Annotated in this window: 55 protein-coding genes and 2 riboswitches; of the genes, 42 read left to right on the top strand and 13 right to left on the bottom strand. The window is 45.8% G+C overall.

Annotation, left to right across the window (positions count from 1 at the left end):
• Positions 1-20 precede the first annotated feature (20 nt).
• Complete coding sequence (locus CA598_RS19100; RefSeq protein WP_094873954.1) at positions 21-794, bottom strand: tryptophan-rich sensory protein; 774 nt, start codon at positions 792-794, stop codon at positions 21-23.
• A gap of 503 nt (positions 795-1,297) precedes the next feature.
• On the opposite strand from CA598_RS19100, the gene CA598_RS19095 reads away from it, so the two are divergent.
• Both CA598_RS19095 and CA598_RS19090 read left to right on the top strand, forming a co-directional pair.
• A complete protein-coding gene (locus CA598_RS19095) occupies positions 1,298-4,384 on the top strand; it encodes a DEAD/DEAH box helicase (protein ID WP_094877495.1) in 3,087 nt (1,028 codons plus the stop codon).
• Between the two features lie 32 nt (positions 4,385-4,416).
• On the top strand, positions 4,417-5,220 hold the full coding sequence (locus tag CA598_RS19090; protein WP_094877494.1) for a hypothetical protein: 804 nt from the start codon (positions 4,417-4,419) through the stop codon (positions 5,218-5,220).
• Between the two features lie 100 nt (positions 5,221-5,320).
• Here the strand turns inward: CA598_RS19090 and CA598_RS19085 are convergent, their stop codons facing one another.
• Complete coding sequence (locus tag CA598_RS19085) at positions 5,321-5,995, bottom strand: GTP pyrophosphokinase (RefSeq protein ID WP_256990013.1); 675 nt, start codon at positions 5,993-5,995, stop codon at positions 5,321-5,323.
• A 305-nt stretch (positions 5,996-6,300) separates the two neighbouring features.
• Between CA598_RS19085 and CA598_RS19080 the strand changes: the two genes are divergently transcribed.
• From CA598_RS19080 to CA598_RS19065, 4 genes are read left to right on the top strand one after another with little or no spacing between them, the layout of a single operon-like run.
• Positions 6,301-7,083 carry a zinc ribbon domain-containing protein gene (locus CA598_RS19080; RefSeq protein WP_094877493.1) on the top strand — a complete coding sequence of 261 codons (783 nt, stop codon included), beginning with the start codon at positions 6,301-6,303 and terminating at the stop codon, positions 7,081-7,083.
• A 33-nt stretch (positions 7,084-7,116) separates the two neighbouring features.
• Positions 7,117-7,935 carry a TrmB family transcriptional regulator gene (locus tag CA598_RS19075; RefSeq protein WP_094873964.1) on the top strand — a complete coding sequence of 273 codons (819 nt, stop codon included), beginning with the start codon at positions 7,117-7,119 and terminating at the stop codon, positions 7,933-7,935.
• A gap of 22 nt (positions 7,936-7,957) precedes the next feature.
• On the top strand, positions 7,958-8,260 hold the full coding sequence (locus CA598_RS19070) for a hypothetical protein (RefSeq protein ID WP_094877492.1): 303 nt from the start codon (positions 7,958-7,960) through the stop codon (positions 8,258-8,260).
• A gap of 42 nt (positions 8,261-8,302) precedes the next feature.
• On the top strand, positions 8,303-8,896 hold the full coding sequence (locus tag CA598_RS19065; protein ID WP_094873968.1) for a xanthine phosphoribosyltransferase: 594 nt from the start codon (positions 8,303-8,305) through the stop codon (positions 8,894-8,896).
• 100 nt (positions 8,897-8,996) lie between these two features.
• Here CA598_RS19065 and CA598_RS19060 read toward each other — a convergent pair whose 3' ends face one another.
• From CA598_RS19060 to CA598_RS19050, 3 genes are all read right to left on the bottom strand, one after another.
• On the bottom strand, positions 8,997-9,953 hold the full coding sequence (locus tag CA598_RS19060; protein WP_094877491.1) for a diacylglycerol/lipid kinase family protein: 957 nt from the start codon (positions 9,951-9,953) through the stop codon (positions 8,997-8,999).
• A 110-nt stretch (positions 9,954-10,063) separates the two neighbouring features.
• A complete protein-coding gene (locus tag CA598_RS19055; protein WP_094873972.1) occupies positions 10,064-10,402 on the bottom strand; it encodes a DUF4870 domain-containing protein in 339 nt (112 codons plus the stop codon).
• Positions 10,403-10,494: 92 nt separating this feature from the next.
• Complete coding sequence (locus tag CA598_RS19050; protein ID WP_094877490.1) at positions 10,495-11,511, bottom strand: serine hydrolase domain-containing protein; 1,017 nt, start codon at positions 11,509-11,511, stop codon at positions 10,495-10,497.
• 469 nt (positions 11,512-11,980) lie between these two features.
• Here CA598_RS19050 and CA598_RS19045 point away from each other — a divergent pair, with 469 nt between their 5' ends.
• The 7 genes from CA598_RS19045 to CA598_RS19015 all read left to right on the top strand — a co-directional run bounded on the left by CA598_RS19045 (position 11,981) and on the right by CA598_RS19015 (position 18,038).
• On the top strand, positions 11,981-12,169 hold the full coding sequence (locus tag CA598_RS19045; RefSeq protein ID WP_042123803.1) for a hypothetical protein: 189 nt from the start codon (positions 11,981-11,983) through the stop codon (positions 12,167-12,169).
• 398 nt (positions 12,170-12,567) lie between these two features.
• Positions 12,568-13,614, top strand: coding sequence for a cytochrome c oxidase subunit II (coxB, locus tag CA598_RS19040; protein WP_042123804.1), 1,047 nt, complete (start codon positions 12,568-12,570; stop codon positions 13,612-13,614).
• Positions 13,615-13,741: 127 nt separating this feature from the next.
• Entirely contained in the window at positions 13,742-15,589 is a 1,848-nt protein-coding gene (gene ctaD, locus CA598_RS19035; protein WP_094874004.1) for a cytochrome c oxidase subunit I, read from the top strand.
• Positions 15,586-16,212, top strand: a complete 627-nt coding sequence (locus CA598_RS19030; RefSeq protein ID WP_094877489.1) for a cytochrome (ubi)quinol oxidase subunit III — start codon at positions 15,586-15,588, stop codon at positions 16,210-16,212. The genes ctaD and CA598_RS19030 overlap by 4 nt, the downstream gene beginning before the upstream one ends.
• A gap of 5 nt (positions 16,213-16,217) precedes the next feature.
• Positions 16,218-16,544 carry a cytochrome C oxidase subunit IV family protein gene (locus CA598_RS19025; RefSeq protein ID WP_042184535.1) on the top strand — a complete coding sequence of 109 codons (327 nt, stop codon included), beginning with the start codon at positions 16,218-16,220 and terminating at the stop codon, positions 16,542-16,544.
• Between the two features lie 82 nt (positions 16,545-16,626).
• Positions 16,627-17,547, top strand: coding sequence for a cytochrome c oxidase assembly factor CtaG (gene ctaG / locus CA598_RS19020; RefSeq protein ID WP_094877488.1), 921 nt, complete (start codon positions 16,627-16,629; stop codon positions 17,545-17,547).
• Positions 17,548-17,573: 26 nt separating this feature from the next.
• Positions 17,574-18,038, top strand: coding sequence for a DUF420 domain-containing protein (locus CA598_RS19015; protein ID WP_042123812.1), 465 nt, complete (start codon positions 17,574-17,576; stop codon positions 18,036-18,038).
• 390 nt (positions 18,039-18,428) lie between these two features.
• Here the strand turns inward: CA598_RS19015 and CA598_RS32350 are convergent, their stop codons facing one another.
• Complete coding sequence (locus CA598_RS32350; protein ID WP_179283708.1) at positions 18,429-18,578, bottom strand: hypothetical protein; 150 nt, start codon at positions 18,576-18,578, stop codon at positions 18,429-18,431.
• A 363-nt stretch (positions 18,579-18,941) separates the two neighbouring features.
• On the opposite strand from CA598_RS32350, the gene CA598_RS19010 reads away from it, so the two are divergent.
• From CA598_RS19010 to CA598_RS18985, 6 genes are read left to right on the top strand one after another with little or no spacing between them, the layout of a single operon-like run.
• The gene (locus CA598_RS19010; protein WP_094873978.1) at positions 18,942-19,670 is read left to right on the top strand and encodes a hypothetical protein; all 729 of its coding nucleotides are present in this window, start codon (positions 18,942-18,944) and stop codon (positions 19,668-19,670) included.
• 60 nt (positions 19,671-19,730) lie between these two features.
• Positions 19,731-20,126 carry a GntR family transcriptional regulator gene (locus tag CA598_RS19005; RefSeq protein ID WP_094873980.1) on the top strand — a complete coding sequence of 132 codons (396 nt, stop codon included), beginning with the start codon at positions 19,731-19,733 and terminating at the stop codon, positions 20,124-20,126.
• A gap of 19 nt (positions 20,127-20,145) precedes the next feature.
• Positions 20,146-21,075 (top strand): ATP-binding cassette domain-containing protein, encoded by a 930-nt coding sequence (locus CA598_RS19000; protein ID WP_094873982.1) that lies wholly within the window; start codon positions 20,146-20,148, stop codon positions 21,073-21,075.
• Between the two features lie 4 nt (positions 21,076-21,079).
• Positions 21,080-21,982 (top strand): ABC transporter ATP-binding protein, encoded by a 903-nt coding sequence (locus CA598_RS18995; RefSeq protein ID WP_094877487.1) that lies wholly within the window; start codon positions 21,080-21,082, stop codon positions 21,980-21,982.
• Entirely contained in the window at positions 21,975-23,264 is a 1,290-nt protein-coding gene (locus CA598_RS18990) for an ABC transporter permease (RefSeq protein WP_094877486.1), read from the top strand. The genes CA598_RS18995 and CA598_RS18990 overlap by 8 nt, the downstream gene beginning before the upstream one ends.
• Before the next feature lie 32 nt (positions 23,265-23,296).
• Complete coding sequence (locus tag CA598_RS18985) at positions 23,297-23,491, top strand: hypothetical protein (RefSeq protein WP_094877485.1); 195 nt, start codon at positions 23,297-23,299, stop codon at positions 23,489-23,491.
• 283 nt (positions 23,492-23,774) lie between these two features.
• Here CA598_RS18985 and CA598_RS18980 read toward each other — a convergent pair whose 3' ends face one another.
• Genes CA598_RS18980 through CA598_RS18970 form a run of 3 tightly spaced genes read right to left on the bottom strand, consistent with a single transcriptional unit; the run spans position 23,775 to position 25,284 of the window.
• The gene (locus tag CA598_RS18980) at positions 23,775-24,227 is read right to left on the bottom strand and encodes a hypothetical protein (RefSeq protein ID WP_094877484.1); all 453 of its coding nucleotides are present in this window, start codon (positions 24,225-24,227) and stop codon (positions 23,775-23,777) included.
• A 39-nt stretch (positions 24,228-24,266) separates the two neighbouring features.
• Positions 24,267-24,776: a hypothetical protein gene (locus tag CA598_RS18975; protein WP_094877483.1), complete on the bottom strand. Its 510-nt coding sequence runs from the start codon at positions 24,774-24,776 to the stop codon at positions 24,267-24,269.
• A 16-nt stretch (positions 24,777-24,792) separates the two neighbouring features.
• Positions 24,793-25,284 carry a hypothetical protein gene (locus CA598_RS18970; RefSeq protein ID WP_143812423.1) on the bottom strand — a complete coding sequence of 164 codons (492 nt, stop codon included), beginning with the start codon at positions 25,282-25,284 and terminating at the stop codon, positions 24,793-24,795.
• A 133-nt stretch (positions 25,285-25,417) separates the two neighbouring features.
• A riboswitch (cyclic di-AMP (ydaO/yuaA leader) is annotated at positions 25,418-25,583 on the bottom strand.
• Positions 25,584-26,005: 422 nt separating this feature from the next.
• Positions 26,006-26,196: riboswitch (cyclic di-AMP (ydaO/yuaA leader) on the top strand.
• Positions 26,197-26,386: 190 nt separating this feature from the next.
• Here CA598_RS18970 and CA598_RS18965 point away from each other — a divergent pair.
• From CA598_RS18965 to CA598_RS18940, 6 genes are all read left to right on the top strand, one after another.
• Positions 26,387-26,797, top strand: coding sequence for a hypothetical protein (locus CA598_RS18965; protein ID WP_094877481.1), 411 nt, complete (start codon positions 26,387-26,389; stop codon positions 26,795-26,797).
• Positions 26,798-26,929: 132 nt separating this feature from the next.
• Positions 26,930-27,007: a K(+)-transporting ATPase subunit F gene (kdpF, locus tag CA598_RS33500; RefSeq protein WP_094877498.1), complete on the top strand. Its 78-nt coding sequence runs from the start codon at positions 26,930-26,932 to the stop codon at positions 27,005-27,007.
• 12 nt (positions 27,008-27,019) lie between these two features.
• Positions 27,020-28,696 (top strand): potassium-transporting ATPase subunit KdpA, encoded by a 1,677-nt coding sequence (gene kdpA / locus CA598_RS18955; RefSeq protein ID WP_094877480.1) that lies wholly within the window; start codon positions 27,020-27,022, stop codon positions 28,694-28,696.
• Positions 28,697-28,712: 16 nt separating this feature from the next.
• On the top strand, positions 28,713-30,746 hold the full coding sequence (gene kdpB, locus CA598_RS18950) for a potassium-transporting ATPase subunit KdpB (RefSeq protein WP_094877479.1): 2,034 nt from the start codon (positions 28,713-28,715) through the stop codon (positions 30,744-30,746).
• A gap of 55 nt (positions 30,747-30,801) precedes the next feature.
• Positions 30,802-31,410 (top strand): potassium-transporting ATPase subunit KdpC, encoded by a 609-nt coding sequence (gene kdpC / locus CA598_RS18945; RefSeq protein WP_094877497.1) that lies wholly within the window; start codon positions 30,802-30,804, stop codon positions 31,408-31,410.
• A gap of 201 nt (positions 31,411-31,611) precedes the next feature.
• Positions 31,612-33,936 carry a histidine kinase gene (locus tag CA598_RS18940; RefSeq protein ID WP_094877478.1) on the top strand — a complete coding sequence of 775 codons (2,325 nt, stop codon included), beginning with the start codon at positions 31,612-31,614 and terminating at the stop codon, positions 33,934-33,936.
• 202 nt (positions 33,937-34,138) lie between these two features.
• Here the strand turns inward: CA598_RS18940 and CA598_RS18935 are convergent, their stop codons facing one another.
• Both CA598_RS18935 and ytxJ read right to left on the bottom strand, forming a co-directional pair.
• Positions 34,139-34,378, bottom strand: coding sequence for a glutaredoxin family protein (locus CA598_RS18935; RefSeq protein ID WP_094877477.1), 240 nt, complete (start codon positions 34,376-34,378; stop codon positions 34,139-34,141).
• Complete coding sequence (gene ytxJ, locus CA598_RS18930; RefSeq protein ID WP_042123836.1) at positions 34,375-34,701, bottom strand: bacillithiol system redox-active protein YtxJ; 327 nt, start codon at positions 34,699-34,701, stop codon at positions 34,375-34,377. The genes CA598_RS18935 and ytxJ overlap by 4 nt, the downstream gene beginning before the upstream one ends.
• A gap of 324 nt (positions 34,702-35,025) precedes the next feature.
• Between ytxJ and CA598_RS18925 the strand changes: the two genes are divergently transcribed.
• The 9 genes from CA598_RS18925 (at position 35,026) to CA598_RS18885 (ending at position 43,197) form a co-directional block, all read left to right on the top strand.
• Positions 35,026-35,748 carry an SDR family NAD(P)-dependent oxidoreductase gene (locus tag CA598_RS18925; RefSeq protein ID WP_094877476.1) on the top strand — a complete coding sequence of 241 codons (723 nt, stop codon included), beginning with the start codon at positions 35,026-35,028 and terminating at the stop codon, positions 35,746-35,748.
• Between the two features lie 41 nt (positions 35,749-35,789).
• Complete coding sequence (locus CA598_RS18920; RefSeq protein ID WP_094877475.1) at positions 35,790-36,425, top strand: ThuA domain-containing protein; 636 nt, start codon at positions 35,790-35,792, stop codon at positions 36,423-36,425.
• Positions 36,426-36,553: 128 nt separating this feature from the next.
• Positions 36,554-36,946 (top strand): MerR family transcriptional regulator, encoded by a 393-nt coding sequence (locus CA598_RS18915; RefSeq protein ID WP_094877474.1) that lies wholly within the window; start codon positions 36,554-36,556, stop codon positions 36,944-36,946.
• Positions 36,947-36,984: 38 nt separating this feature from the next.
• Positions 36,985-37,311: a thioredoxin family protein gene (locus CA598_RS18910; protein WP_094877473.1), complete on the top strand. Its 327-nt coding sequence runs from the start codon at positions 36,985-36,987 to the stop codon at positions 37,309-37,311.
• A gap of 213 nt (positions 37,312-37,524) precedes the next feature.
• Complete coding sequence (locus tag CA598_RS18905) at positions 37,525-38,400, top strand: RNA polymerase sigma-70 factor (protein WP_094877472.1); 876 nt, start codon at positions 37,525-37,527, stop codon at positions 38,398-38,400.
• An 85-nt stretch (positions 38,401-38,485) separates the two neighbouring features.
• Entirely contained in the window at positions 38,486-38,923 is a 438-nt protein-coding gene (locus CA598_RS18900) for a carboxymuconolactone decarboxylase family protein (RefSeq protein ID WP_094873548.1), read from the top strand.
• 210 nt (positions 38,924-39,133) lie between these two features.
• A complete protein-coding gene (locus CA598_RS18895; RefSeq protein ID WP_256990550.1) occupies positions 39,134-40,876 on the top strand; it encodes a spore germination protein in 1,743 nt (580 codons plus the stop codon).
• A 27-nt stretch (positions 40,877-40,903) separates the two neighbouring features.
• Positions 40,904-41,995 carry a GerAB/ArcD/ProY family transporter gene (locus tag CA598_RS18890; RefSeq protein WP_094873550.1) on the top strand — a complete coding sequence of 364 codons (1,092 nt, stop codon included), beginning with the start codon at positions 40,904-40,906 and terminating at the stop codon, positions 41,993-41,995.
• Positions 41,992-43,197 carry a Ger(x)C family spore germination protein gene (locus CA598_RS18885; protein WP_094873552.1) on the top strand — a complete coding sequence of 402 codons (1,206 nt, stop codon included), beginning with the start codon at positions 41,992-41,994 and terminating at the stop codon, positions 43,195-43,197. The genes CA598_RS18890 and CA598_RS18885 overlap by 4 nt, the downstream gene beginning before the upstream one ends.
• 22 nt (positions 43,198-43,219) lie before the next feature.
• Here the strand turns inward: CA598_RS18885 and CA598_RS18880 are convergent, their stop codons facing one another.
• On the bottom strand, positions 43,220-44,104 hold the full coding sequence (locus tag CA598_RS18880) for a CHAD domain-containing protein (RefSeq protein WP_094873554.1): 885 nt from the start codon (positions 44,102-44,104) through the stop codon (positions 43,220-43,222).
• Positions 44,105-44,282: 178 nt separating this feature from the next.
• Between CA598_RS18880 and CA598_RS18875 the strand changes: the two genes are divergently transcribed.
• Entirely contained in the window at positions 44,283-45,212 is a 930-nt protein-coding gene (locus CA598_RS18875; protein ID WP_094877471.1) for a lipoate--protein ligase family protein, read from the top strand.
• Between the two features lie 71 nt (positions 45,213-45,283).
• Here CA598_RS18875 and CA598_RS18870 read toward each other — a convergent pair whose 3' ends face one another.
• Positions 45,284-46,063, bottom strand: a complete 780-nt coding sequence (locus CA598_RS18870; protein WP_094877470.1) for a carbon-nitrogen family hydrolase — start codon at positions 46,061-46,063, stop codon at positions 45,284-45,286.
• 163 nt (positions 46,064-46,226) lie between these two features.
• On the opposite strand from CA598_RS18870, the gene CA598_RS18865 reads away from it, so the two are divergent.
• The 7 genes from CA598_RS18865 to CA598_RS18835 all read left to right on the top strand — a co-directional run bounded on the left by CA598_RS18865 (position 46,227) and on the right by CA598_RS18835 (position 52,118).
• Positions 46,227-46,655 (top strand): MarR family winged helix-turn-helix transcriptional regulator, encoded by a 429-nt coding sequence (locus CA598_RS18865; protein WP_094873560.1) that lies wholly within the window; start codon positions 46,227-46,229, stop codon positions 46,653-46,655.
• A gap of 42 nt (positions 46,656-46,697) precedes the next feature.
• Positions 46,698-47,339, top strand: coding sequence for a nitroreductase family protein (locus tag CA598_RS18860; protein ID WP_094877469.1), 642 nt, complete (start codon positions 46,698-46,700; stop codon positions 47,337-47,339).
• A 27-nt stretch (positions 47,340-47,366) separates the two neighbouring features.
• Positions 47,367-47,660, top strand: coding sequence for a putative quinol monooxygenase (locus CA598_RS18855; RefSeq protein ID WP_094873564.1), 294 nt, complete (start codon positions 47,367-47,369; stop codon positions 47,658-47,660).
• A 172-nt stretch (positions 47,661-47,832) separates the two neighbouring features.
• Positions 47,833-49,401, top strand: a complete 1,569-nt coding sequence (locus tag CA598_RS18850) for a phospholipase D-like domain-containing protein (RefSeq protein ID WP_094877468.1) — start codon at positions 47,833-47,835, stop codon at positions 49,399-49,401.
• Between the two features lie 61 nt (positions 49,402-49,462).
• On the top strand, positions 49,463-49,840 hold the full coding sequence (locus CA598_RS18845; RefSeq protein ID WP_094877467.1) for a hypothetical protein: 378 nt from the start codon (positions 49,463-49,465) through the stop codon (positions 49,838-49,840).
• A gap of 73 nt (positions 49,841-49,913) precedes the next feature.
• Positions 49,914-50,240 carry an ArsR/SmtB family transcription factor gene (locus tag CA598_RS18840; protein ID WP_094877466.1) on the top strand — a complete coding sequence of 109 codons (327 nt, stop codon included), beginning with the start codon at positions 49,914-49,916 and terminating at the stop codon, positions 50,238-50,240.
• Positions 50,241-50,339: 99 nt separating this feature from the next.
• Positions 50,340-52,118 carry a SulP family inorganic anion transporter gene (locus tag CA598_RS18835; protein WP_094877465.1) on the top strand — a complete coding sequence of 593 codons (1,779 nt, stop codon included), beginning with the start codon at positions 50,340-50,342 and terminating at the stop codon, positions 52,116-52,118.
• Positions 52,119-52,201 lie beyond the last annotated feature (83 nt).

The following is a 52,201-nucleotide window of genomic DNA, read 5'->3' as shown; positions in this document are numbered from 1 at the left end:
TTCCCCCGCCATTTTATATATTAGAATCTAGGACTACTGTACCTGCTGCGGCGAGGTGTAAGCACTAGCCAGATGCTGTAGAGCAGCAGGATGCCTGCTGTAATTAGGCCAGTTAAATAGACATTGCTGGCCTCTTTTTGTTCCAAGGCAATCGCGATGAAAGCCCATACGAATACGAGTGGATAGATGCTATCTCGGTAAGGATAGCTGACCACAACCGCAAGCAGAGTCCCCACGCAGAGCAGGATAACGGCCCAAGTGCTACCGCTAAGGCCCCAACCTTCCCAATGATTCTTCTCCAGAACAACGCTGACGTTCACGATAGTGGCCACAGAGATCCAGCCAAGGTATATACTGAAGGGCAACTTTACAAGCCAATTCTCGCCTGGAGTAGGATTTGCAATCAGGCGTGTTTTTCGATAAATGACAATTAGTGTGATTAACATCAGCACCATAGCAACCAGAGAAAGCTCGATGTATAAATACTGCCAGAGGAAGAGCCAGCTCATATTAAAAATACAGCTCAGAACAAACCAGAACTGAATCGCCCTCACAGAATCTCTAGAGGCTGTATAGGAGCGGAATTGATAAATAACGAAGCCGGCTAGCAGTAGATAAATCAGTGACCAGATGGAGAAAGCGTAACCAGCAGGGGTCATGTAGGTATGATATTTGTCGGAAATTTCACCGGTACTGTTTCCACCTAATGGCAAGGTCACTGAGAGTACATTGACAATGATCACACCTAGAAAGAACAGAAGATTCCACCACTTATAAGGATTATAACGTCTCAAAGAATTCACTCCCTAGCTTTTTTAATAGGGTAATACCTAATTAAAATATACCCGCTTTCAGCACAATTAAGACTATAAACAAGAAAAGAAGTGACTAGTCAGTCATAATATTCATGGATAGCATGGTAGTGGTGAAGGGTATTTTACGATAGTGGCTAGAACAATTTATTAAAAATATGCTGAAATGAATCAAATTTCATAGGTGTTTCTATGTACTTCAACTTTATTTGCATAAAAATCTACAGAAAATATGCAGAAACGTTTTTAAATCAGCGCTTTTTCGTATAAGATGAAGAGATGAAGATTCAAGAGCAGATAAGTTTTATCCTAGTTCTTTATCCTTATATTTCTTACAGGAGTGTATCTCATCTCTAAAAGGATGGAGAAACTACTTCTACTTGTATAGCTTCAAAATTTTATTTCTCGTGAAAAAGGTTGCAGTTACCACCTGATGGTGGCGGACTGGTTCTTTTTTTGCTTGCTTAAAAGACAGGAGATCACCGATGACTAAGCATCTTTATGCAATATGGTTGGGGGATGTGTTATTTTGCTTCTCTGGCGAAACTTCGGAGCCGAAGGTTGACGCTTGGACCCGAGTGGTGAAGCGGCTGGAGCTGCAGGGAGGAGTTCGCCCTTTTGCGAGTGCTGCTCTGCGGCTCGCAGAAGTGAAATATCCGGCTCCTCCTGTAGAGGGGAAGCCGGCACGCCGTGGATTGCCCGGAAGAACATTTGAAGGGCTCGCCTTAGTCCCTAGCGATGCATTTGAACTGCTTCTGGCATGGGATGAGTCGTTATGCCGGGATCAGGGAGTAGAGCCTGGCGGCGAATTGCGCTATTGGGCGGCAGCAGCTCGTTTTGCGCTGGAATTGATGGGTACAGGAGGCGTTACGCCTGGAGCCTTGCCCCCACGTCCGGTAGGTTCACGCCGGCGTGGTGGTGAACAGGCAGCAACGGTCTGCTGGTCACCAGCTTTTCGAAAACAGGAGGATCAGGAGATCTTTCTGCAACTAGCGGCTTCCATGCCAGTATTGGCACTCGGGACACATATCGCTGAGGCAGGTGACTTATCCTCGCGGGAAGAGGCTGGCGCCTATGTGCTTTACTCCTTTATGCAGGCGGTAATGACTGCAGAGATAAAGAAAGTGATTGCGGGTATTGAAAGTGAACTTACCCCTTACAAAGCTAATTATCGCCGGGGTTACTCCCCTTTAACTGAGCTGTGGTGGAATAGTCTTCTTACAGGCAGCCGGGATATACCCGTGCAGGGAACTCAAGCAGAAGTGGCAGATCTTCTGGCTACCGTGAATGAGACAGCTGGTAGCGATGTGCCGCAATCAGAACCTGTAGAAGCACGGAGTGGACAGCTGGGTCTTGGGCTACGACTTGAGCCACCTGGAGATCAAGATGAAATTTGGCGTTTAACCTTCTGGGCGGAGAACAAGGAAGAAGGGGAATTCTGGATTCCGGCAAAATCGATTTGGAGCAGTAAGGAAAGAGAGTTTATGTTATGGGGGAAACGCTATCGCAATATACAGCAGCAGCTTCTTATAGCGCTGGGCCGAGCGGCAAGAATCTCTCCAGATATAGAGCGCGCTCTTTCTAAACCTGCACCTACGGGAGCGGAATTGGAACCAGAGCGACTTTATTTCTTTTTGAAGGAGACGGTGCAGCAGCTGCGTGAGCGTGGAATAACCGTGCAGATGCCATCGCGCTGGAGCCGTGAGGGACGCCGCCGGATTGGCATGAAGATGAAAATGCAGCCGGTAGTGAGCGGGATTGATAGTCCTGCTCCAGTGGCTCTTGGGATGGAAGAGCTGATTTCATTTCGCATTGAAGCCTCACTTGGGGAGAGTACAATCAGTGAAGAAGAACTAAACGCACTGGTGGAGGCTGGCGTACCTTTTGTACGTTTCCGCGGAGAATGGATTGAGATAGATCCTAAAGAAATTCGCCAGGTTCTTAGATATATGAAACGCCATGAAAATGGGGAAATGACCGCAGCCGATTGGATGCGTCTAGAAGCTGAGGATGGTGAAGAGCGGCTCTGGAAAGGGATGTCGGTCACGGGTATGGAAACATCCGGACTATTGTCATCGCTGATGCGGGGTGACATATTGCGTAATCTTCCAGTGCGTCCCGTACCTGAAGGTCTGCACGGCACCCTGAGACCTTATCAGGAGCGTGGCTATCAATGGCTCTCCGTTCTCAGTGGTCTGGGATTTGGGGTATGCCTGGCCGATGACATGGGTCTCGGTAAGACGGTGCAGGTCATTACCTGCCTGCTGGACCGCGCTTTAAGTGCCCCACCTGAAGAAAAGCAGGAGCCTGTGCTGATTCTATGTCCAACCTCACTTTTGGGGAACTGGCAGCGGGAATTGCAGCGCTTTGCGCCTTCGCTTAAAGTTCACATTCATCATGGTGGACGCCGCGTGCGGGGGGATAGCTTTTTAGAACTGGCTGCCAGTCATGATATTGTATTGACGACCTATCATTTAGCGGGTCGTGACAGCGAGGATTTAGCGAATGTTCAGTGGTCCACCGTGGTGCTGGATGAAGCTCAGTATATTAAGAATCATCGGACGAAACAGGCGCAAAGTGTGATGAAGCTATCAGCGCCGCATCGCATAGCTATGACGGGGACACCAGTAGAGAATAGATTAGGCGAGTTATGGTCTATTTTTCACTTTTTAAACCCGGGCTATTTAGGGACCTACCATTCCTTCCGGCAGCGTTATGTATCAGGAGAGGGTGGAGAGCGACTAAGGGAATTGCATCGCTTGGTATCACCATTCTTGTTGCGCCGCTTGAAAAGCGATCCGGATATTTCTAAAGATTTACCGGAGAAGCTGGAGCTGAAGTCTTATTGCCCGCTGACGGAAACACAGGCAGTCCTATATCAGGGTGTCGTGGATGAAATGCTTGGCGTGATCGGAGAGAGTAGCGGGATGGCTCGCAGAGGACTCGTGCTGTCTTCTCTAACGAAATTGAAGCAGATTTGTAATCATCCTCAGCTATTCCGCAAAGAAGAAGGCAGGGGTCCGCGAAGTGAGCATTCCGGTAAAATGGAGGTCATGTTCGAGATTCTGGATAGCATTGCGGAGGTCGGAGAATCTGCGCTGATCTTTACTCAATATGTAGCGATGGGTGAGCTCTTGGTTAGCAAGCTGACTAAGCGTTATGGAACAGCACCGCTGTTCTTGCACGGCGGAATTCCAAAACGGGAGCGCGACGAGATGGTTCATGATTTTCAAGAGGGAAAAGGGCCATCCTTCTTCGTACTTTCTTTAAAAGCGGGTGGCGTAGGGCTGAACCTTACAAGAGCTAATCATGTCATCCATTACGACCGTTGGTGGAATCCGGCCGTTGAGAATCAGGCGACAGACCGGGCATTCCGAATTGGTCAGGATAAGAATGTTCAAGTGCATAAGTTGATTTGCCAAGGAACGTTGGAAGAGCGTATTGATGAATTGATTGAGCGTAAAAAAAATCTTTCCGAGCAGGTTGTTGGCTCTGGCGAAACATGGTTGACTGAAATGTCCAATCATGAGCTGAAGGAACTTATTGAACTGCAGGATCAGGACTGGATGTAAGACAGATATGAGTGTTACGGAGGGATCGAACAATGAGTGAACGGTTAGAGATGCGGCTGGAAGTTGTGCCTGGATTAGTAAAGGCAGCATGGACGATGCTACCTGGGAAAGTGACAGGAGGGTCTCGGTCGAAGGGTGAATTGAACGCCAGCGCGCCTGCTCAGGAACAACAAGCGGATCGACCTCTCTCTCTGAAGGTTCCGGTATGGCATGCTTCCCGAAGAAAAGAAATTTTACGAAGTCTCGCACTAAGTCCTGGGGAAGTATTTGCCTTGCTGCAAGGGCGTTTGACGGGTGAGCTGGCAGAGCTTGAGCTTTTACCTACGGATAGTGAGCTGGAGCAAGCCCTTTTTGAGGGTGAAGGTGTGGAGTATAAGGCGGAGACTTTGAAGCTTATTAAAGAACGTCTTGCTGAAGAGCCACTGCTGGCACTTTCGCTCAGAGGGTTTACTAAGGGAGAGCTCTTGGACGGAATTTTTGCCCTTTGGGCTGAAGGGGATATTTCTAGCGGCGAAGCTGAAACAGAGGAAGAAGAAGCCTCGGTTAGTGATCTTTCTACTGAATTGGCTCGGCTTGAACGCAAGGGTCCGGCCATTTCCTCTGGAGAATGGCTGGCAGAAGCGGCTGCTGAAGGTTCGCTACATCAGCCTGGGCCACAGTTCCATGAGATTGCGGCTAGACCTTTTCCTTCGCCGGTAGTAGTAGCTGAAGTTACAGAAGACTGGGGAGCGTTGCTACCGCAGACACCTAAAGCCATTGAGGGATTAACTTTGATTATGCAGCGGGTTGCAGAAGCGTCTGCGCGTCGGGCGAATAAGAGTCTGATTAAGCGGTAAGTGAAAATACGAAAGAGGCTGTCTCAAAAGTAGTGAATGCTACTCTTGAAACAGCCTCTTGTTTTGCCTAATTATCTAACAGAGTTTCTGGTTAGTTATTCTAATGCTGACCAGCAGGAGGCGATTCTCCTTCTGAAAGCTCTAGAATCTCGCGGCGAAGACGAAGCATTTTTTGATCTAGTTCATCAGCGGCACGCGCGGCTTCTTTTAGTTCATCAGCGACATGGGAAGGCAACTGCTTATCGAATTTATAATACAGAATATGTTCCATGCTTGCCCAAAAGTCCATAGCAAGGGTACGCAGCTGAATCTCAGCCTTGACCCAGCGTGTTCCTTCCAACAGGACGAGGGGGATACCGACTATAAGATGAAGACTTTGATATCCGTTTGGTTTAGGATGAGCTATATAATCTTTAATCTCAAGCACGCGGATGTCTTCGCGTGTACTAAGATGATCTACTAAACGGTATATATCTTTAACGAAGGCACATACAATCCGCATTCCGGCAATATCGTGAATGTATTGCTCCATATTTTCCAAGCTGAAACCGTAGCCTTTACGCTCCATCTTTTGAAGAATGCTCTTTGGTTCTTTAATCCGGCATTTGACATGTTCGATAGGACTAAAGCCGTCGCGGGATTGCCATTCCGTCTTGATCACATCAATTTTATTCTGAAGATCATTTAACGCGTGGCGATAGAGTGCTGGTAAGGCTTCGAACTCGTTAACCAGTTTGGCGAAATCCTCGTTGCTGTTACCTTGCCACTGTTGCAGATCCTTTACGTGTACCTGTAGCTGACTAAGCGTAAGCTGTGTGCTCTCATGTTCTTCCACTGAAACTCTCCCGATTTCGTTATTTGTGATAATTCTATTTTAACCGATGTAGAACCCCTGACGCAAAATTACATTCAAAATCAGGAAAAATAATCCATAAGTGTAAGGGATGAGTGGCTTAAATCAATTAGTATGGATTTTATAGGAACATTCTCCTCTAAATCGCGTATTAAAGCACATTAATGAATCTACTCGATACATTTGGTATGATAGAAACACGTATCGCTGGAGAGGGAGGAACTGTAATGAGTTTTATCAAAAAAATTAAAGATAGCGCGAGCCGGGTTACCGAAAAAGCCCAAAACTCAGTAGAGATCGGCAAGCTGAACGGACTTATTTCCGATGTTGAACAAGAGATGGAAGTTGAATTTACGAAAATGGGCAGACTTTTTTATGAAGGATATCGTTCAAAGGATATGTCGGTTGCTGAAGGTAAAATGGTGGAGCTGTCCCGTAATTGTTCCAAACTTCAGGAAAAAATCGAAGTCCTGCGGACACGAATTGCTGAGCTGAAAAATGAGCGGTTATGTCCATGTGGTCATATTGTGGCGCTTGATGCAAACTTTTGTCCGAAATGCGGAAGTAAGCTGGAGCCATTGTCCGCTTCGAGAAAGGTGCCTTCTACACCGGTATTTGTTCAATCTGTGAATGAAGATGATGAAGATCAATATTATGGCGCAGATGAGCTTACGGATGAAGAGAAGGAAATTGCAATGAAGCTGCACCCGCAGAGTGTCGTATATGCTGAAGTTCAGCATCTGGATGATGAGCTGCCATTTGAAGAATATAAGGCGAGCGAACAAGATATTGAGCGGGAACGTAAACAAGCCGAGCAGCTGGAACGGGAAAGAAAAAGACAACTTGAACTAGACCGTCGCTTCGGTGAATGGCACAAGAATGAGCATCAGGAGGAATCTGCGGTCACTGAGGACAATGGTGTACGAGATATGATCCAGTGCCAAATCTGTCGGAACGAATTACCTAAGGGCTCCTTATGGTGTCCGCGATGTGGGTCAGAGCAAATATAGAACGGATTTCAGTCAGCTTAGGGGGACAACAAGATGGAACAGCTGCTGCTGCATCTGCGCAATCTGGGCTTCACGGAGATGGAGTCCAAAATTATGGTAGAGCTTGCGACAAAAGGTCAGGCTTCTGGCTATGAGGTTGCCAAACAGCTCGGAGTTTCAAGATCGAATGTGTATGCGGCGTTACAACGCCTTACACAGCAGGGATATGTACGATGTGGCGAAGGAGAACCTGCGCGGTACAGTGTTCTCAATCCAGAAGAGCTCGCGACCATGATCTCGGGACGGGTCCAAGCTTCACTGGCTTATATGGAAAGTGAGATGCCTCGCGGTGGACCTGTTAGCCCATCGTTTTATAATGTGGAAGGTGACCGCAATGTATTGGGCGCTCTTATTCGCCAACTTAATATGGCTGAGCAAGAGATCGTAGTGGATATGTGGCGTGAGGAAGCGTCACTTCTGCGGAGTGAACTTGAACAGGCGGAGTTGCGAGGCGTTAGACTCTTATGGGCGTTTGACGGTGGCAATGCTGCTCCTGCCGCCTATCCGGTATGGCCGCCTCTCGGAAGAGATTCTCAGCGAACAGATGGACGGAAATTTTCATTCGTGATTGATCGGAGCTGGTGTATGCTCGGGATGCGCTATGAAGATGGATCGGCGCAAGCGGTTGTAACCGAGCACCCGGTCTTAGTAGATCTGCTATTAAATCATTTTGCACAGGAAATGGTGTTGTTCGAGCTGGAGCAGGATATGGGCGCAGAATTAGAAGAGCGCTACGGCGAACGTTACAGCAAAATTCATGGCAAATATGTGATGCATGATCAAAGTGATGATGGGGAAAAACAGGCGCAGTAGCTATTATAGGGAGGTGAAAAGCATGGAATGTATCGTACATTTTGAAGTGGTGCATGAGGATGGTCCTAAGAAATTGCGTGGACTTCTGTTTCTGGATAAGGGAGCAAGTCCCGGAGAAGCAGAGCTAGTTGAAATGTTCAAGGACATGAAATTTAACGTGAGACTTACAGACCGCGAGAAATTGATTTTTAAGCCGGTAAATCCGGGCGATTTCGTGGAGATTCGAATTACGGGTTATGATAACGGGCAAGAAAAGACCAAAGATGATCATAATTTAAAATCTATCGTTGGAAATTTATTACCACAGAAACCGACAGGTCTTTAAAGTGGGAAGAAAGGTTTCATTGATGGGAGAAGGAGGAGCACTATGGAGCTGTTGAGACAAAAAGTGTTGAAAGAAGGAATTGTACTCGGGCAAGGCGTGCTCAAGGTAGATTCTTTTCTGAATCATCAGATGGACCCCTTCCTAATGCGTGAAGTTGGCCGTGAGTTTATCCGCCGTTTTTCCGGCGAAGAAATTACGAAGGTACTGACGATTGAATCTTCGGGAATTGCTCCGGGGATTATGACGGCATTAGAGCTGGAGGTTCCGCTGATTTTTGCCCGTAAGCAGAAATCGTTGACGCTGACAGAGGATATTTATGTAGAGAAGGTATACTCCTTCACGAAGAAAGAAACGAATGAGATTACCGTTTCGAAGAAATTCATTGCTCCGGGTGAGCGGGTTCTGATTGTCGATGATTTTTTGGCGAATGGCGAAGCCGCCTTCGGACTTGCTCGTATTGTTGAGCAGGCAGGAGGAAGTGTGGTTGGGATTGGTATCGTGATCGAAAAAGCGTTCCAGCCAGGGAATCGGCTTCTGCAGGAAGCTGGCTACCGGGTAGAATCACTCGTGCGGATCGCTTCCCTGGAGGACGGAAGAATTTCTTTCGTCGAAGAAGAGGAAGGGCTACTCAGCTAAGATTCTTTAGTGTAGATTCGATGAAGTTAACAAAAAAACAGCAAGAGACAAGGTTGATAAGCCTGTCTCTTGCTGTTTTTTTGTGATGCACCGGTATGGCTTACCCGTTGCCACCGCATGCCGCTGCAGGATCGGCGTGGTGCTGCGCGCTAACCGCCGCAAGCGGCGAGAGCACCCGCAGCGCTCCTGGCTCGCAGCGTACGGCAAGCGGCCCTTTGCCGAAGCTCTCGCCATCGCCGATCGCCGGCCGGGCCTCTGCGAAGTTGACGGCTACGCTACGTCCACGCAGCATGGACACGAAGGGCAACGCTACATGCTTGCCCTTCAGTACCGTGGGGAACAGCCGCAGCAGTTGCCCGCGGCTGCACCCATGCACGACGCAGACGTCGAGCTGGCCGTCATCGGCCTTCGCCTGCGGGCAGATCAACAGCCCGCCGCCGTAGCTGGGCAGGTTGCAGACCGAGACCAGCCATGCCTTCTCAAAGACGTGCTCCGTCCCGTCGCACGCAACACTCACCCGGCATGGCTTAAACGTCATCAGCGTATGCAATATGCCGATGATATAAGCCAGTTGGCCTGCGCCAATGGCATTGCACAGCCGTTTGTAACGGCTGGCATTCACATTCTCGGCCACCTGAGCATCAAAGCCGTTGGCAACGGCTGTTAAAGTCAGTCCGTTTGCGCCTGAGATCAGATCGGCTTCGATATACCGTTCGCTAAGTGCAGCTTCCAGTGCGGCTTCAGTCGAAAGCGGAATGCCGAAGCCGCGTGCGGAGTCGTTACCGGAGCCGGCAGGGATGATTGCCATGGGAATGTCCTTGCCACGAAGGGCACCCAAAATGCTGTGCAGCGTGCCATCGCCGCCGATTACAATCGCGGCTTTCCAGTCCTCACGGTGTTTAATTGTATTTAGAACAAGGGCTTCTGCACCCTCTTCGCTATGCGTAAACAAGGTCATATATGGCAGCATCCGCTCTTTTATGAGCGTCTCTACAGTATGCCAGGTCCGTCCGCCTGCGCCCCCGCCGGAGCGTGGGTTTATGATGATTAGATACATTTAAATTCCTCCAGCCTGTAGAATTCCTTGATGCCCGTCTTTCCATTGTAAGGAGTGGATGGGCAAAAGGGAATACTTTTCAGCGATTAGAGGTGTTCCTTCAGTGGTGTTTATAGATGTCGAATCTGACTTTCCGCTACATCCCCAACCCAAGGAAGCTTATACCATCTGCTACTTAAAGCTTGATAGATCATAAGTAGCCATATAGCAAAACTGCAAAGAGAAAGGATTGCACTCATTAGGGCGCCAAGGAAAGGGATAAATCCGGTTAGAACATGGAGAATCATCAGCACGCCGAACGTAAGCAGTGATTGCAACGCGTGGAACAGCACGAAGCGGTTGCGTTTCTCCAGAGCGAGAAAGACCACGCCGCCGATAAAAGGGAAAAAATAGCACAGCGCGCCCGCAATATTATCGGGCAATCCGGTGGATGATTTGAAAGGGGACAAAGGGCTCACTCTCCTTCTACTTGGAGAAGAAGGGGGTTAGTTCACTACTCCTTCTTCCTTAAAAGCCTATGACTTGTCAGGAAAAAGTATGTTTAGCTCATTGTGGGTATAATATACTTTTCGAGCAGCTTGCGGGGGCTCTTCCAATTGTTTGTCTTACTCTCTGCTGTAAAGACCACAACCGCATCTAACTTAGGTAGGAGAAGGATTTGCTGTCCACCATGACCGTGGGCAAGCTTGTAGGGTTGGCCGCTCATCGTACCCACCCAGAACTGATATCCGTAATCTCCAAAAGCCGGGTATCCGGTAGTCTGTGCGGTTAGTGCCTCTTGGAGCCAATGCTTCGGAATGATCTGCTGCTTCGCAAATACGCCGTTATTAAGCAGACAGATTCCAAATTTAGCCATATCTCTTGAGTTCAAGTACAGACCAATATGTCCCATACTATGACCTTCGGGACTCGGTAACCAAGCCGTGTGAGTCATTCGGAGAGGGCTAAATAAATGCTCAGCAGCATAAGTAAACGCATCTTGACCTGTAGATTCACTTAAAATCATCGAAATCAAATGGGAGTCGATACTACGGTATTGAAATTGACCGATATGTTCCGGAATTATGTTCATACTAAGAGCAAAGGAACCCCAGCGGCGACTACGATGGAGATTCCGGACGAAGGGCTCCCCAAGTTTCTTGCCCGTGATCCAGCTAAATCCTGAAGTCATGGTAAGCAGATGACGGAGAGTGATTTTTGATAAATGAGGGGAGTGTAGGTATGGAACATGTTTACGAAGTACCTTGGAAACCGAGACATCGATATCAGGGATATCTCCCCGATCGATAGCGATTCCGGTAATTGTGCTGATAAAGCTTTTAGTCGCAGATCGAAGATCATTTAATGCCCCGGCATGATGGTTTCCGTAATAACGTTCAAAGATAAGCTTGCCATGGCGAGCAATAAGCATACTATGCATCTTTGGATATTCTTTCTGAATAGCATAATCAGCTTGTTCAAGGCCTTCACGGCGCGTTGCAGTTTCCTCAGGTAGCGCGATAGTCATCGCGGGAACTACGTTATAGGATGAAGTCAGTAATGGTGTGGGTTGGCCCATAGGATCTCTCCTTTTCTTGCTGTGGTATGTGTTAGGTGTGGCCTGCTATAGAGCATAATGTATTTTAACCCGACACGAGCAATATGACTTACGAAGAACATTATAAAAAATAAAAATTTTCCAATTAGCACATTTTACAAGGAAAGGTGGAAGTTGGACCGGAATATGATACAATATAACGATAAGGCCCGAAAGGGGTGATTCAGTAAGTGGCTCTTCGGGTAATAAAAGTGTCAAGGAGCTTTCGTTCAACAGGCGTCCTTACTCTCAGCCCAAATCACGACGAACCTGCTTCACCGGCGAACCAGTATCTCAAGGCTTTGAAGCTTTGAATTTTACGTTTTGGCGGATAATGCAAGCCACGTATGTGTAATGGTTACTTCACTTGCATTCGAGGTTACGGCGTACTTTTCATCATGCATTCTCTACAACGGAGCATTCATTTTCAATGTTTTGGGAGGGAACGATCATGGCAAGTAAAGGTCATAACGAAGTCAAGGAAAGTTTACGGGAAATGACACGTATTTTCCGGCCCAAAGATCCCAAGAAATTCGTAAAGGAGTACGTCCGAAAATATCGGATTACCGGAGGCTATGAAGAAGAACTGACCATGGTCGTGGAGCATGAGCTGGTAAAGATGAATTCATCCGTCTCCTAGCTAACAGATACGAGTGTCACTTACTTTTGACATCATTTTGAGTAATAACATCCACGAGGATTCTTATAAACCGTGCCCGAGCAGCGTTTGTTGCAGGAATCGGTTTTTTTTGTATGTACATTTATGAATAAGAAATATCGTCTCTCATAAAATAGTCAAATGAATTAATAGACACATTTCGTAATGAATGCGCTTTAATGATCATTTTTTATTTGATTGCGTTTTCAAAAAATGCGCATAAATGCAGGTAGGACAAGGAATTATTATGTCGAAAATTACAATGTGAACTAGTTGTGAACGATTGACAAAACTTTCCCTTAAACTTATATTAATAGTGATTGTTATAATTGACAGAAAAAAACAGGAACCTACGAAATCGGGAAAAGCGGGGTAGATCAATGATGAAAACGTGGCAGGCTGTAAAGCGACTCCTTCCCATGACCGCTATGTTTGGTCTCTTTCTTGCCGGGTGCGGCCGTGAGGACTTGTCAGTACTCAGACCACAGGGTCCTCAGGCGGAAATGTCTTATGGATTAATGGAGCTGTCGATCAGTATTATGATCGTCGTGTTGCTGATTGTCTTTACGATTGCAGCTTATGTACTGATCCGTTTCCGTCGAAAGCCGGGTCAGAATGAAATCCCTGAGCAGGTTGAGGGTAGCATCAAGCTTGAGATTCTCTGGACGGTCATTCCGCTTATCCTCGTAGTGGTACTGGCAGTTCCAACGGTGAAAGCAGTGTTCGCCGCAGGAGATGATCATGCCAATGACAAGGATGCGATTAAGGTTAAAGTAACCGGCCATCAATATTGGTGGGAGTTTGAGTATACCGATTACAAGGTGACTACAGCGCAGGATCTGATTATTCCAGTAGGCAAAGATATTGCTTTTGAGCTGGAGACTAAAGACGTGCTGCACTCCTTCTGGGTCCCTTCTCTTTCCGGTAAAATCGACACCAACCCAGCCGGGACGATTAACCGCTTCAGCTTCAGTGCACCTAATGAAGGCGTTTACCGTGGCAAATGTGCGGAACTATGCGGGCCGTCTCATGGATTCATGGAGTTTAAGGTAAAATCGGTTAGTGAACAAGATTTTCAGAAGTGGATAGATTCGATGAAAGCACCCGTAGCTGTGCTGCCAGAGGATCCTGCTTTAGCTGAGAAGTTCAAAGCGGCGTGTCTGACTTGCCACGCTGTAGGTGATCAAGGGATTAATAATGCGCCGAACTTGACCGGAATTGGTTCTCGGGAGTCGATTGCAGGAATCCTGCTCAACGACGACACGAGGGAGGATGGTGCACCAATTGAGGAGAATCTCAAAACATGGCTGCATGATCCACAATCCGTAAAACCGGGCAATCTGATGCCTAACCCCAAAGATCTAGGCCTAAGTGATGCGGAGATTGATGGCATTGCTGAGTATCTGGCCAACTATAAGCTGGACTAATGCCTTAGCCTAAAGGCGGGCGGAACTTTCGAAAAAGGGGGTACGAACTTTGGCTCAAGCAGCGCATACCTTGAATTCATCCAAGCCTCTGGGGCATGGCCACAGTGTGAAGCGCCATACAGGACTTATGGATTGGCTAACAACCGTCGATCATAAAAAAATCGCAATTTTGTACCTATGGGCCGGAGGATTATTTTTTGGTATCGGTGGAATTGAAGCACTTCTGATTCGCTGGCAACTCATCAAACCAATGAATAATTTTTTGGATGCCCAAACGTTTAATGAACTTATTACCATGCATGGTACGACGATGATATTCCTCGGCGTCATGCCAATCATCTTCGCCTTAATGAATGCTGTCATACCGCTACAGATCGGTGCACGTGATGTAGCCTTTCCTTTTCTAAATGCACTTGGCTTCTGGACCTTCCTGTTCGGCGGAATTCTACTGAATCTCAGCTGGATAATGGGTGGCGCTCCTGATGCCGGATGGACCTCCTACACCCCACTATCTACGAGTACATACAGCACTACACACGGTGTAGACTTTTATACGATTGGTCTTCAAATTGCCGGATTAGGTACCCTCATCGGGGGGATTAACTTTCTAGCCACGATCATTACGATGCGCGCGCCGGGAATGACCTACATGCGGATGCCGATGTTTGCTTGGACTACATTTATTACTTCCGCAATTATTTTGTTTGCATTTCCGGCAGTTACAGTAGGATTAGTACTGCTGACATTCGACCGGATACTTGGAGCCAATTTCTTCGAGGTTGGGGCTGGCGGTAATCCGGTGCTCTGGCAACATATCTTCTGGATATTTGGGCATCCAGAAGTATATATTCTCATTCTGCCTGCCTTCGGAATTATATCGGAGGTTATCCCGACTTTTTCGCGGAAGCGACTGTTCGGGTATAGCTCAATGGTGTTCGCTACCATCCTGATTGCCTTCCTGGGCTTCATGGTTTGGGCTCACCATATGTTCACTACCGGACTTGGACCAGTAGCTAATGCGTTGTTCTCTGTATCGACGATGTTGATTGCGGTTCCGACCGGAATCAAGATTTTTAACTGGTTGTTCACGATGTGGGGCGGGCAAGTGCGTTTCACGACACCAAACCTGTTCGCGGCAGGATTCATTCCTACCTTTACGATGGGTGGCGTCACTGGCGTCATGCTGGCTTCTGCGCCTGCTGACTTTCAGTTCCATGATACGTATTTTGTTGTAGCGCATTTCCACTACGTTATTGTGGGCGGATTGGTGCTTGGCCTGTTTGCAGGTCTGCATTACTGGTGGCCGAAGATGTTTGGTCGGATGCTAAGTGAAAAGCTGGGCAAATGGACCTTCTGGACATTTATTATCGGATTCCATCTGACATTCTTTGTACAGCATTTCCTTGGACTTATGGGGATGCAGCGCCGGGTATTCACGTATTTGCCGAATCAGCAATTCGATTTGCTGAATTTAGTCAGTACAATCGGTGCTGGATTGATGAGTGTTGGCATGATTATCTTCTTGGTCAACATCTTCCTGACTTCAAGAAAGCCGGCGGATGCAGCAAATGATCCGTGGGAGGATGGACGTACACTAGAATGGACGATTCCTTCGCCGCCACCGGAATATAACTTCAAGCAAACCCCGCTTATCCGTGGGATTGATGCATTCTGGAAAGAAAAAATGGCAGGAAATAAAGGCATGACTCCGGCAGAACCGGTCGGCTCGATCCATATGCCGTCTGCAACTATATTGCCGTTTACTATGTCTGTTGGGATTTTCATCGCTGGACTTGGCTTCATGTTCAGTCGGGACGACTTCGGCAACGCCTTTATGAGCTTTATGTTTAATAATTATATCGTTACAGCCATCGGTCTTATCATTACGTTTGGATCCATGCTGTTGCGTTCGCTGTATGATGATCATGGATGGCATATTGAACCTGAAGAGCTGGAAGGAAGTGAGCGGACATGACAACGGCACATGCAGAAGCTTCTAAGGAAGAATTTCCTCACGAGCCGGAAAAAGCTACGCTCGAAGGACGAAACAAGGTTCTTGCCTTTTGGTTGTTTCTAGGTGGGGAAGCGGTATTGTTCGGTACGTTGTTCGCTACGTTCCTCGCATTGCGTAATCAGACGAATGAGGGGCCATCGGCGAATGAACTGTTTCACTTGCCGCTTGTAGCTGCTGCGACATTCATTCTTTTGGTAAGCAGTTTGACGAGTGTGTTCGCTATTCAAGCGATGCATAGAAACCGTCCGGCTGTGCTTCGCAACTGGCTTTTGGTCACTGTAGCCTTAGGGCTTGGTTTCCTGATTCTGGAGATCTATGAGTTTACTCAATATGTGAGACACGAAGACTTCGGAATGACTACAAGTGCATTCAGTTCGGCATTCTATACATTAGTAGGATTCCACGGTGCGCACGTAGCTTTCGGGATTGCATGGATCTCCATCCTGATCGGGCAACTCATGCGTAAAGGATTAACCGTAGTTACTGCACCAAAAGTGTATGTGTCAGCCATGTACTGGCATTTTATTGATGTGGTATGGGTCTTCATCTTTACGGTTGTATACCTACTTGGAAAGGTGGGCTAGACACTATGACGACAGATCAGCATGTGCCGGAGAACGACGGGTATAAGCATCGCCATCGGCATGAAGGGCCACAGAGGCATATTGTTGTCTTTATACTGTCCATTGTCTTGACCTTAATTGCTTTCGCCGCTGTTGCGGCTGGAGGCGTGAATGCCACCTTTGCGGTTATTCTACTACTGGTGATGGCAGTCATTCAGGTTATTGTGCAGATGGGCTTCTGGATGCACCTGAAAGATAAAGGACATCTAATCCCGATTATTTTCATGCTGGGTGGTTTTTTTACCGCCGGTACCTGTATTATTATGTCGCTGTATTGGGTTTGGTGGAATTAACGGACTATAAAGAAAGAGGCGGGCTGCGATGCCCCCTCTTTTTGGTGTTTAACTAGATCCTGCGCTAGGAGGGGTTAGGGTTATGCTCGGATTACAATATTTTAGCTTTGCAGAACTATGGAGCCCGCTTTTTCTGGCGGTTATGCTGCTGCTGACGGCGGGTTATTTCGTTTGGATTGGTCCGATTGTTGGACGTTATGCGGATTCAGTTCCGGTTCCGTTCTGGCGAAGAGCACTATTTGTGTGCGGAATGCTTGCGCTTTATCTGGCACAAGGCGGTCCTGTTAGCTTATTAGGACATATGATGTTTTCATTCCACATGGTTAGTATGGCCTTATCATACCTAGTGGCAGTGCCGCTAATTATGCTGGGGATTCCAGATTTTATGTGGCGCAGCCTATTGAAAGTAAATCCCTTTCGTCGGCTGTCTTTCTTAGCTCGACCGGTGGTAGCTGCTCTTATGTTTAATGGACTATTTTCCTTGTACCATATTCCTGTTATCCATGATTATGTGATGCTGCATTTTACCGTTCACCGAATCTACTATATTGTTTTATTCCTAACCGCTGCCTTAATGTGGTGGACATTGATCAATCCGCTACCGGAGCGCCGAATGGCGAGTGGACTGGGCAAGATTGGGTTTATTTTTCTAAATATGGTATTGCTGACACCAGCATGCGGACTGATTATTTTTGCAGATCAACCGCTCTATGCTACTTATAGTGATCCGGAGACTTGGGCACTTGCCATGGGCTATTGTATATCGGGTGATCCTTCTGCCTTACTTCAGAATTTTGGGGGTCCTGCGTTCTTTGAATTGTTGTCACCAAAGGTGGATCAGCAGGTGGGAGGGATCGCGATGAAGTTCATTCAGGAATTTATTTTTGCCTCTATGCTTGCTTATGTGTTCTATCATTGGTATAAAAAAGAGAACGGACAAGAGGGCGATGAATTATCGACGCCTTCCTCAGCACTCGAGGAGAGCACCTTGACCCGTGCATAACTGGTAGACTGCCAAGGAGGAGAATCATGGATATTTTTACGGTGTTTCCAACTATTAGCACATCGTTCATCGTGCTTAGTGCGGTGCTCGTAGCTATTGGCTGGTGGCTCATCATTAAGGGCAAACGCGAGGCGCACAAGAAGACGATGATTGCTGCTGCAATCGCTGCGCTCCTGTTTTTTATTGTTTATGTCTCTAGAACGTTGTTCGTGGGGAACACCTCATGGGGCGGACCGGATGAACTACAGACGATTTATCAAGTGTTTCTGATCTTCCATATCGTGCTGGCAACGGTAGCTGCGGTATTCGGACTTACTACATTAACTCTTGGATTTAAAGCGAAGTACTCCAAGCACCGTAAGTGGGGCAGAGTGACATCTATAATCTGGTTCATTACTGCGATTACTGGCGTTATGGTGTATGTGCTGCTTTATGTTCTGTATCCAGGTGGACACACCAAGCCGGTGTGGGAAGTTATTTTGGGCGCGTAGGTTAGCTGTGTGAATAGAGCTTGTGGATTGGCGTGTGAAAAGAGCATGTGAATATGCGTGCGAATCGTACGTGAATTTGTGTGAATAGTAATGAAGTAAGCCTGTGTATCTGCTTGTTCCTAAATAGGGATAGTGGATGCCAGGCTTATTTTTAGGGAAAACCTCCCTGAAAAGAGATAAGTTTTGATCTCGAAAACGATAATTAGGGAATTTCTCCCTGTATTTTAACCGTTTTAGCTCTAAAACGTAGAATTGGGTGAATTATTAGGGAGAAATTCCCTAAAAACGTTGATTTCAGGCAAAATCCAAGTAATTTGAGGGAGATTTTCCCTAATTGTTGATCTACTTCACATGATGTCATACCTCAGATTGATCTGACCCAGCTCGCCTTCACCCCTCGCAGTTGCATATGGCAGTTACACCCACCGAGCGATCCCATCCACCCAGTAGTAGCATCCGCCAAGCAGTCGCATCTGTCGAATGGTCAGATTCACCCAGTTGCGCACCCACCGAGTCTTCGTATCTAACCACAAATCGCATCTACTCAACACCCCTCCACGAAGGAGCAACAGCCCCCGCATCCTGCAACCTACAACTTATAGGCGAAGCAACAATGAGGTAATCTCACTCCGCATTCTTCGCATACATTAAACCTTTCTACATGCAATGCTTAACCCTCTGATTAGTTAATCCCAATAATGATCAGCCCTCATGCGTGTATGGTCTTCTCCAAAGGAAGGGGAGCGAATACCTCCTAATCTCTTTGAATATTTACCATTTACAGGATTGACAATGGTAAATTAGGGACATATACTGTGTATATAGATATATACAGTAAGCACAGGGATATGAACAACTGCTTCCCGAAGACGCTGAAGACATTGTAAAGCGAGGTTAGCATTTATGAGAACAATAAGGGATTCGTGGTTTATCGTCTGCTCTGATTTTAGAGGAGACAAATTAAAAGTATTTGGAACACTCATAACCACAATTATTTTTATGGGTTATCTGGCTGGAATGATGAGTTTGGTAACAAATGACGTGCTAGCTAATCAAGATCGGACAATGTTAGCAGATTTTTTACTTCTCTCATTAATGCCGTTAATCGGAGTCTCATTCTCCCGTCGTTCTATGAAATATTGGAGTGAAGACTCCTACACAAGAATGTTGGCTTACTTACGAGCTTTACCGATTCCTGTGACAGTGGTATTAACTCGGAGAAAGTTTCAGGCGATAGGGTCCTTTACTGTGAATGGTGTATTGTTCTTCGGAATTGTCTATATGCTCGGTGAGAACTACCGCAAGGGGATGACATTACCGGCGTTTATTGCTTTTGCTATAACTTGGATCGGTGTAGGACTCATTGTTTCAGGCTTATATATTTTTATCGAATATCTATTTAGCGGAAAAGTTTATCTAGGGCTAACCGTGCTAATCGTAGTGGCATCTTGGGCAATATCGTTCCTGGTTATGCTAGGGGGAGGCAACCTATTCTTGTATAGCATCTCGCTTTCTAAGGAATGGGGGCTGCTATCCCCGATCATGTGGGGCACACTTCTGCTAGGGACAATATCCGTGCAATTATTCTCTAAATGGACTATCCATCGACTCAAGAGTCGCGATCTCGTATGAACAATCTGAAATGGCAAGGACGGCGCTCTAGCAAGCTAGAGTGGAAGGCGAGGTGTAAACATGTGGATACCCGTACAAATCAACGAAAATAGTGCTGAACCCCTCTACCATCAGATAGAGACTCAGCTTAGATCATTAATCATAAGTGGAGTTATTACAGAAGGTACGCTGCTCCCCTCGATTCGTGAGTTTGCTGGAGACCTGAAATGTAGTGTGATTACGGTGCGACGCGTGTATCAGGATCTAGAGAACGAAGGGTTGCTACGAACAAGACAAGGAACAGGTACCTTTGTATCCCATGTAGGTGCCTCTGCGATGGAGGAATATAAGCGAGAGACGATCAGCAAAGCGCTTGAGAGTGCAGTAGACATCGGTCGATCGGTACATTGCAGCAAGGAAGAGCTTGAACAGATTTTTCTGGAAATTGTAGAACGTAAATATAGAGAACAGGAATGAAAGGTGGGCGCTTACTCAGATGGTACAGATGGCGATAGAATTGCGGAATGTACGTAAACAGCGGCGTAGCAAGACAATTGGACCGCTAAACCTGAATCTGCCTCAAGGATATATCACAGCTTTGGTAGGTCAGAATGGATCTGGTAAAAGCACGTTACTGAATCTACTTCTACAGCTGTCGAACCCAGAGGAAGGTGATATTTATTGGTTTGAGAACAAGTATGATAACGAGCTGCCTATAGAGCTGCGACAATCTATTGCTTACGTCCCTGAGAATCCGATTTCAGAAGAGAATCACTGGAATGCGGAACAAGCGTCCCGATTTCGAAAGCATTGGTTTCCAAACTGGGATGAGTCGTATTTTCAGGATCTGATGGATCGCTTTGAAGTTCCGTATCATATGAGGCTCTCGAAGATGTCTAAAGGTGAGCGTCGGAAATTTGAAATTGCCGCAGCTCTTGCGTCACGCCCACGTCTGTTATTACTGGATGAGCCCTCTTCTGGCCTTGATCCTTTTGCCTGGAAGATTATGATGGAGACGCTTCACAAGTATATGGAAGAGACGGATGCAACGATGATTATCTCTACACACATTGTGGAAGAGGTACGGCGGCTGGCAGATTATATCGTGCTTATGCATAGGGGTGAACTGCTGGGTATGGCCGAAAAAGACAGTCTATTCGGTGCTTGGACTGAAGTGTGGGTGAATATTGCAGATGAAGAGGAGCTTGCTGAGTTATCAGCGGAATTACCGGGAGGCATAAACTTTGCCATGGATACACCGGGTGTAGCTTCGTTTATCATAGAACAATTTTCTAAGAACGAGAAACGCATTCATGACTTGGGCGTAAAAGTTATCAAGAGTCGCATTTTGGAATTAGATGAAATATTGGGTTTATGGACACAGGGATACCGTCCTATCCTGATTGATCACAAGAGAGGGGACTAGAGAAATGGAAGCCTTAAAGCTGGAAAGTGTAATGAAGCAATATGGAGAAAAAACCGCTGTAAACGGAATTAATTTATCGGTAGGCAAGGGGGAAATTTACGGATTACTGGGGGCAAATGGTGCTGGAAAAACAACCACAATGCGTATGGTGCTTGGCCTAATTTACCCTGATGGCGGGAATATTTTATATAATGGAAAGCCTTATAACAGCGAACTCCAGCAAATCATGGGCTATCTGCCCGAAGAAAGAGGATTATATCCAAAGGTAAAGGTAAGCGATCAAATCGTCTACTTGGCACGTCTGCGCGGGATGTCGGCTAGTGATGCAGATAAGAGTCTTCGCTACTGGCTCGATCGGTTTGAGGTTCCGGATTATTACAATAAGAAGATTGAAGAGCTCTCCAAAGGGAATCAGCAGAAAATGGGCTTTATCGCCGCAGTTGTTCATAAGCCGCAAATTCTCATCCTTGATGAAGCCTTCAGTGGTTTGGACCCTGTTAACGTGGAACTACTGAAAGATACGGTAAAAGAATTGCGTGATCAAGGAACAAGTATCTTATTCTCTACTCACCGGATGGAGCATGTTGAAGAGCTTTGCCGTAATATTACGATTTTGGATCGTTCCAATACTGTCGTGCAGGGCGATATTCGTACGATTAAGAGTGGGTATCCTCGTGAACAAGTATTGTTGCGTACGGATAACGAAGTGACTGGTCTAGAATCAATTGCAGGTGTAACAGCAGTACAGCGACAGGAGAGAGGTTATCTGCTGTCAATCAGTGAGATCGGCGCAGCACAAAGTATCCTACAGCAGGCGATGGCGCAGGGTGAAGTGGAGCATTTTGAAATTAAGGAACCAACGTTAAATCAAATCTTTATCAGAGCGGTGGGTGAATCTCATGAATAAGATGGGGACAATTATTGGCTTTACCTTTAAAAATAAAGTAAGAACGAAATCATTCATGATTACTACGTTAATTCTAGTGTTGCTGCTCAGCATCGGGATGAATCTTCCGTATATCATCGATCAGTTTAAGGGTGATTCTAAAACAAACGCAGAGACTCAAATTGCTGTGATCGCGGAAGATGGAAATCAGGCTGCAGAGTTGTTGAAGGCATATACTTCACCTGAAGGAATGCCGCAGGCGAAAGTTGTGCAATATACTTCTGCCGATGATGCGGAGCTAAAGAAAGCTTTAGATGAAGGGACTGTAGAGGGGTATGTTACTTTTGCAGAATCGACTGGTGAAGGACTTCCACCCGTTACTTATTATAGTGAAAGTGGTGAATTGAAGGGCGATGTACAAATCTATCTCCAAAATGCCCTTCAGCAGGCCAACACCCAGTTCGTTGTTGGCGACAAGCTGACACAGGAGCAGATTGCTGCTATGTCAACACCGGTACAGATAGCTACTCAGCAGCTCAACCCTGATGGGACTGCGGGAGATAAAGATGCGTCGCAGGAATCCGCTCCAGCTATTAATTACGTTATTGTATACGCCATGCTTATGCTGTTCTTCATGTCTATCATGATGACTGGTAATATGATCGCAGCTGAGATTACTTCGGAGAAGAGCTCACGGATCATGGAGATTCTGATTACTAGTGCCTCACCGTTAGCGCAAATGTTCGGTAAAGTTATCGGAGTGTTCTTAGTAGGATTATTACAAATTGGCGTCATTATCGCAGCGGTAGTCGTCAATCTTAAGCTTCCGCATAATGCAACGATTTTGAAAGATTTAGACCTGGATTTAGGCCAGCTTAATATTAACTTGTTGCTTTATGGGATTGTTCTTTATGTACTGGGTTATTTCCTCTATGCCTTGATGTATGCAGCTGTAGGTTCAATTGTCAGCCGTACAGAGGATCTTGGCCAAGCGGTTATGCCGATTATGATGTTAGGCTTCGTAGCATTCTATGTTCCACTATTCAGTATCTCCAATGCGGATACTCTGCTGGTTAAGGTTGCGAGTTATGTGCCGTTCACCTCTCCATTGACCATGCTGCTCAGAATTGGTGTCGGTGAAGTAGCGATTTGGCAAGTTATTGTGTCATTAGCCATCCTGCTTGTTACCACGTTCATCTTTGGATGGTTGGCTGCCAAGATTTATCGCACGGGCGTATTGATGTACGGTAAACGTCCAAGTATTAAAGAGATCAGAAAAGCGATGAAGGCTTACAAGATCTAAGTGGCTTAAATAACTTTTAAGGAGTGGTAATCATGACTAAAAGTGAACAAAATAATATGATGCTTTTAATGAGTTCGGTATCTCTAGCTATGGTTAGTAGAATGCTCCCGACAGATGGATCCATTTTAATGGATTTCACTCAAGGTGTATTAACTGGTATCGCCATGGTAGGGATGGTTGCAGGATTGTGGATGTACGGTAAGGCGCGTAAGAGCAAAGCGTTATAGTAGGAAATAAGGAAGCCGCGGCAGATGCCGTGGCTTTTTTGTATACATATCGTAAAAGTTATGTAGCCGCGGCTTGTCCTTTGTTGATATTCATTATGAAGGAGTAGATCTAATCTTAGCTTCATCCGGACTCAGCAGGCGTTATTTGCGAGTAAACCGCCTTTGGAAGATAGTTGCGGACTCCAGTGCAGCTGTTCGATATGGATGGGGGGTTAGTTGGTGTTTTTGATCCAATAAGGTCCATGAAGTTCGCAAACTTACCAAATGTCTTTTCCCATTAGGGCTACACAACGGATAGATTACCACTAGGCAGTAAATCCTCTTGAGCAGTCAGTTGCTCCCGCACACGCCTAAGCTGCGCTTTTAGTACAGGAACACTCTTTTGCAGGATGATGCTTATTTGAGGTAAAGATAGCTTTAGGCCATACCACATCGTTTTTATAAGCTGTTCCTCCCAAGGCAATGCCTTGGCAGACAGGAGAGACCGGCGTGCGTAATAATCGGCGCATTGTCGGATACAAGAGCGGTAAGCTTCGATAGAGAATAGCTGGCTGTCGAAGCTTTTTTGACGGAATATTTTATGAAGCTCTTTAAAAGTACGGATAGTAACCTTCTCGGCTTCTGCTGATTGTTGTAACAACATGGAACTGAGCATATAGATATCATTCGTACACTTTTGAACACACGCTGCAAATGTAGTTCTACGGGGGGATTCGGCAGGTAAGGGGTCAGGCATGATAAACACGATCCTTTCAGAATTGTTTATAGGATGAACCTATAATATAGAAAAGTAAGAAATGGATTTGTTGATAAGCTCGGCGGTATCAGGTTCTGGATAACTATGTTTTTGAAGCGCAACACTGGATGGTTTGTAATATAGCCGCCCTCCTTTGGAATCTCTCCCACCAGCGACAGCTCTGTACAGACGACCTTGCTCAATGTGCCCTGCCAAGGATTTACCCTGCAGCTTGGCTTTTAAATCCTGTAAAGCACCTTGCACTAGCTCAAACTGAGTCTGATCCCACTCTGAACCATGTGTACGTACTTTATCTATCGCTTCCTCTAGCCGGCAATGGTATATCATTCTGAGAAAAGAACTCCATTTAATAAGATCGAAAGTTTTGGTATTGGCAGAGATAAGACATGCCCCCCAGCTGCTACCTCCTTTACAGGTAAGTTTCAGGATGCCGTAACGGCTGCCTTGATCAGCCTCCATTCCATAATGAATAGGCTCAGGTGAATCAAAGACGAATACTTCTATGCGAGATAGTCTTCGCTGGTCCATGACAGTTTTCTCCTCCTTAGGTTTCCAAAAGCTTAAGATCTACATGGTGAATGTCATTAGCCTTCTCTATACAGGCGAGCATTTCAGCTTCATTCTCACAGACTGCGGCATGCTCTAGCCATAGTCTGAATTTCTGTTTGCGTATAACGGATAAATGTAAGGGAAAGGTGTTGCGGGATCTCATTACGTACCAACCGACTGCAACATCTTTCCACGGTTCCTTAAAAGCGGTGAGCCACGGAAAACGTTGGTGTGCTGACCAATCCTGCAGCTGTTGCTTTTCTCGGATATTTTTATATATTTCGTATATAATTGTTCGGTCCATACAGTATTCACAGGTAGATGGGCTGCTGAAATGGCGAAGTGATTCAATCTGCTTCTGACCAAAAGCATAGCCGACAATAGTTCTGTGATGATCCTCTTCGAACCACAACGCTCCAAAGCAAACATAATTTAGACTTATCGGCTCCAGTAGCCCTTGCTGAGTTCCCCAATAATAGTGTTTCATTCCTTTCACCCCGTCCAGCATGCTATCACCCTATAGATTCAGGTAACGCAAAAACCGCAGCAAGAGGAGGACCTCTGCTGCGGTTTTGGAATACAGGTATACACACACCTGTGCCAAAGCGTGGCGGATCAAGGGTCTCTCTCTTTACGCTTACGAGGTTAGCTGTCGGATTCGGACGGTGAGAGTCGCCCTACCTATGTGAGACTTGAACAGTCTCCTTCGGATTCACCCCAAGTAGGCCATGTGGCCTGATGGTTCCCCCGTTCCCTGCAAAGGCAGGAACTCAGCGTTGAATGTATTTTGTGAAATAGATTCAACCCGAATCATACTCTTTTCAAGGTGTTTCTGTAAAAACAGAAAGTGTTCTTTTGAGCGCGATTTTATCCATATCCTGCCGACTGCGACGAAAAAGGGAACCAAATAGGTATTTATTGCGAGTTATCGAGCCTCTTGCTCGCTTAATCTCGCTTTCTTATTTCCTTACCTATAAAGGCGATTTTTGGGGATTCGTCCAATCGTAGTGAATAAAATCACGTGGTACGCCCGTATTTCGCTAATCGATTCAAATTCGAGTAAACAAGAGATATAGAGAGATTGGATATCAAGTAAGCGCTCTCCAATGCGAAAATAGTTTTTAATTTGCATTATTTTGGCATCAATCAGGTTTTACAATACTTCCTGCATAAGGGTATGATTACTCCTGTTTCAATACAACAATCGAATATTTGATCCGCTTAATTTCCGATAAGGAAAGCGGGGGAACCAACAATCGGCAGACGATGTGAGAGTCGGAAGCCGGTTATGGGGTGAATCCTGTAGAGGATGCGAGTGTGCTCGCATCCTCTACAGGTAGGGCGACTCTCACCGCCCGAATCCGACAGCTAACCTCGTAAGCGTATGGAGAGAGGATGAGTGCAATGTGACCGCTAGGGAGCCACAGAGGAGAATCCTTTGTGGCTTTTTGCTGTGCTTTTTTAAGCAAAGCATTTATGGAAAACCTCACAAAGAGGTCGTTATATTCATCATTAGCGGTAGCTTTTCTTTCAAGACCAGGGTGATCAAGCTCTGATCTTACAAGCGAAGCATTTGAGGAGAATAAGAGATGACAGATCAGAATGAATATGTACTGGTATGTGCGCCAACGAAGGCAGGAGAACATTTTATTAAGCTTCTAAAATTCAGAGGCATTAAGATGGCCGGCTTGACTAACAACTTGCCTGAGAAGTCCTTACTTGAAGAGATAGGGATTGAGCAAGTCATTCTAGTAGATACCCGCCATCAGAATACTTGGTTTCGCCCGCCGTTCCCGGTAGGCCGGGTATATCTGTTCGAGAGCAGCTTTACGTTATGCTGCCGGTATATTCAGATGTGCCGCACCTGGACGACACAGCCGATTTTTGTAATCACAAGCTCAATAAATCCTAGATTGGTCTATAAAAGACTTGGCGCAAGTTATGTAATCTATTCCCACAGTGGTGATGCTGATTTTCTGATCGATAAATCACCTCATTAAGGATAAAAGAAGGAGTGCGGGAGATATGATGGATCTGTATATGGTGGCTTCATTAGCTGTAATTTACGGGTTATTTTATGGATTTATGCGCTGGTGCGCTAGTGTAGTTGACGATACAGGGAGGGATAAGCTGTGATTATAGTCATCACTGTTACCCTACTGCTATTTGTATACCTGGTTTACGCATTGATTCATCCGGAGAAATTTTAAGGAGGGGCATTCATGGGCATTTTACAAATTGTTGTTGTAATTGTGATTCTCATCTTGCTGGTTAAGCCGATGGGCACATATTTATATCATGTATTTTCTAATGAACCGAACCGTACGGATCGATGGTTTGGAGGTATGGAAAAAGGAATTTATAAGCTGATCGGCCTGAAACAACGGGACGGTATGACCTGGAAGAAGTATGCGCTCAGCTTTGTTTTAACGAATATCGTACTCGTTACTTTCAGTTATATTGTTCTTAGATTACAGCGAGGATTACCGCTAAATCCGAATGGAATTACAGATATGGAACAGACGCTTTCATTCAATACGGTGATCAGCTTTATGACCAATACGAACCTGCAGCATTATAGCGGGGAGACGGGTCTTTCGTATTTTTCACAAATGGCTGTCATCACGATGATGATGTTTACGTCTGCAGCGAGCGGATTTTCTGTTGCGGTTGCTTTTGTCAGAGGGATCACAGGCCAGAAATCAGTCGGGAACTTCTTCGAGGATTTCGTCAAAGCACATATTCGTGTGTTCATTCCACTAGCTTTGTTAGTTTCATTGGTGCTGGTAGGCTTGCATGTGCCGCAAACGCTAAAGCCTTCGCTTGAGGTCACTACTCTGGAAGGGCAAACCCAACAAATTGCTATCGGGCCAGTCGCTTCTTTGGAATCGATCAAACATTTGGGCACGAATGGGGGCGGCTTCTTCGGGGCTAATTCCTCACATCCTTTTGAGAACCCTAATCCACTTACGAATGTTCTGGAGATTCTCTCCATGTGGATGCTGCCGGCTTCGCTACCTTATATGTACGGATTGTTTGCGAAGAACAAACGTCAGGGCTGGGTGATTTTTACTGCGATGATGACCTTGTTCGTACTGCTATTAAGCCTGAACTTTTATGCAGAATCAAAGGGCAACCCTGCGATCAATGCACTAGGAATTGAATCTTCACAAGGTAGTATGGAAGGGAAAGAGGTACGCTTTGGCATACCGCAGTCTTCCTTGTTTACTTCAGTAACAACCGCAGCTACAACAGGTAGTGTTAACAATATGCATGATACGCTGACGCCACTGGGAGGCATTACGCCTCTTGCACTGATGATGCTCAACAATGTTTTCGGTGGGAAAGGTGTCGGACTAATTAATATGCTGATGTATGCCATCATGGGAGTCTTCCTATGTGGATTGATGGTTGGTAGAACACCGGAGTTTCTCGGACGGAAGATAGAGGCCAAGGAGATGAAGCTGATTGCCATTGCGATCCTTGTTCATCCATTCATTATCCTTGTGCCAACCGCAGGTGCATTCCTGACCGATTTGGGGCAAGGAGCGATTACGAACACTGGATTCCATGGGCTCAGTCAAGTGTTATATGAATATGTCTCTTCTGCCGCGAACAATGGTTCAGGCTTTGAGGGACTTGCGGACAACACAACCTTTTGGAATGTTACAACCGGGATTGTCATGCTGCTAGGTCGTTATGTCTCTATTATCGCAATGCTGGCGGTAGCAGGTTCTCTGCTTAAGAAGAAGCCGGTTCCTGAGACGATTGGCACGTTCCGCACAGACAATGGACTGTTTACGGGAATTCTGATTGGTACCGTAGTGATTATTGGTGCGTTGACGTTCCTGCCGGTCATTGTACTCGGTCCCATTGCAGAATATCTAACCTTACGGTAGGAAGAGGGAGAATAAGATGAGTACTGTAAAAAGAAAAAAACTGCTGACGGGACCCATACTCCTTAGCGCTGTAAAGGATAGTTTTATAAAGCTTAACCCAGTAACGCTAATCAAAAATCCAGTCATGTTCGTGGTAGAGGTCGGTACGATCATTGTCCTCCTCATGGTGCTGGCTCCTGGATATTTTAATGCAGAGCAATCGATAGGCTTTAATATCACTGTGTTGTTCATTCTGCTATTCACAGTGCTATTTGCGAACTTCGCTGAAGCATTGGCGGAAGGCCGGGGTAAAGCCCAAGCCGATTCGCTTAAAAAAACAAAACAAGATATCACAGCTAACAAACTGGTTGGAGGAGCGGTGAAGACAGTCTCTTCCTCCGAGCTGCGTAAAGGAGATATTGTCATCGTCAGTCAGGGAGAACTCATCCCTGGTGACGGTGAAGTGATTGAAGGGCTAGCTTCCGTAGATGAATCAGCGATTACAGGTGAATCTGCACCTGTAATCAAGGAGGCTGGTGGGGACTTTGGATCCGTTACAGGTGGTACACGGGTCGTCAGTGATGAGATTACAGTCAGAATTACAAGTGATCCTGGTGAGTCGTTTCTAGATCGAATGATCTCCCTTGTTGAAGGGGCGAAACGTCAGAAGACACCGAATGAAATCGCACTAAATACGCTTTTGATCAGTTTGACGCTGATTTTCCTGATTGTAGTAGTGACCTTGCGGCCAATTGCAACTTATCTAGGTGTTGATCTTGATATTCCCGTGATGATCGCTTTGTTGGTCTGTCTGATTCCGACTACCATCGGGGGACTACTCTCGGCAATCGGAATAGCGGGTATGGACCGGGTGACACAGTTTAATGTACTTGCGATGTCGGGTAAGGCAGTCGAGGCTGCTGGCGATATTAATACGATGATCCTAGATAAGACTGGTACGATTACCTTTGGGAACCGGATGGCGAGTGAATTTGTAACTGTTGGAAATGAATTGGAAGCGGAGCTTACGGCATGGGCGGCCATCAGTTCTTTAAAGGATGAGACGCCTGAGGGACGCTCTGTGATTGAACTGGCTAAGAAGCTGGAACGCAGCTATGACAACAAGCTTGCTGAAGGCGGGGAATTCGTAGAGTTTAAAGCGGAAACTCGGATGAGTGGTATTGATCTCCAAGATGGACGCTGCGTACGTAAGGGTGCGGTAGACTCCGTGAAGAAATGGGTGCAGTCGAAAGGCGGGGTCATTCCCGCGAATCTGGACAGTAATTCTGATGCCATCGCCCGAATGGGGGGAACCCCGTTAGCGGTTGCAGTAGACAACCGGATCTATGGACTTATTTATTTGAAGGATACCGTTAAGCCAGGCATGAAAGAGCGGTTTGATGAGCTGCGGAAAATGGGGATCAAGACCATCATGTGTACGGGCGACAATCCGCTGACCGCAGCTACAATTGCCCGCGAAGCGGGTGTAGATGATTTTATCGCTGAAAGTACTCCTGAGGATAAAATAGCAGTCATTCGCCGCGAACAGAACGAAGGCAAGCTGGTTGCGATGACAGGGGATGGTACCAATGATGCCCCTGCCCTTGCACAAGCTGATGTGGGCTTAGCCATGAACAGCGGTACGACAGCCGCTAAGGAAGCGGCAAATATGGTTGATTTGGATTCTGACCCTTCGAAGATTATTGAGGTCGTTGCGATTGGTAAACAGCTATTGATGACGCGGGGCGCGTTGACAACTTTCAGTATTGCGAATGATATTGCGAAGTATTTCGCTATTATTCCGGCGATGTTCATGCTAGCCATTCCGGAAATGGAAGCTCTGAATGTAATGGGGCTAGGCTCACCAAGCTCGGCTATTATATCGGCATTAATATTTAATGCGATTATTATTCCGCTGCTCATCCCACTGGCTATGAAGGGTGTCTCGTATAAAGCTATGAGCTCTACGAAGCTGCTCGGACGTAATATTTTTATCTATGGGCTAGGCGGAGTTGTTGTTCCTTTTGCGGGCATCAAGCTCATTGATATGATCGTAAGTGTATGGATTTAATGACGTGTTGACTAATCATTGAAAGGGTGAGAGCATCGTGAATAAAGTAAACGCTATGGTGGACACTGAAGAGCAGTTATCATCATCGAAAGGTGCTTATTTCTTTATTATTGTACGACTAAGTCTAATATTTATTGTTCTCTGCGGAGTGATCTATCCTCTGACGACTACAGCGCTTGCCCAGGTTCTGATGCCGTCGCAAGCGAACGGTAGCTTGCTTAAGGATGATGCTGGAGTAGTCGTTGGCTCGGAGCTCATCGGGCAGAACTTTACGAACCCGGCTTTATTTCATGGTCGTGTATCTAGTATTGAGTATAAAGCAGAAGCTTCAGGCTCCAATAACTACGCTCCATCCAATCCGGATATGCTGCAGCGGACCAAGGATTTCATTACGCAGTGGCAGCTCGATAACCCGGATGTGCCTGTGAATAAATTACCAGTGGCACTGGTAACCAACTCGGGTTCGGGGCTGGATCCGCATATTACACCTGCTTCGGCTATTGTGCAGATTCCTCGAATTAGCAACTTAACCGGTGTTCCTGCCTCACAGCTGGAAGAGCTCGTGAATAAGCATACTGAGGGTCGGGACTTGGGGCTGTTCGGTGAAGAACGGGTAAATGTGTTGAAGCTGAACATGGAGCTTCTGAAATTATCGAACCAATAAATATAGTAAATGTCCCTGCCAGATCATTAGAATCGGGCAGGGATATCTTGCTTTCTAAAATATAAGAAAGTATAAGTTTCACATATTCATCATCCTTATATTTCTACGAGAAACGGCTGTCATCTTTGAAGGACGACAACGTCGTTTCTTCTTGGAACAGAAGAGTACATGCATGATCGGGGTTATTAAGGAGTGGTCTGGATGGGAACATACCGGAGGAAGACGCCGGAGGAACTGCTGCTCTCTATCTATGAGCTGCATCGGGGACGTCTTAAGATCTATATAGGACCAGTTAGTGGTTCGGGCAAGACGTATCAGATGCTGCGTGAGGGCCAGGCACTTAAAGCGCAGGGAATTGATGTCGTGATCTGTGCAGTTTCAACGAATCAAAGCCCAGAAACTAAGGATCAGCTGGGCGATTTGGAACGGATTCCAAGTATTCATTGGTTCCAGAAGGAGTTCGAGAAGAAGGATCTTGATGTGGAAGCTATTGTGGCTCGTAATCCTGAGGTTGTGCTGACCGATGGCCTGGCCCACCAGAATCGCCAGGGTGCGGAAAGATCTGGAAGACTGGACGATATCAAATACTTAATGAGCAATGGGATAAGTGTTATCACAACTGTAAACGTATACGAACTGGAGGGTGCTGCGGATTTAGTGCGGAAATGGACCGGAATTGAGGTAGAGCATTCCCTTCCTGCTGAGGTGCTTACCCTTGCCGATGATATCGTTCTAATTGATGTGACGCCGGAGAAGATACTTCAGCGCTTGTCCGACGGCCATTTAAGTAAACATCAGCAAAGATCGCTTTTTAACAAGGGGAATATAAGCAAGCTGCGGGAACTGGCACTTAGAATGGTCGCTGAAGATGTTAATGATTCACTGGAGAAACACAGAGAAGAACAGGGGCTGCTGGGAGCTTCAGGGATCGCAGAAAAGGTGTTGGTATCGGCACAGTATTATTGGAATGGCTCGATCCATATCCGCCGTGGACAGCAGATTGCCAAGCGGTTAAATGGGGATCTTTCAGTGGTGTCATTCTCGAAGCAGGGTCTCACCCTTTCTAAAGAAGCAGCAACCTTTAAGCGCTCCCTCTGGAAGCTGACCGAGAAGATTGGTGCCTCTATGGAAGAGATAACTTTTCGCTCGAAAAGGGAGATCCCTCATCTGTTGGTAAAATACGCAACCCGGCACAACATTACCCGGATCGTTATGGGACACTCCAACCAGACCGCTTGGCAGGAGTTATGGAAAGGTTCGATCGCCAATTCGTTACTGAAGCAAATCAGAGGTGTGGATGTGTTCTTCGTGGCGGATCGCGCAGACCGAGAGGGAGAACGTGTACTTCCAACCCGGCAGCGTCGTAATGAACGGAAAGCGGATGCCTATCACAGATTAAGCAGCCAGGAAGTAAAGGATAAAATCGATGCGATTCACGGAGGAACCTTTAAGGTATACATTGGGGCTGCTCCCGGTGTGGGCAAGACTTACAAGATGCTGCGTGAAGGGAACGATCTCTTGAAGAGAGGGATTGATGTTGTGATCGGACTTCTTGAAACGCATGGCCGCCAAGAAACCCTTGAACAAATCGGTGATCTGGAGATCCTACCACGTCTACGTATAGAGTACCGAGGGACTGTCCTTGAGGAGATGGATACGGCAGCTATCATACAGCGTAATCCAGAAGTCGTCCTAGTGGATGAACTCGCCCATACCAATATGCCAGGCAGCAAACATAAGAAACGGTATATGGATGTTATGGAGCTGCTCGATGCGGGAATATCTGTGATCTCTACTGTGAATGTGCAGCATTTAGAAAGCCTGAATGATGCCGTAGAGCAAATTACAGGAGTTAGAGTAAGAGAGACCTTTCCGGACAGCATTCTACAGCGGGCTAACGAGGTAGAACTTATTGATGTATCACCCAAGACGCTTCAAGAACGAATGAAGGATGGGAAAATATATGCCATGGCCAAGGTGGATCAGGCGCTGGGGGCTTTTTTCAAAATCGGGAATTTGATCGCCCTTCGGGAGCTGGCGTTGCGGGAAATTGCTGACGATGTGGATGAGCGGCTGGAATCCTGGGAACGTGTCGGTTCGTTACGGGGGCCTTGGCGGCGTGAGGAAGTCATTTATGTGTGTATCACCTTGGGGGATCATGCGGAGCGCTTAATTCGGCGTGGTTTTCGGATCGCATATCGTCTAAAAGCTTGCTGGTATGTTACGTATGTGCAGGAATTTAAACAGCATGGACCCGTTTATGATAAACGAATAACTGATTTAAAGGAATTGACGGAACGACTGGGTGGGACGTTTAAGATGATTGAGAGCGCGCTTCCTGCCCGAGTGGCGTCCTTGCTGCTTGAAAGATCTCAAGCTTTGCAGAGCACTCAGATTATTATCGGTCAATCACAACGCTCCTGGCTGCGAAAAAGTATTCACGGCGATGTTACCAAGCAGATTCTGCGTTCTGCCAGAAACGTGGATGTGCTGGTCGTGGCAGATCTCATACGTGTGGAAGCATAGACTAAGACTAACAAATAAAAACGCCTTCGCCGTCCCTAAAGGACGGTAAGCGTTTATGCGAGAAATACAAGGATAATGTATAGCGTGAAAATTATAGATTCTTATATTTTGAAAAAGGGTACCTTCAAGCCGATTGGCTATGAGGATACCCTTTTTTTACAGCTATGAATTACATCATGTACTGAATAGTTTAATGGCTGAATTATTGGGCAGCTCCGATGAGTGCTTTGAGCGCAGGAAGATTAAATCCCTTGATCGCTTGATCCCCTGCTACAGTGACAGGAACGCCCATGAATCCAAGCTTCTCAACTTCCTCTTGATAGACTGTGCTGGTCATAACATCTCTTACTTCAAAAGGGATACCCTGCTCTGTAAGATAGGTTTTAACCAAATTACAGTCACTGCACCCTGCGGTTGAATAGACAATCACTGGCTCACTCATTGGTTCACAGCCTCTTTGATTGCATCTCTTGTGATTTTCCAGTGGGAAGTGTTCCAGCGAACCTCATTGTCCTCAAGCAGGAAGAGTTGTGGAGATTCATGTTTGATGCCAAAATCCTCAGCAATTTGATTGGAAACGGGACGATCCTCGATGACTAAGACCACTGCAGCGGCAGTATCCGCATCCTTCAGATAAGCCTGAAACTCTTCATTAGCTTTAGCACTAATCGGGCAGGTCGTGCTGTGTTTGAACAGCAGCTTCTTGCCAGGCTTAGCTACATATTGCTCAAGATCCTCCAGCGTATGGAGTTGTTGAATAGACATAGGTATCACCCTCCTGGGATCGTTATTTTGAAATATAAGAGAGTATAAGCTTCACGTTATACACTATCCTTATATTTCTCGCATAAACGCTTACCGTCCTAAAGGACGCTGAAGGCGTTATTGCTTGCTAACAATTGTGTTGTTAACAACCTGTAATCATGATTGTAACATATATCAAAATTAAAACAAAAAGGATTCTTAAAGGCTTGCACAAGAGGCGCTATACCTGAAACCAATTGCGTTGAAAAAAAGAGTTCAGCATGCTAAGGTGGACAGAAGCAACATGCCTAACCATATCGCTAGGAGATAGGAGTGTTCAGAAGAATGAAGAGAGTTGCATGTGTAACTGGAGCAGACCGGGGGCTCGGACTGTCGCTCGTACGCTCGTTGCTGGCCAAACAGTTCTCCGTATTTGCAGGACAGTTTTTGAAAGAATCAGAAGATTTGAAAGCGCTTAAAGAGCGATATCCTGATCAACTGGAGCTTATCCCCCTAGATATCAGTATTAAAGACAGTGTGAAACAGGCTGCAAGAGTAATAGCAAGTAAAACCGGATATATCGATATTATTATTAATAATGCAGGGATTATTCGTTCTGCTGATAATGCTACTGTGCTGGTAGAGCTGGATGATGAAGGCATGGCAGAAATATATAATGTAAATACGCTTGGCGCGTTAAGAGTCAGCAATGCACTTATGGGACTGCTGCTACAAAGTGAGGATAAGTTAATCGTCAATATTTCCTCGGAAGCGGGTAGTATTGCCCGAAATAAGCGTATCAATATGTATGGCTATTGTATGTCGAAGGCAGCACTAAATATGCAGTCCTCCTTGATGCATAATCATCTGAGAACACTTGGCGGTCAAGTAATGGTGTTCCATCCCGGCTGGCTGCAGACCTTTATGCAGGGTAAGAAGGATGAGCAAGCGGACACGACACCGGAAAAGTCGGCAGAGCAGATTATCGGTCTTGTATTGAATCATTCAAAATATATGGGCGAGGAACCGGCCTATCTGGATATGGATGGAAGCTCTTGGCCGTGGTAGTACGATATCTCAAATAAGATAAGAAGAAAGGCGCTGATCATATGTCTACACTAAAAGCACTTGCACTTGGAAGCTACGGGGAGGTTAAATATCACCCCTTTGCAGGCGTGGACCGGGAGATTGAGCAAATACTGGCCAATGATCTTCAGGTGTTCTCTTCAGAGGATTACGGGCTTCTTAATAATAAAACGTTGTCTGACCACAAGCTGGTAATCTCCTACACCGAATTTTCGGATGACAAAATCCCGGTGGAACAAAGCGCTGCTTTGCTATCCTATGTGGCTGGCGGGGGCGGACTGCTAGTGGTACATAACGGAATTTCCTTACAACGGAATCAGGAGCTTGGTGTTATGCTGGGCGCACATTTCACCCATCATCCAGAGTTTACTTCTCTGCAGATGTCCATTCCCGCACGTGAGCATCCCATTATGCAGGGAATTGAAGAATTTGTGATTGAAGATGAGCCATATTATTTTGAGATGCATCCTCATTTTGAAACGACGGTGCTCGCTGAATATCCTCATGAGGGAGCGATGCGACAAGCGGCTTGGTGTCATGAATTTGGCCTGGGGCGGGTAGTTTATTTAATGCCGGGGCACCATTTACCTTCATTTTCGGTAGAGCCATTCCGCGAAATGATTCGTAGAGGCGGGCTTTGGGCGGCAGGATTATTGTAGGATGTTGTAACATCATAATGAATCCAACTGTGGGATAACTACGGTTGGATTTTTTTTGTTGACTCTGACATTGGTGTCAGGGTTTATACTGGGGTAGAACAATTCTCATGAACCCCGGGGAGAATGATATGAAAATAGGTGAGCTTGCTAAATTAACGGGCGTAAGCGTCCGGTCAATTCGTTATTATGAGAGTCAAGGATTAATCTCGTCGATCCGTCAGGCCAATGGATATCGGGAGTACTCTCCACTCGCTGTGGAGACGGTAGAAACGATTAAATTATATTTGAACCTGGGTCTGTCCACAGAACAGATTGCGGGCTTTCTACATTGTGTCTTGAAGAACAAAGAAGCCTTCTGCGCAGAAGTGATGCCACTATACCACAGTAAACTTGAAGAGATTGAACGTCAGCTTGTAGAACTGAATCAGATTAAGCACAATTTGGAAGAAAGAATGGCATCTATCTTGCGAGAGCAGAACGAGTGTAGTTTAGAGGCATGTACACTGGAGAGTTTGGAGTAGGTACTGCTGGAGATGAAAACTATGAGGAGGAAAGACAAATGGCTATTTCAAATGCAGATAGCGCTGATTGGGTGCGAGCAGAAATACGCGGTGGTGGAACGGTGTTGGTAGATTACGGTGCGCCATGGTGTCCCCCTTGCAAGGTACTGCTGCCCCTTTTGGAGGACCTTCATCAAGAATATGGAGACGATGTTTCTATCGTAAAGGTGAATTGTGACGAACTGCCGGATCTGGCTGGGGAAGCTGGTGTTATGGGGATGCCTACAGTCATTGTATATAAAGATGGGCAACCCATGGAAAAGTTGGTTGGCTTACGTCCGATAGCAGCCTACCAAGGGATATTGAACAAGGTTATTCAAGCATAGGGCATTGGAATTTCGTTGTATTTTGATGCTATATTGATCTCAAGCTGAGAAGGCATTAATAAGCCACATCCGGATATTTTCCTGCGTACGCTCGATAGGCTAGACGTAAAGCCCTAGGAGAGCGTCTATATTGTTGATCATCCGCTGAACGATGTAGACGCCGCGGTGAGCCGTGACGGTATGAAAGGCACAGCTTTGGAAGGAGTAGCCCGTATGGATTTTCAGGTCGCATATACCAACTATCACTCTCTGCTGCAAGCAATCGCTTACCGTATGACCGGCTCTATAGCAGATGCAGAGGACCTCGTTCAAGACGTATTCATCGAGTACAGCAAGCTACAAACAATAGATATCACCCATCCGAAAGCTTACTTAATCCGTATGATTACAAATCGTTGCATCAACTATATGCAATCCGCCCGTATAAGGAGAGAGCAATATGTCGGCACATGGCTGCCGGAGCCGCTCGTCAGCTTTACGAATGGAAGCGGCGATAATCCTGCTGATCTCTTCGATCACGATGAAAATGTATCCTACGCCCTGCTCGTCATGCTGGAACATTTATCGGCTGTCGAGAGAGCCGTCTTCATCTTGCGCCAATCCTTCGCTTTCGAATATAGCGAAATTGCCGATGTATTAGGAAAATCAGAAGCCAACTGTCGAAAAATATTTAGCCGCGCTAATGATAAGCTGCATCAACAATCGCCCATTCTACCAGATAATACGGCTCAGGCAACACCTCTAGCGACAGCATTCCTTGCAGCTGCGCGAGGCGGCAACGTCGATGCGCTTGTTAGTCTGCTGGCCGAGGACGCGCTGCTTACGTCGGACGGCGGTGGTAAAGTTCGCGCAGCGATCTTCACCATCACGGGCAGAGATCGTGTTCAAGCTTTCATTGAAGGTGTCATTACGAAGGGCTTCCTCGGAGATTCGCAAAGGATGGTGCTACTTAACGGCCAGCTGGGCATCGTCATCTATCGGGATGGCCGGCCGCTTAAGGCGATAAGCTTCCAGCTTGATACGGCCGGGGAGCGGATCGAGCATATTTATATCGTACTCAATCCCGATAAATTACAACGAATGGGGTAACCTGTCACAAACGGAGCTTCTGCATTGTCTTATTAGTGAAACAATCAAAAGATAACCGGTCTATAGCCGGAGAGGAGCTATCCCCATGGAACAAAGAATGGATCTGGCCGGTGAAATCCCAGCCGCATACAAAGCAATGATGGGTCTTGAAGCGTTCGTACAATCGACAGGCATGGAGAAGTCGCTATTGGAGTTAATCAAAATCAGAGCGTCACAAATTAACGGCTGCGCCTTCTGTATAGATATGCACACGAAGGATGCCCGCAAGGCAGGCGTGTCGGAACAGCGCATCTACATGCTGAACGCATGGCGTGAAGCGCCGTTCTACAGCGACGAGGAGCGCGCAGTGCTTGCCCTGACCGAATCGGTTACGCTCGTGACGCAAGGACATGTACCGGACGATGTCTATTCGGAAGCGGAGCGCCATTTCGATACTAAGCGACTTGGCGAGATCATCATGGCAATTGTTACAATCAATGCATGGAATCGCATCGCGATCACCACTCGCATGTTGCCGCAATAAACTTTAATCACGTCAGCCGAACGCCGAAGGCTAGCACCTTACCATCTCTGAAATTTGTTAATTATGGGATCTGAAGATGATCTCATGACGCTCTAAAGATCATATGAAGTTTAACTTAGGGAGACCCCATACTGTGGGGTCTTTTTTGTATGCATGAATTATCCATCTTCGGTAAAAAATACGGTCACAGCTACGAAGGAGGTGTTAGCGGTGTGGAATGAGGTAATAGAATTAATTCCAAGTTGGGAAGTGGTTTTCCAAGGGATTATGATCTTCTGCGTCCCGTTTATCATACTTCGATCAATAAGTTGGGCTAAAGCTAAAGAAGATCGAATAACGACCAGGGCTAAAAAAGCCATAGGCAGCAAAGGTGGGGGAGTTCCATATGGAGAAGCATCCAGAGGGAAAAGCATCTCAGAAGGGTCTAAGGAGCAGCAAAGCACAGATAAAGTAACTAAGGATAAGGGTGAAAGATTAACTTACAGTGGTCATTTAAACGAGGATTTGCAGACATTCAAAGAGATCAGTGCGGATATGCATGATGTGAATATAAGGGAATTGCGAATCGGAAGCATACAGACAAAGGCAGCGTTGTTGTACGTAGACGGGCTAACGGACAAAGACAAAATGGATCAGAATATATTAAAGCCGTTAATGAATGCGTATCAGCCTTTTAAGGATATGAATACCATACCGGAAGCGAAAGATCTACAAGATATTCTCATCCATGAAATATTGCTCATTTCGGAAGTTGAGCTCACGGATAATGTATACCTCTCCCTTCAAAAAGTGTTATTTGGATCTGCCATACTGCTCGTAGAGGGGATATCAGAGGTTTTTGTGCTTAGTAGTCCAAAGGGGGCTACTAGAGGGATTCAAGAGCCAGAATCTGAAGCAGTCTTGCGGGGATCGCGAAGCGGATTTAATGAGACATTAAGCGACAACACGGCAATGCTGCGTAGACACGGGCAGAGTACGGAGCTAGCGATGATTTCTTTTACTGTAGGAAAGAGAATGCAGAAGGAATTGATCCTAACGTATATCAAAGATATTGCGAATGATGAGCTTGTAGAAGAGGTCAAACGAAGAATTAAAACGATAGATATAGACGATGTTCAAGAATCTGGTTATGTGGAGCAATTAATCGAAGACAATAGCTTCAGTCCTTTCCAGCAGATTCAGAATACAGAAAGACCAGACCGCGTAATGGCAGCACTCCTGGAAGGAAGAGTAGCTATCTTAATTGATGGTACGCCCTTCGCCTTGATTATGCCGGTTACCTTCGGGATGTTACTGCAATCGCCAGAGGATTATAACGATCGCTGGATGGTAGGGTCGCTGCTACGTCTGTTACGTTTTTTTGCGGCAATGATATCATTGTTTGCGCCGGCACTATATATCTCCTTTCTCTCGTTCCAACCTGGATTGATTCCAACAAAGCTGGCCATTTCCATTATTGCCTCCAGGCAAGGCGTTCCCTTCACTGTATTGATCGAAGCATTGATTATGGAAATTTCGATTGAAATCTTACGGGAGGCTGGACTTCGTTTGCCTAAACCTATCGGTCCGGCAATGGGGATTGTTGGCGGTCTGATCATCGGACAAGCCGCAGTAGAAGCTGGAATTGTGAGTCCTATCTTAGTCATTGTAGTTTCAGTTACGGCTGTTTCGTCCTTCTCTATGCCAATGTATAGTGCAGGGATGACGCTTCGAATGCTCCGGTTTGCAGCCATGTTTTTTGCAGCGATCTTTGGATTATACGGAGTTGTACTTTTTTTTCTTTTGCTTAGTAGTCATTTAATTAAGCTGAAGAGTTTTGGTGTTCCCTATCTTGGTCTGGCAGTCCCGAATAAGACAGTCAATTGGAAAGATTTTATATTCCGTATGCCTTTGCAATTTTTAACCGGGCGGCCTACATTGTTGAAACCAAAGGACCCTTTGCGTAAAGGGTAAGAAGTTTAGGTAAAGGAGGAAGAGTACATGAGCGCCGAGGTAAAGGACCGAATAACTGCTATTCAAGCGACGATCATTCTAGCCAATTATACGATTGCGGCAGGGGTACTTACGCTTCCTCGGACCATTGTAGAGGCCAGTGGCAGTCCAGATGTATGGATAAGTATTTTGTTAGGGGGAGTAATCTCTTTTTTGTCAGGATTGATTATTGTGAAGCTTAGTCAACGGTTTCCAGGTCAAACTTTTTTTCAATATATTGGGAAGATTATCGGCAAACCACTCGGAATAGTTCTTACTATAGGAGTCGTGGGTTATTTTATCAGTATCGCCGGCTTTGAGATACGTTCGGTGCAGGAGGTAACCTCTTTTTTTCTACTGGAAGGTACACCTCCTTGGGCGATTGTGGCTGCTTTTATGTGGATTGCCTTCTATTTATGCAGAGGAGGAATTAATGCGATCACTAGTATGTGCAGACTCATTGTTCCAATCACCTGGACAGTATTTATTGGGGTTTGTCTGCTTAGTTTTGAAGTTTTTGACCTCAACAACCTTCTACCAATACTTGGAGATGGATTGGAGCCTGTGTGGAAAGGGATCAGACCAACCATCCTAACCTTTACAGCTGGAGAAGCAATGCTGTTCATTGTTGCTTTTATGGACAAACCTCAAAAAGCAGTAAAGGTAATCATTGCTGGAACCTGTATCTCGACGATATTTTATACCCTAGCTGTTGTAGCGACCATAGGGGCTTTTTCTATAGATGGAGTGATCACAAGAACCTGGCCGTTTCTCGATCTTGTAAGAAGTTTTGAGGTGAACTATCTCATTTTTGAAAGATTTGAGTCGTTGTTGTTGGTGATCTGGATTATGCAGATCTTCTGTACCTTTTGTATTGCCATTTATGCAGCGTCTTTAGGGTTGTCTCAAGTCATTCATAAAAACTTTAAAGGTTGTTTGTTGGCGATACTTCCGGTTGTCTATGTAATTTCTAGAATTCCACCAAATGTGAATGCTCTGTTTGCTTTAGGAACAGGTATCGGTGATTGTATGCTTATTCTATTCGGATTGCTTCCGTTGCCATTGTTAATTATCACATACTTCCGGAGGGCTGCTTCATGAAAAAATGGAGGTTGTGGGTTGTACTCTCTATCGCATGTTCGCTGTTATCAGGCTGCTGGAGCAGCACACCGATCGAGGAATTAAACATGCAGATTGGTGTTGCACTGGACAGTGCTGAGGAACCAGGAGGCGAGGAGGCAGCTAAGCCGGAGGGTGGAAATCATAAGAAGCCTGAAAAAATAATAAGTACCTATCAATTTACGATTCCACAAGGATCAGGAGGGGCGATCATGAAGTCTTCTGCTAGTTCATCCTCCTTTAAGAATTACTATAATATGAGTGAAACCAGCGATTCTATCTTTGAAGCGATGCGGCAGCTTTCGCTGCGTACTAGACGCACTCCGATTGGCCATCATCTGAAGGTCATTATAATCAGTGAAAAGCTTGCTCGTTCCAATAACCTTACTAAAATCATAGATTTCTTTACTCGGGATAATGATATCCGTCCGAGTGTTATGTTATTTGTCAGCAAAGGAATGGCCAAAGATGTATTGGAAAATGCACTGCCGGGTCAGACGCCTGCTTTTGTACTTGAAGGCATATTCAATAACAGAGACCGGAATATGGGGATTTGGGAGCCGGTATCTCTGGCAAAAGTAGTTGGGCCTTTGCAAGCAAAGAAAAGTTTCTTATTGCAAAATGTTATCCCTATTGATCAGGAGACAAAGCTATCAGGAGCGGGTGTATTCAACGGCGGAACGGGAAAACTTGTTGGCTTTTTGGATGAGTCGGAGCTGGAGGGGATGGCCTGGCTGACCGGAAAGGGGCTGGGAGGAGTGCTTAAAACGTATGATCCGGATAACAATAATCTCTTAACCTATGAGGTGAAATCCATGCATAGCAAAATCAAAGCGAATGTGAACAATGGGCAGATTTCTTTTAATGTGAAAATAAAATCTACAGGTAGATATGCTGAGGTCTTTGCCGAAAAGCCAAAGAAATTACATGACGGAATTGTAAAGAAGGATAAAGCCTTGCTGCAGAAGCGTGTCCTGGAAATGGTGCAAGCTACTGTAACAAAAATGCAGAAGGAACTGCATACCGAAGCTGCCGGTTTCGGCACCAGCCTACATAATCAGCATCCAGCCGTATGGCGGAGCGTCAAGGCTAACTGGGACGAAACCTTCAGCAAAATTCCGATTACCTATGAAGTAAACCTGAATATTGAAGAATACGGTGCGTCAGATACAACAGCTGAATAGAAAGGTTGCAGACAATTCAGAGCTACTTCATGTGATGGGTGACAGGTATTACATCATTTTGATGCAGCGCATCAAGTACTTCGGTTTTTAATTGTTCAGTAAAGGTATTCCATGTTTTTTTGCCGATATCGAGTTCTTCACGTCCAATAGTGTTTAGTGTTTCTAACCAGAGGCGTTTATCGTTAATTAGCCCGAGCTGGTCTTGGATCTGCTTATATATTTCCTCATGGGCATGAAATTTTTGATTTAACGCAAAAGAGGCTGCACTAGCCGTATATCGCAGTTCCTTAGCAGCCATCCTCAGCTCATGCAGTGCGTCGAAGGCTGCTTCAGATTCGGCATCTTGTCCACGAAATATAACCTTGCAAGCTTTTTTCTTCTGCTCGTAAGCTACCTCAAGTTCGCGCATGACAACATTGGCATCTTTTTTCGCTACCAGGGCCTCAAGCTGTTCACTTAGGAAGACTTTCCACTTCTCATCTAGATCTTCATTGATTAGCTTAGGCAGCTCATCGGCCAGCTTCTTACGATAAGTTTTGCGCTTGTCCTTTTGGTGGTCGATCACTGCCTTCAACAATTCTGCGGTCTTTGTATCGCCGTTTTCCTTGGCGTGTTTGCGTTTAGTCTTGAACGATTCGATCAGAACGTCTGCATCTCTGACCTTGCCTAATCGCTTTTGGGCTTTTTCAAATAAGGGGTATAGCCCTAGAGTATGGCCAGGGTCGAGAATGGATAGCAGTGTTAACAGCTTGCGGCAGTTCACTCTTGCTTGATGAATATCCTCGTCATCGAATTTGCTAAGTGCATCATGGCAGTAATCCCAGAAATCAATATACAGCAGGTTAAGTGCCTGTTCCCATTGTCTTGTCTTGGTTAACTGTCGTTCCTTCATCACTTCCACTGTCATGCGGCATCACTCCTTAACGTTGTGTATAGCATGAACCTAAGGCTAACCCCTATTCGAGCTGGGGCATGTTCGTATACTATAAGGATAGCGTTATCATAACCTCATTTCAATTCTGATTTCGCACTAGCGAGGCAGATCGATTACAATATCACAGATAATACGGGAAAGAGGGGAATTGGTGGATACTCGGGAGTACGATGGAATGATCAATGGATCTGTTGATAGAAGTAAAGAAGTCATCGGACTTCCTGCAGAAATGGGACTTTTCCAGCATCTAATCTTAAAGAGTGACAGTATAGATGAGGAAGCAGGGGGCATCGGGGAGATGCTGATCCCGTTCGCCTTTGAAGAGACCCTTTGCAGGGATGTCGGATCGGGACTTGTTCCTCCTAGTCTGCACCTATGGAGTCATTCCGGGGGTGTGGTGCTCGGCCTACGGGACAGCAAGCTTCCGTACGCGGCTCAAGCGATGGCTAAGTTAGAGCAGCAAGGAATTCGTACAGCGGTAAGACATTCCGGTGGTGCTGCGGTGCCTCTGGATGATGGAATTGTTAATGTTTCGCTAGTGCTCCCCAAAGGACGCGGAAAGCTGGACTTTCATGATGACTTTAGGCTTCTGGCTTCTCTGATCACTGAGGCAGTTGCTATGAGTCATCCACAGGCTGCTGCTCAAATTCAGGCTGGTGAAATTGTTGGTTCTTACTGCCCAGGGGACTTCGATTTGGCGATCGGTGGGCGAAAATTTTGCGGCATTGCTCAGCGCAGACAAAATAATGCCTATTTCGTGCATGCATTTGTAGTGGTTTCGGGTTCGGGACAGGAACGTGGTGAGCTCATTCATAAATTCTATGAGCAAGCCTCAGGAGGAGACTCAGCATTATCTTATCCACGGGTTCGTCCAGGGACGATCGCTGGGCTTGGTGAACTAGGTGGACCGAATGCTACTGAAGTATTTGCCGAAGGCATTAGACAAGCATTAGCCCACCGTGGAGTGGTGCTTAAATCCTCTGACAGGCTACAGCAGGAGACCGGATATTTCTTGGACTATGAAGATCGGCGTGTTCTGGATGCTGCGCGAGTCCTGCATGAACGTTATGCCCAAAGATAAATGGATATTGAGCATCGTTAAAAAGGACGTAACAGAAAGCTGGCGAGAGGCCAGCATCTGTTACGTCCTTTTTAATCATATAAGTCGGGACGTCTGTCTGCAAAAATAGGGATTTGTGCTCGAATTTCACGCACCATATGTAAATCGATATCCCCCGTTAGGATTTTTTCCCCTTCAGCAGCTTCACATAAAATATCTCCCCAAGGATCAATGATCATAGAATGCCCAGCAAAGGTGTTGTAAGGGTCGCTTCCTGCACGGTTGCAGGCTACTACATAACATTGGTTCTCGATTGCTCGGCTGATCAGTAGTGCACGCCAATGTGATAGCCTGGATAATGGCCATTCTGCACTAACAAACAAGATTTCTGCACCTTGTGCGGTATGAGCGCGAACCCATTCTGGAAATCGGATATCATAACAGATTAATCCGGCACATAATGTGCCCTCCAATGTGAAGAGACCCTTGTCTTCTCCCGGCTGCAAATATAGATGTTCATCCATTAGCTGAAATAAATGCAGCTTACTGTATTCGCCAACTAGCTCTCCAGATCGATTAAATACAAACATACGATTAGTTACACCGGAGGCATGTCTGCTAGCTACTGAACCAGCGACGATATTGGTATTGTATTGTTTAGCTAATCTAGAGATGAATGACTTGGTGATTTCTCCTTCTGGATCGCCAATTTCTTCTAGTCGGGCCAGATCATAGCCAGTGGTCCAAAGTTCAGGGAGAATAAGACAGTCGGGGGCTGAAGCAGCAGCTTCACTAATTTTATTTGCTACAGCAGCATAATTCATATCGGGATTGCCAAATGCTATATCCAGCTGAATTAGGGAGATTCTCATAGGATTCCTCCTTTTTGTTCAAGACTATAGCACCTTAAAGTGATAAGCAATGTTGATTTTTTAAAAATGATTTGATATATTAGTTGACGGGTCAATGATTATAAGTTAGTATAATTTTATACAAAACAATTGTGTACAATCTAATTTGTGGAGGAGGTATATTTTGACGGAGCACTATCCTGAGGAAGACCGCATATTTGAACTGCTGCAGGCATTAAACAAGGGAATCTGTCCGAAATTCGAACGATGTGCTGGGATTAGTCCCACACGGCTTCGCCTCCTGCATGAATTATTCCAAGTAGATGAAGTCAGCCAAATTACGCTGCAAAAGGGCATGGATATAGATGCGGCCGCCGTTACCCGGCACTTGAAAGGAATGGAAGAGAGTGGTACGATCACTCGCCGCAACAACCCCGCAGATAACAGGGTTACATTGGTCTCACTGACGGATCAAGGGCGGGAAAGAATGATTCAATATAGCGAAGAGAAGAGGCGATTTGTCGCTACTCTGCTAACTGGATTTAACGATCAGGAGCGAAAAGTGCTCATAGATATGCTTAATCGCCTGCAATCTAATATCAATCTGTTGTAACTGTAACTACCCAAATTACACATTCAAAGGAGAAATACACATATGAACGCTACACAAACACAAACCAATGATTTTAAAGAAATTATTACGGGTCGCCGCTCTATCCGCAAATATGATCCATCCGTTAAGATCAGTAAAGAAGAGATGACACAGATTCTTACCGAAGCTACGCTTGCACCTTCCTCAGTGAACATGCAGCCTTGGCGTTTTCTTGTCATCGAAAGTGATGAAGCTAAAGCTACACTAGCGCCTCTTGCTCGCTTTAATGGTGTACAAGTTGAAACCTCTGCCGCTATGATTGCCATCTTCGGTGATTTGAACAATTTCGACTATGCAGAGGAGATTTATGGCACAGCTGTTGAACGTGGACTAATGCCTGCTGAAGTAAAAGAAAACCAATTGACTAGATTATCTGCTCACTTTGCTACCCTGCCACATGAAGTTAACAAAGACACTGTGCTCATCGATGGTGCTCTTGTTGCGATGCAGTTGATGCTGGTTGCCCGTGCACATGGTTACGATACAAACCCAATTGGCGGTTATGAAAAAGATCAAATCGCAGAAGCGTTTGGCATGGAGAAAGACCGCTATGTTCCTGTAATGCTGCTTTCCATCGGTAAGGCTGTTGATGCAGGCTATCCATCTGTCCGTTTGCCTATTGATAAGATTGCTGAGTGGAAATAATAAATTACACCTTAGGAGGAAAATACAATGATCATTATTCATGCTGTGCTTAAAGTAAATCCGGAACGTCGCGAGCAGTTTTTGGCGGAGTCTAAAACACTTCTCACGGCTACTCATACTGAAGAAGGAAATCTCTCTTACGAGCTGTATGAGAATGCTGGAGAAGCAAACTCATTTATTATGGTGGAGACTTGGCGTGACGCTGAGGCCGTATCCAGCCACAACACGAGCCCTCATTTTACCGCGTTCTCAGCTAAAGCTGGTGAATTCTTGGCTGCACCACTAGACGTAAAAGTGTTTAGCGCAGAGCAAGTGAAATAAGTTATCTCGATTCTTAGTAAATCCTGGTTGATCTTAAACAGGGATGTTCCATAGCCATAATGGCTACGGGCATTCCTGTTTTTTATATTCCCCGTTTATAAAGAGGAGTTCAAGGGTATCTAACCTTACCTTGATACATGTGTACTCACAAAAAAGATAGGGGATCTTACATATGGAAATACAGAAAAATATGATCGACATCTTGAACTATTATTTATCAGGCGGTTCACTTGTCCGGATTTTGGGCGAAGCTGGAGAAGAGGCGGAATGTACGCTAAAGAAGATCGACTTAGAGGCGGCCAAAGCATATCGTCAGTCCATTGGCGGAGTTATTACCGAGGGTCAGCAGCTATTCCAGGTTCCTGGCTTTAGCCCAAAATTGCTGGGGCATCTTACTGAAGCTTTAGGCAGACTAGATTCAGACAAACTAACAGTTCTAGCCCCACAAACCACATGGAATAACCAAGTAGATCCTTACGTGAATGGACCTGCGTGCCTTGGGATGATCATAGAAGAAATAAAGAAGGCACAGCATTATATTCACCTGTCCGTGATGCTCTTCTTTAATGACCGTTCAGGCAATCTGGTTGCAGATGAATTATTTCACGCTCTTAAACGGGGGGTGAAGGTACGGATCATGGTCAATTACACCCTGACAGCATTAGGGTATGAGAATAATCTGGCGTTTGGCCAATTCTCCAAGATTTCTGAAAGGCTTGAGAATGCAGGAGCTAAACTGCTGGATACCTTCAATTCGTATTATACAGCCGTAGAATGGCGTGTGAAGCGGAAGGTGCTGGAGCAGCAAGGTGTACCGGAAAGCATCCTGTTCTTACAGGATAAAGTACAAGAGGACGTAGAGATCACTGGACTGAATGTCATTGATCATCGGAAGTTTATGGTCATTGATGGGGTAACCTCTATTATTGGCAGTCTGAACATTGGGGATCAGTACACATACATGACGCCTGTTCAGGCATCATCTGCGGTCAGTATAGAAGGACAACTGCAGGGGATTCCTAGTAAAAAAGAGGAGTGGCATGATGGCTGCTTCCGGATTCGTGGCGCGGCGGCGCAGTCTTTAAATGCTAAGTTTCATTCCCGTTGGTTGCTTCTGGGAGGTGATTTTTTTGACGTGGAGGATGCCTTCTACCAGCCGAATGTAGATTATCATTTTGGAGAGGAAGAATGTACGCTGTTTGCAAGCTTTCCGGGCAATCCAGTGAACTTCATTCAGCAATATTACTTGAATTTAATTACCTATGCGACGGAGGAGACAATAATTGTAAATCCTTATTTGATTGATCAAGAGTTCTGGGATCGGCTGGGGGAGCTGGGGCCAGACTGTTCCTGTCATCTGAGCATCTGCAATCCGCTGAAGGTTAATGATCATCCTACCAATTCTGCGGCGGTACGAGGCAATATGTATAAGCCGTTTATCAATGGGGTTTCCTTTTATGATTATAGCTTCACAGGCCGGTTTTCACATTGGAAAATAGCCTATGACCATAGATCAAAGGCGGTATTTCATGGCTCCTACAACATCAACGAGAGAAGCGCCTGCCACGATTTTGAGCTGGGAATGCTGGTGAAAGGGGAGGCCTTCGCAGAGCGGATAAAGTCTATGATCGATTATGATCTGGGTGTCTCACGGAGAATCACGAAGAAAAATGAGTTCTTTAAGCATCCTTGGCTGCATCCTAGTACTTATCTGAACAAGGTTACCCAGAATTACACTTGATAATATCCGTTCATTGTCATGTATAATGATCGTTATAAATGATCAAGGTGGAATAATAGCTATGAAAATTAAAATTACAAAGCTTGGCTTGAAAAAGGACGAGGTATTCTTTCGCACGGAGTTTGGCGAGGGTAAGGGGATCTGGTGCGGTGCTCCTGTGGAGCCAGATACGGAAACAGATGTGGAATTCGAGCTTTCGGAGCTGCTGATGAGATGGGTGGATATTCTACCTGTACCTGCTAGTGAGTTCAATATTAGGTTAGAGGGAGATAAGGTTGTTTTTACCGGTGTGCTGGAGAATATTGAAGAAGACGGGACAGGATTTTTGCGAATAGGTGAAAGTTTACTAATGTTCGAGTGTCTCGGTGAGCCTATGGCGCTTGGTGTGTTTGTAGAAGTGCAAGTTCGTAATGTGAGCATCTACCCCTTGAGTATTTGACGCTTATCAGGGACTAAGATAACATACAAAGATAACATTAGATTCAGAAGTAAGCTATGAGGAGTAGAAGTCTATGAACACCGAAATTCAGCAATTTAAGACCGAATTCTTCAAGGCGCTGGCTCATCCGATGCGAATTCGTATACTGGAACTGCTCAGCGAAGGTGAGAAGAATGTGAATGAGCTACAAGCCATTCTAGGATCGGAAGGTTCTGCAGTATCCCAGCAGTTAGCTGTTTTACGCGCTAAGAATGTAGTAGCCAGTGTAAAAGAAGGTACCACTGTGATCTATTCGTTACGTGATCCTCTGATTAAAGATCTTCTGGTCGTAGCTAAACAAATATTTGATAACCATCTGGTGAGTACCATTTCATTGCTCGAAGGTATGCGCGGAGAATAAAGGAATAACATTATTTTGGCGTTGACAACAGTTGCGTCCTAGAGTAATGTTCTTCTTATATTCAAATAATCAGATATTTAAAGAAAAGAAGGTTTGATTATGACAGGGTGGGGCCGATATAAAGGCTACAACATGAATGCATTTCGTAAGGATTTGATTTCGGGAACAATCGTTGGTGTGATTGCCATTCCTTTGGGGATGGCATTTGCTATTGCATCCGGAGTGAAACCCGAGTATGGCATTTACACGACAATCGTTGCCGGAATATGTATTTCATTGTTCGGAGGATCAAAATTTCAGATTGGTGGACCGACAGGTGCTTTTATTCCTATCTTGTTTGCCATTGCGATGGAGTATGGCTATGAGAACTTGCTTATTGCTGGGATGATGGCAGGGGTTATTCTAGTTCTCATGGGATTATTAAAGCTGGGTGTATTGATTAAGTTTATTCCGAGGCCAGTAACGATTGGTTTCACAGCAGGGATAGCGGTCATTATCTTCACCGGGCAGATTGCAAATTTCCTTGGATTAAGGAATATAGAACGGCATGAGAGCTTTGTAAATAACATGAAAGAAATAGGGATTCATCTATCGACGATGAATGGATACAGTATCCTGACCGCCGTGATTTGTCTTGCCGTCGTTATCCTAGCGATTCGATTCGCGCCGAAGGTGCCTGGATCATTGGTAGGTCTTCTGTGCGCGACTGTGATTGCTGCGTTATTCTTTAGCGGTAAAGTGACTACGATTGGCTCTGCTTACGGAGATATCCCTAATACCTTACCAAGCTTTCGATTTCCGGACATTACTTGGGAACGAATTACCCTGCTCATTCGTCCGGCATTTATCATTGCAATGCTAGGTGCTATTGAGTCATTGTTATCCGCTGTTGTAGCGGATGGAATGACAGGTAGCCGCCATAATAGTAACCGAGAGTTAATCGGTCAGGGAATCGCCAATATTGCTGCTCCCTTGTTCGGAGGCATACCAGCGACAGGAGCAATTGCTAGAACAGCGACGAACATCAAGAGTTGCGCTGTTTCTCCGATCTCGGGGATCGTTCACGGTGTGGTGGTGTTTCTAATTCTCCTGTTGCTCGCACCCTATGCTTCCAGTATTCCTTTAGCTGCGATGGCACCTATCTTAATGGTAGTAGCTTGGAATATGAGTGAGCGCAAAGAGTTCCTTCATCTGCTTAAGATCAAGACCGGCGATTCCTTGGTGTTATTCATCACCTTCTTGTTAACGATATTTGCAGATTTAACGCTGGCTGTAGAGGTGGGGTTAATTCTTGCGGTTATTCTGTTTGTGAAACGAATGGGAGAGGTTCATTTGGTAGCCAAAGTACTGCCTGATCCGAAGTCCGTTAAGGTAGAGGCACATATGGTTACGGAGAGTCATGATTGTCCGCAAATTGGAATTTACACGGTAGAAGGTCCGCTCTTTTTTGGCGCTGCTTATCGATTCGATGACACTATGCCAAGCTATGGTTCAGATCAGCCTAGAATTATATTAATGCGGATGGGAAAAGTACCCTTCATGGATACTACCGGAGAATCCAATTTAGCAGAGCTGGTGCGGCATTTACAAGCCGTTGGAGGGAAGCTTATGATCTCAGGTATTCAGCCACAGCCGCTTGAGCTACTCAAGAGAACTGGACTGTATAGTACCATAGGAGAGGCTCAGTTTTATCCGCGCACCGGGGAAGCAATTAATGACGCACTTAACAGCATCGATTACAGCAAGTGTATTGGATGTAGCCATGCCGCTTTTAGGGAGTGTACAGCGTTCTCCAACCTGGAAGAGGCGGGAAGTATGCGCGGTCTGAAAGGGCGTAAGAACCCTGTAATTGCACCTGAACTAAATAGTGGTCTTTGAGTTAAATAGATAAGAGTCAGCCCGGACGTTTCTGCGTCCGGTTTTTTCTATTTAAATATAAGAAAGTATAAGTTTCACACTAT

Source organism: Paenibacillus sp. VTT E-133291, from assembly GCF_002264395.1.
In the GTDB taxonomy this organism is placed as follows: domain Bacteria; phylum Bacillota; class Bacilli; order Paenibacillales; family Paenibacillaceae; genus Paenibacillus_AQ; species Paenibacillus_AQ nitricinens.
The sequence above is the reverse complement of the archived record's forward strand: the minus strand, read 5'-3'. Positions and strand labels throughout refer to the sequence as shown.

Excerpts from the sequence above, each read along its gene's own strand:
- CA598_RS19005 (WP_094873980.1), top strand. The coding sequence starts at position 19,731 with ATGTGGATACCCGTACAAATCAACGAAAATAGTGCTGAACCCCTCTAC.
- CA598_RS18905 (WP_094877472.1), top strand. The coding sequence starts at position 37,525 with ATGGATTTTCAGGTCGCATATACCAACTATCACTCTCTGCTGCAAGCA.
- CA598_RS18915 (WP_094877474.1), top strand. The coding sequence starts at position 36,554 with ATGAAAATAGGTGAGCTTGCTAAATTAACGGGCGTAAGCGTCCGGTCA.
- CA598_RS19000 (WP_094873982.1), top strand. The coding sequence starts at position 20,146 with ATGGTACAGATGGCGATAGAATTGCGGAATGTACGTAAACAGCGGCGT.
- CA598_RS19010 (WP_094873978.1), top strand. The coding sequence starts at position 18,942 with ATGAGAACAATAAGGGATTCGTGGTTTATCGTCTGCTCTGATTTTAGA.
- CA598_RS18880 (WP_094873554.1), bottom strand. The coding sequence starts at position 44,104 with ATGACAGTGGAAGTGATGAAGGAACGACAGTTAACCAAGACAAGACAA.
- ctaD (WP_094874004.1), top strand. The coding sequence starts at position 13,742 with ATGGATTGGCTAACAACCGTCGATCATAAAAAAATCGCAATTTTGTAC.
- CA598_RS18855 (WP_094873564.1), top strand. The coding sequence starts at position 47,367 with ATGATCATTATTCATGCTGTGCTTAAAGTAAATCCGGAACGTCGCGAG.
- kdpC (WP_094877497.1), top strand. The coding sequence starts at position 30,802 with ATGGTGGACACTGAAGAGCAGTTATCATCATCGAAAGGTGCTTATTTC.
- CA598_RS18845 (WP_094877467.1), top strand. The coding sequence starts at position 49,463 with ATGAAAATTAAAATTACAAAGCTTGGCTTGAAAAAGGACGAGGTATTC.
- CA598_RS18840 (WP_094877466.1), top strand. The coding sequence starts at position 49,914 with ATGAACACCGAAATTCAGCAATTTAAGACCGAATTCTTCAAGGCGCTG.
- CA598_RS18900 (WP_094873548.1), top strand. The coding sequence starts at position 38,486 with ATGGAACAAAGAATGGATCTGGCCGGTGAAATCCCAGCCGCATACAAA.
- CA598_RS18920 (WP_094877475.1), top strand. The coding sequence starts at position 35,790 with ATGTCTACACTAAAAGCACTTGCACTTGGAAGCTACGGGGAGGTTAAA.
- CA598_RS19095 (WP_094877495.1), top strand. The coding sequence starts at position 1,298 with ATGACTAAGCATCTTTATGCAATATGGTTGGGGGATGTGTTATTTTGC.
- CA598_RS18850 (WP_094877468.1), top strand. The coding sequence starts at position 47,833 with ATGGAAATACAGAAAAATATGATCGACATCTTGAACTATTATTTATCA.
- CA598_RS18870 (WP_094877470.1), bottom strand. The coding sequence starts at position 46,063 with ATGAGAATCTCCCTAATTCAGCTGGATATAGCATTTGGCAATCCCGAT.
- CA598_RS19060 (WP_094877491.1), bottom strand. The coding sequence starts at position 9,953 with ATGTATCTAATCATCATAAACCCACGCTCCGGCGGGGGCGCAGGCGGA.
- CA598_RS18910 (WP_094877473.1), top strand. The coding sequence starts at position 36,985 with ATGGCTATTTCAAATGCAGATAGCGCTGATTGGGTGCGAGCAGAAATA.
- CA598_RS19025 (WP_042184535.1), top strand. The coding sequence starts at position 16,218 with ATGACGACAGATCAGCATGTGCCGGAGAACGACGGGTATAAGCATCGC.
- CA598_RS18885 (WP_094873552.1), top strand. The coding sequence starts at position 41,992 with ATGAAAAAATGGAGGTTGTGGGTTGTACTCTCTATCGCATGTTCGCTG.
- CA598_RS18935 (WP_094877477.1), bottom strand. The coding sequence starts at position 34,378 with ATGAGTGAGCCAGTGATTGTCTATTCAACCGCAGGGTGCAGTGACTGT.
- CA598_RS18860 (WP_094877469.1), top strand. The coding sequence starts at position 46,698 with ATGAACGCTACACAAACACAAACCAATGATTTTAAAGAAATTATTACG.
- CA598_RS18965 (WP_094877481.1), top strand. The coding sequence starts at position 26,387 with ATGACAGATCAGAATGAATATGTACTGGTATGTGCGCCAACGAAGGCA.
- CA598_RS18995 (WP_094877487.1), top strand. The coding sequence starts at position 21,080 with ATGGAAGCCTTAAAGCTGGAAAGTGTAATGAAGCAATATGGAGAAAAA.
- CA598_RS19030 (WP_094877489.1), top strand. The coding sequence starts at position 15,586 with ATGACAACGGCACATGCAGAAGCTTCTAAGGAAGAATTTCCTCACGAG.
- CA598_RS32350 (WP_179283708.1), bottom strand. The coding sequence starts at position 18,578 with ATGCGATTTGTGGTTAGATACGAAGACTCGGTGGGTGCGCAACTGGGT.
- CA598_RS18990 (WP_094877486.1), top strand. The coding sequence starts at position 21,975 with ATGAATAAGATGGGGACAATTATTGGCTTTACCTTTAAAAATAAAGTA.
- CA598_RS18835 (WP_094877465.1), top strand. The coding sequence starts at position 50,340 with ATGACAGGGTGGGGCCGATATAAAGGCTACAACATGAATGCATTTCGT.
- CA598_RS18890 (WP_094873550.1), top strand. The coding sequence starts at position 40,904 with ATGAGCGCCGAGGTAAAGGACCGAATAACTGCTATTCAAGCGACGATC.
- CA598_RS18925 (WP_094877476.1), top strand. The coding sequence starts at position 35,026 with ATGAAGAGAGTTGCATGTGTAACTGGAGCAGACCGGGGGCTCGGACTG.
- CA598_RS19070 (WP_094877492.1), top strand. The coding sequence starts at position 7,958 with ATGGAATGTATCGTACATTTTGAAGTGGTGCATGAGGATGGTCCTAAG.
- ctaG (WP_094877488.1), top strand. The coding sequence starts at position 16,627 with ATGCTCGGATTACAATATTTTAGCTTTGCAGAACTATGGAGCCCGCTT.
- CA598_RS19080 (WP_094877493.1), top strand. The coding sequence starts at position 6,301 with ATGAGTTTTATCAAAAAAATTAAAGATAGCGCGAGCCGGGTTACCGAA.
- kdpA (WP_094877480.1), top strand. The coding sequence starts at position 27,020 with ATGGGCATTTTACAAATTGTTGTTGTAATTGTGATTCTCATCTTGCTG.
- CA598_RS19075 (WP_094873964.1), top strand. The coding sequence starts at position 7,117 with ATGGAACAGCTGCTGCTGCATCTGCGCAATCTGGGCTTCACGGAGATG.
- CA598_RS19015 (WP_042123812.1), top strand. The coding sequence starts at position 17,574 with ATGGATATTTTTACGGTGTTTCCAACTATTAGCACATCGTTCATCGTG.
- CA598_RS18975 (WP_094877483.1), bottom strand. The coding sequence starts at position 24,776 with ATGGACCAGCGAAGACTATCTCGCATAGAAGTATTCGTCTTTGATTCA.
- kdpB (WP_094877479.1), top strand. The coding sequence starts at position 28,713 with ATGAGTACTGTAAAAAGAAAAAAACTGCTGACGGGACCCATACTCCTT.
- coxB (WP_042123804.1), top strand. The coding sequence starts at position 12,568 with ATGATGAAAACGTGGCAGGCTGTAAAGCGACTCCTTCCCATGACCGCT.
- CA598_RS19045 (WP_042123803.1), top strand. The coding sequence starts at position 11,981 with ATGGCAAGTAAAGGTCATAACGAAGTCAAGGAAAGTTTACGGGAAATG.
- CA598_RS19090 (WP_094877494.1), top strand. The coding sequence starts at position 4,417 with ATGAGTGAACGGTTAGAGATGCGGCTGGAAGTTGTGCCTGGATTAGTA.
- ytxJ (WP_042123836.1), bottom strand. The coding sequence starts at position 34,701 with ATGTCTATTCAACAACTCCATACGCTGGAGGATCTTGAGCAATATGTA.
- CA598_RS18940 (WP_094877478.1), top strand. The coding sequence starts at position 31,612 with ATGGGAACATACCGGAGGAAGACGCCGGAGGAACTGCTGCTCTCTATC.
- CA598_RS18970 (WP_143812423.1), bottom strand. The coding sequence starts at position 25,284 with ATGAAACACTATTATTGGGGAACTCAGCAAGGGCTACTGGAGCCGATA.
- CA598_RS19065 (WP_094873968.1), top strand. The coding sequence starts at position 8,303 with ATGGAGCTGTTGAGACAAAAAGTGTTGAAAGAAGGAATTGTACTCGGG.
- CA598_RS18985 (WP_094877485.1), top strand. The coding sequence starts at position 23,297 with ATGACTAAAAGTGAACAAAATAATATGATGCTTTTAATGAGTTCGGTA.
- CA598_RS19050 (WP_094877490.1), bottom strand. The coding sequence starts at position 11,511 with ATGGGCCAACCCACACCATTACTGACTTCATCCTATAACGTAGTTCCC.
- CA598_RS18980 (WP_094877484.1), bottom strand. The coding sequence starts at position 24,227 with ATGCCTGACCCCTTACCTGCCGAATCCCCCCGTAGAACTACATTTGCA.